Annotated in this window: 45 protein-coding genes (1 of these 45 running past the window's edge); 23 read left to right on the forward strand and 22 right to left on the reverse strand. The window is 51.9% G+C overall.

Annotation, left to right across the window (positions count from 1 at the left end):
* A protein-coding gene (locus tag ACN0YH_RS12890; protein WP_417379972.1) for a tetratricopeptide repeat protein crosses the window boundary here: on the forward strand, positions 1-1,110 show its 3' portion. 462 nt of this gene lie to the left of the window's left edge; the window shows 1,110 of its 1,572 coding nt (coding positions 463-1,572); its start codon lies off the left edge, out of view; its stop codon occupies positions 1,108-1,110.
* A 24-nt stretch (positions 1,111-1,134) separates the two neighbouring features.
* Here the strand turns inward: ACN0YH_RS12890 and ACN0YH_RS12895 are convergent, their stop codons facing one another.
* Both ACN0YH_RS12895 and ACN0YH_RS12900 read right to left on the reverse strand, forming a co-directional pair.
* Positions 1,135-2,178 (reverse strand): 3-deoxy-7-phosphoheptulonate synthase, encoded by a 1,044-nt coding sequence (locus tag ACN0YH_RS12895; protein ID WP_417379973.1) that lies wholly within the window; start codon positions 2,176-2,178, stop codon positions 1,135-1,137.
* Positions 2,179-2,235: 57 nt separating this feature from the next.
* Positions 2,236-2,757: a shikimate kinase gene (locus tag ACN0YH_RS12900; RefSeq protein WP_417379974.1), complete on the reverse strand. Its 522-nt coding sequence runs from the start codon at positions 2,755-2,757 to the stop codon at positions 2,236-2,238.
* Positions 2,758-3,155: 398 nt separating this feature from the next.
* On the opposite strand from ACN0YH_RS12900, the gene ACN0YH_RS12905 reads away from it, so the two are divergent.
* The 10 genes from ACN0YH_RS12905 (at position 3,156) to ACN0YH_RS12950 (ending at position 11,563) form a co-directional block, all read left to right on the forward strand.
* Positions 3,156-3,725: an RNA polymerase sigma factor gene (locus ACN0YH_RS12905; protein ID WP_417379975.1), complete on the forward strand. Its 570-nt coding sequence runs from the start codon at positions 3,156-3,158 to the stop codon at positions 3,723-3,725.
* Positions 3,718-4,149 carry a hypothetical protein gene (locus ACN0YH_RS12910; protein ID WP_417379976.1) on the forward strand — a complete coding sequence of 144 codons (432 nt, stop codon included), beginning with the start codon at positions 3,718-3,720 and terminating at the stop codon, positions 4,147-4,149. Before ACN0YH_RS12905 ends, ACN0YH_RS12910 begins: the two co-directional genes overlap by 8 nt.
* Positions 4,150-4,160: 11 nt before the next feature.
* Complete coding sequence (locus ACN0YH_RS12915) at positions 4,161-5,366, forward strand: GspE/PulE family protein (RefSeq protein ID WP_417379977.1); 1,206 nt, start codon at positions 4,161-4,163, stop codon at positions 5,364-5,366.
* An 80-nt stretch (positions 5,367-5,446) separates the two neighbouring features.
* Positions 5,447-6,535 (forward strand): type II secretion system F family protein, encoded by a 1,089-nt coding sequence (locus tag ACN0YH_RS12920; protein WP_417379978.1) that lies wholly within the window; start codon positions 5,447-5,449, stop codon positions 6,533-6,535.
* Positions 6,536-6,616: 81 nt separating this feature from the next.
* A complete protein-coding gene (locus tag ACN0YH_RS12925; RefSeq protein WP_417379979.1) occupies positions 6,617-7,852 on the forward strand; it encodes a type II secretion system F family protein in 1,236 nt (411 codons plus the stop codon).
* 121 nt (positions 7,853-7,973) lie between these two features.
* Entirely contained in the window at positions 7,974-9,038 is a 1,065-nt protein-coding gene (locus ACN0YH_RS12930) for a type II secretion system F family protein (protein WP_417379980.1), read from the forward strand.
* Positions 9,039-9,058: 20 nt separating this feature from the next.
* Entirely contained in the window at positions 9,059-9,514 is a 456-nt protein-coding gene (locus tag ACN0YH_RS12935) for a type II secretion system protein (RefSeq protein ID WP_417379981.1), read from the forward strand.
* Complete coding sequence (locus ACN0YH_RS12940; protein ID WP_417379982.1) at positions 9,514-10,125, forward strand: PulJ/GspJ family protein; 612 nt, start codon at positions 9,514-9,516, stop codon at positions 10,123-10,125. Before ACN0YH_RS12935 ends, ACN0YH_RS12940 begins: the two co-directional genes overlap by 1 nt.
* Positions 10,126-10,138: 13 nt before the next feature.
* A complete protein-coding gene (locus ACN0YH_RS12945) occupies positions 10,139-10,555 on the forward strand; it encodes a hypothetical protein (RefSeq protein ID WP_417379983.1) in 417 nt (138 codons plus the stop codon).
* Positions 10,556-10,633: 78 nt separating this feature from the next.
* Positions 10,634-11,563, forward strand: coding sequence for a DUF1559 domain-containing protein (locus tag ACN0YH_RS12950; RefSeq protein WP_417379984.1), 930 nt, complete (start codon positions 10,634-10,636; stop codon positions 11,561-11,563).
* Here ACN0YH_RS12950 and xerD read toward each other — a convergent pair whose 3' ends face one another.
* Together xerD and ACN0YH_RS12960 are read right to left on the reverse strand one after the other, a co-directional pair.
* Positions 11,564-12,514, reverse strand: a complete 951-nt coding sequence (xerD, locus tag ACN0YH_RS12955; RefSeq protein WP_417379985.1) for a site-specific tyrosine recombinase XerD — start codon at positions 12,512-12,514, stop codon at positions 11,564-11,566. It abuts the gene before it with no gap.
* A 140-nt stretch (positions 12,515-12,654) separates the two neighbouring features.
* The gene (locus ACN0YH_RS12960) at positions 12,655-14,922 is read right to left on the reverse strand and encodes an ATP-dependent helicase (RefSeq protein WP_417379986.1); all 2,268 of its coding nucleotides are present in this window, start codon (positions 14,920-14,922) and stop codon (positions 12,655-12,657) included.
* A gap of 573 nt (positions 14,923-15,495) precedes the next feature.
* Between ACN0YH_RS12960 and ACN0YH_RS12965 the strand changes: the two genes are divergently transcribed.
* On the forward strand, positions 15,496-17,817 hold the full coding sequence (locus ACN0YH_RS12965; RefSeq protein WP_417379987.1) for a hypothetical protein: 2,322 nt from the start codon (positions 15,496-15,498) through the stop codon (positions 17,815-17,817).
* Between the two features lie 90 nt (positions 17,818-17,907).
* Here ACN0YH_RS12965 and ACN0YH_RS12970 read toward each other — a convergent pair whose 3' ends face one another.
* The gene (locus tag ACN0YH_RS12970) at positions 17,908-19,839 is read right to left on the reverse strand and encodes a DNA gyrase/topoisomerase IV subunit B (protein ID WP_417379988.1); all 1,932 of its coding nucleotides are present in this window, start codon (positions 19,837-19,839) and stop codon (positions 17,908-17,910) included.
* Between the two features lie 92 nt (positions 19,840-19,931).
* Positions 19,932-22,340: a DNA gyrase/topoisomerase IV subunit A gene (locus ACN0YH_RS12975; RefSeq protein WP_417379989.1), complete on the reverse strand. Its 2,409-nt coding sequence runs from the start codon at positions 22,338-22,340 to the stop codon at positions 19,932-19,934.
* Between the two features lie 558 nt (positions 22,341-22,898).
* Between ACN0YH_RS12975 and ACN0YH_RS12980 the strand changes: the two genes are divergently transcribed.
* The 6 genes from ACN0YH_RS12980 to ACN0YH_RS13005 all read left to right on the forward strand — a co-directional run bounded on the left by ACN0YH_RS12980 (position 22,899) and on the right by ACN0YH_RS13005 (position 33,528).
* Positions 22,899-23,669, forward strand: a complete 771-nt coding sequence (locus ACN0YH_RS12980; RefSeq protein WP_417379990.1) for a hypothetical protein — start codon at positions 22,899-22,901, stop codon at positions 23,667-23,669.
* Positions 23,670-23,755: 86 nt separating this feature from the next.
* The gene (locus ACN0YH_RS12985; RefSeq protein WP_417379991.1) at positions 23,756-24,313 is read left to right on the forward strand and encodes a hypothetical protein; all 558 of its coding nucleotides are present in this window, start codon (positions 23,756-23,758) and stop codon (positions 24,311-24,313) included.
* 42 nt (positions 24,314-24,355) lie between these two features.
* Complete coding sequence (locus tag ACN0YH_RS12990) at positions 24,356-25,045, forward strand: hypothetical protein (protein WP_417379992.1); 690 nt, start codon at positions 24,356-24,358, stop codon at positions 25,043-25,045.
* A gap of 852 nt (positions 25,046-25,897) precedes the next feature.
* Positions 25,898-28,840: a hypothetical protein gene (locus ACN0YH_RS12995; RefSeq protein WP_417379993.1), complete on the forward strand. Its 2,943-nt coding sequence runs from the start codon at positions 25,898-25,900 to the stop codon at positions 28,838-28,840.
* 137 nt (positions 28,841-28,977) lie between these two features.
* On the forward strand, positions 28,978-32,004 hold the full coding sequence (locus ACN0YH_RS13000) for a carboxypeptidase regulatory-like domain-containing protein (RefSeq protein ID WP_417379994.1): 3,027 nt from the start codon (positions 28,978-28,980) through the stop codon (positions 32,002-32,004).
* Positions 32,005-32,178: 174 nt separating this feature from the next.
* Positions 32,179-33,528 (forward strand): NosD domain-containing protein, encoded by a 1,350-nt coding sequence (locus tag ACN0YH_RS13005; protein WP_417379995.1) that lies wholly within the window; start codon positions 32,179-32,181, stop codon positions 33,526-33,528.
* Between the two features lie 38 nt (positions 33,529-33,566).
* Here ACN0YH_RS13005 and ACN0YH_RS13010 read toward each other — a convergent pair whose 3' ends face one another.
* On the reverse strand, positions 33,567-34,868 hold the full coding sequence (locus tag ACN0YH_RS13010) for a glycosyltransferase family 87 protein (protein WP_417379996.1): 1,302 nt from the start codon (positions 34,866-34,868) through the stop codon (positions 33,567-33,569).
* A gap of 477 nt (positions 34,869-35,345) precedes the next feature.
* On the opposite strand from ACN0YH_RS13010, the gene ACN0YH_RS13015 reads away from it, so the two are divergent.
* A complete protein-coding gene (locus ACN0YH_RS13015) occupies positions 35,346-35,756 on the forward strand; it encodes a hypothetical protein (protein WP_417379997.1) in 411 nt (136 codons plus the stop codon).
* A gap of 6 nt (positions 35,757-35,762) precedes the next feature.
* On the opposite strand, the gene ACN0YH_RS13020 is transcribed toward ACN0YH_RS13015, so the two are convergent.
* The 9 genes from ACN0YH_RS13020 to ACN0YH_RS13060 all read right to left on the reverse strand — a co-directional run bounded on the left by ACN0YH_RS13020 (position 35,763) and on the right by ACN0YH_RS13060 (position 46,156).
* Complete coding sequence (locus ACN0YH_RS13020) at positions 35,763-36,155, reverse strand: hypothetical protein (RefSeq protein WP_417379998.1); 393 nt, start codon at positions 36,153-36,155, stop codon at positions 35,763-35,765.
* A gap of 132 nt (positions 36,156-36,287) precedes the next feature.
* Positions 36,288-38,687: a DUF4159 domain-containing protein gene (locus ACN0YH_RS13025; RefSeq protein ID WP_417379999.1), complete on the reverse strand. Its 2,400-nt coding sequence runs from the start codon at positions 38,685-38,687 to the stop codon at positions 36,288-36,290.
* 289 nt (positions 38,688-38,976) lie between these two features.
* Positions 38,977-39,777, reverse strand: coding sequence for a DUF4198 domain-containing protein (locus ACN0YH_RS13030; RefSeq protein WP_417380000.1), 801 nt, complete (start codon positions 39,775-39,777; stop codon positions 38,977-38,979).
* 65 nt (positions 39,778-39,842) lie between these two features.
* Positions 39,843-40,841 carry a DUF1559 domain-containing protein gene (locus ACN0YH_RS13035; protein WP_417380001.1) on the reverse strand — a complete coding sequence of 333 codons (999 nt, stop codon included), beginning with the start codon at positions 40,839-40,841 and terminating at the stop codon, positions 39,843-39,845.
* A gap of 79 nt (positions 40,842-40,920) precedes the next feature.
* Positions 40,921-41,289, reverse strand: coding sequence for a hypothetical protein (locus tag ACN0YH_RS13040; RefSeq protein WP_417380002.1), 369 nt, complete (start codon positions 41,287-41,289; stop codon positions 40,921-40,923).
* A gap of 287 nt (positions 41,290-41,576) precedes the next feature.
* A complete protein-coding gene (locus ACN0YH_RS13045) occupies positions 41,577-41,987 on the reverse strand; it encodes a carboxypeptidase regulatory-like domain-containing protein (protein ID WP_417380003.1) in 411 nt (136 codons plus the stop codon).
* Between the two features lie 253 nt (positions 41,988-42,240).
* Positions 42,241-43,176: a DUF1559 domain-containing protein gene (locus ACN0YH_RS13050; protein WP_417380004.1), complete on the reverse strand. Its 936-nt coding sequence runs from the start codon at positions 43,174-43,176 to the stop codon at positions 42,241-42,243.
* Between the two features lie 251 nt (positions 43,177-43,427).
* Positions 43,428-44,810, reverse strand: coding sequence for a hypothetical protein (locus ACN0YH_RS13055; RefSeq protein WP_417380005.1), 1,383 nt, complete (start codon positions 44,808-44,810; stop codon positions 43,428-43,430).
* The gene (locus tag ACN0YH_RS13060) at positions 44,807-46,156 is read right to left on the reverse strand and encodes an FG-GAP repeat domain-containing protein (RefSeq protein ID WP_417380006.1); all 1,350 of its coding nucleotides are present in this window, start codon (positions 46,154-46,156) and stop codon (positions 44,807-44,809) included. The genes ACN0YH_RS13055 and ACN0YH_RS13060 overlap by 4 nt, the downstream gene beginning before the upstream one ends.
* Positions 46,157-46,525: 369 nt before the next feature.
* On the opposite strand from ACN0YH_RS13060, the gene ACN0YH_RS13065 reads away from it, so the two are divergent.
* From ACN0YH_RS13065 to ACN0YH_RS13075, 3 genes are read left to right on the forward strand one after another with little or no spacing between them, the layout of a single operon-like run.
* The gene (locus ACN0YH_RS13065) at positions 46,526-47,230 is read left to right on the forward strand and encodes a hypothetical protein (RefSeq protein WP_417380007.1); all 705 of its coding nucleotides are present in this window, start codon (positions 46,526-46,528) and stop codon (positions 47,228-47,230) included.
* Complete coding sequence (locus tag ACN0YH_RS13070; RefSeq protein ID WP_417380008.1) at positions 47,220-47,810, forward strand: DUF1559 domain-containing protein; 591 nt, start codon at positions 47,220-47,222, stop codon at positions 47,808-47,810. Before ACN0YH_RS13065 ends, ACN0YH_RS13070 begins: the two co-directional genes overlap by 11 nt.
* Positions 47,794-48,882, forward strand: a complete 1,089-nt coding sequence (locus tag ACN0YH_RS13075; RefSeq protein ID WP_417380009.1) for a DUF1559 domain-containing protein — start codon at positions 47,794-47,796, stop codon at positions 48,880-48,882. Before ACN0YH_RS13070 ends, ACN0YH_RS13075 begins: the two co-directional genes overlap by 17 nt.
* Here the strand turns inward: ACN0YH_RS13075 and ACN0YH_RS13080 are convergent.
* Positions 48,879-49,397 carry an SRPBCC family protein gene (locus ACN0YH_RS13080; RefSeq protein ID WP_417380010.1) on the reverse strand — a complete coding sequence of 173 codons (519 nt, stop codon included), beginning with the start codon at positions 49,395-49,397 and terminating at the stop codon, positions 48,879-48,881. The two genes, ACN0YH_RS13075 and ACN0YH_RS13080, sit on opposite strands and share 4 nt — an antisense overlap.
* A 167-nt stretch (positions 49,398-49,564) precedes the next feature.
* Between ACN0YH_RS13080 and ACN0YH_RS13085 the strand changes: the two genes are divergently transcribed.
* Positions 49,565-50,338 (forward strand): SDR family NAD(P)-dependent oxidoreductase, encoded by a 774-nt coding sequence (locus ACN0YH_RS13085; protein WP_417380011.1) that lies wholly within the window; start codon positions 49,565-49,567, stop codon positions 50,336-50,338.
* Between the two features lie 4 nt (positions 50,339-50,342).
* On the opposite strand, the gene ACN0YH_RS13090 is transcribed toward ACN0YH_RS13085, so the two are convergent.
* The 5 genes from ACN0YH_RS13090 to ACN0YH_RS13110 form a co-directional block, all read right to left on the reverse strand.
* Positions 50,343-51,050 (reverse strand): class I SAM-dependent methyltransferase, encoded by a 708-nt coding sequence (locus ACN0YH_RS13090; protein ID WP_417380012.1) that lies wholly within the window; start codon positions 51,048-51,050, stop codon positions 50,343-50,345.
* A gap of 80 nt (positions 51,051-51,130) precedes the next feature.
* Positions 51,131-51,475 (reverse strand): hypothetical protein, encoded by a 345-nt coding sequence (locus tag ACN0YH_RS13095; protein WP_417380013.1) that lies wholly within the window; start codon positions 51,473-51,475, stop codon positions 51,131-51,133.
* Between the two features lie 3 nt (positions 51,476-51,478).
* Positions 51,479-51,889 (reverse strand): hypothetical protein, encoded by a 411-nt coding sequence (locus tag ACN0YH_RS13100; RefSeq protein WP_417380014.1) that lies wholly within the window; start codon positions 51,887-51,889, stop codon positions 51,479-51,481.
* 25 nt (positions 51,890-51,914) lie between these two features.
* Positions 51,915-54,506: a tetratricopeptide repeat protein gene (locus ACN0YH_RS13105; RefSeq protein ID WP_417380015.1), complete on the reverse strand. Its 2,592-nt coding sequence runs from the start codon at positions 54,504-54,506 to the stop codon at positions 51,915-51,917.
* A 188-nt stretch (positions 54,507-54,694) separates the two neighbouring features.
* Positions 54,695-57,652: a serine/threonine-protein kinase gene (locus ACN0YH_RS13110; protein WP_417380016.1), complete on the reverse strand. Its 2,958-nt coding sequence runs from the start codon at positions 57,650-57,652 to the stop codon at positions 54,695-54,697.
* Positions 57,653-57,671 lie beyond the last annotated feature (19 nt).

The raw sequence follows: 57,671 nt of genomic DNA on the forward strand, positions 1-57,671 counted from the left end.
TTAAACAAGGCGGAGCAGATACCCGCTGCGGGCGAGCAGGCGGAAGCGTACTGTGGTATCGCCTGGGCTTTGCTGGATGAGGAGGCTTTCAGTCACGCGAAACCTTATCTGGTTCAAGGCGAGAAATTGCTTTCACAGGCCCGAGACCCTGAGACGTATGAGAAACTGCTGAATCTGTATTCGAAAGCGTTTGCGCGGTCGGGAGACAGTGACAAGGCTGTGGAAGTGGCACAACAAATCGCGAATCGCGATTTACGCGAAGAAACCATGATTTCCATTCCAGGGCAGATCGCGAAAACCGGGAATGTCGAGCAGGCTTTGGGTTTTGTGGAAACAATCAAAAATCGAAAATCTCAATCGCAGGCACTCCAGCAGATCACTTTAATATTGGTGAAGTCAAATGCCTGTAATCAGGCGTGTACGATAACTGGGCAGATTACTGATGAGGAAACCAGGTTTAAAGCGCTGGAGGGGATTGCTCTGGAACTTGCAAAAGCAGATAGAGGAAGTCAGGCTCTGGAAGTGGTTCAACAAATCAATTTTTTACATCGTCGACCCTGGTTTCTGCGGTCGCTTGCAATATTGCTGATTGAGACAGGTTACTTTGAGCAGGCACTGGAAATTGCTCCGTTGATTGATGGTTCCCGAGATCAGTCAACTTACCTGATGGAAGTGGCGATTGCTCTTGCTGAGACAGGGGAATCAAAACACGCGCAAGAGGTCGTGCAGCAGATTCCCATGCTGGACAGCAGGCGCATTGCAGTCGCGAAGGTGGCTTCCGGTCTCTTGAAAGCAGGTCAAGTCAATGGTGCGCTGAAGATCGCACAGCAAATCGAATATGACGAGATGAAGGTCCGCCTGTTGTATCAGATCGCTTCTGCACTTCATTCTAAGAGCGAGGACGATCAAAAAATCATTGTGTTGAAAGAGGCTGTGGCTGCATCAAGGCGGCTGGGTGAGATGCCTTCCTTTGTGACAGCAATTCCAGTTTTGTCGATGGAAACCAGACAGACCGAACAGGGCACCTCGACTCAACTCAAGTCAGCCTTTACGCCTGAAGAGCAGCAACTCGCAGATGCATTACTGCAGGCCGCTCATCAAAAAAAGTGAAGGAGGATTCAGGTTCCAAACCGCTTACGACAGTTTTTCGTGAGCCGTCATAATCAGGGTTTCGGTTTCTTCCCAGTCGATGCATTCGTCGGTGATCGAGACGCCGTATTGGAGCTGTGACAGATCTTCGGGCAGGCTCTGGTTGCCGGGATGCAGATTGCTTTCCAGCATCAGGCCGATGATCGTATCGTTGCCGGCGACGCGTTGGTCGATGACCTCGTTCCAGACTTTGCCCTGGTTGCGATAATCTTTGTTGGAATTCGCATGGCTGCAATCGACCATGAACCGGGGAGACAGGCCGGCTGCCTTGAGACTTTTGGCGGCTTCTTCCAGATGTTCCTGCTGGTAATTTGGGCCGGAGCGACCGCCGCGAAGAATCAGATGTCCCCAGGGGTTGCCTTTGGTGTTGACGACGCAGGTCTGACCGTCCGCATCAATTCCCAGGAAGCTGTGGGGGCTTTGTGCGGCCAGCATAGCATTCAGCGCGACGTCCAGACTGCCGTCCGTGCCGTTTTTATAACCGACGGGCATTGAAAGTCCACTGGCCATCTGGCGGTGAGTGGGGGATTCTGTCGTGCGGGCGCCGATGGAAGCGATCGAGATCGCGTCGGCAATGTATTGTGGCGTGATCGGTTCCAGCATTTCCGTCGCGGCGGGTATGCCCAGTTCGCCGATCTGCAGTAACAGCTGGCGGGCAATTTTCAGCCCGGAAGAGACATCGAAGGTGCCATCCAGATGTGGGTCGTTGATCAGGCCTTTCCAGCCGACCGTGGTGCGTGGTTTCTCGAAGTAGACCCGCATGACCAGGAACATCCGGTCGTCCACTTTAGTGGAAAGTTCTTTTAAACGGGTGGCATATTCGATGGCGGCTTTAGGATCGTGAATCGAGCAGGGCCCGACGACCACGATGAGTCGATGGTCTTCTCCCGAGAGAATGCGTTTGATCTGTTCGCGCGATTCGCCAACTGTCTCGGTGACTTTGTCGGTCCGCTTGTAAGTGTCTTTCAATTCCTGTGGAGCCACCAGGCGGACGGAATCATGAATGTTGACATTTTGAATGGGTAACATCGGCTTGCAATCGTTTTTCATTACTATTTAGAGTTTGGTATCGGTTGATGATCGTTTTCAGAGACTCAGCTGCTGACAGATCCGGGAAACGACTTCCTCTGCCGTCAGCAGTGACGCCTCGATTTTTAATTGTGCATACAGTTCATAAAGCGGGAATCGACTTTCGTACAAATCGGCCAGCGTCGTTCCCGGTTCAATTAACACACCCCGGTCAAACGCATCGGCCACCCGTTGCTCCAGTACTTCAGGTGACACATCCAGCCAGACTATGGTACCAAGACTGCCGAGATGTTGCATGGCTTCGTGGCTGTAACAGACGCTTCCGCCCGTAGAAATTACCGATCCTGATGATTGGATCGATTGCACATATGCTGCCTCAATTTTCCGAAAGCCCTCGGAAGTATGCTGCGAGATAATTTCCGCCAGCCGTTTCGACTCGCCGGCTTCAATTAATGCATCCGTGTCCAGAAAGGGAAGACCTGTCTGTGCAGACAGTAGTTTCCCCACGGTCGACTTTCCAGATCCGGGCATGCCAATCAGAATGACCCCCTGATTTTCAGGTGTGGCTTCAGCAGCCATCCGGGAACTCCTCACTGCTACGAATTGAGGCGGGACGCTGGCTTTTTTTCAGGAAGGCACAAAGATCGGTGCACAAAAACATGAAAGCGGTATCTGTCTGATAAATAAGGGCTTACGGTAAATGAGTCCCGCCGAACCTGGAGAAATATGAAAAATCCGGGGAAAAGCAAAACAAATAATATCGCAAATCAGTTCTAATAGGAACTGTGTGAAAATTCGGGTGTACTTTCATTGTTATTTTCCAATCCGAGTCAACACAAGCAGGGAACTCATGTTTGTGTTAAATTCACACGAATTTTACTTGTCATTCTAGCCTGACAGTTCTGTCAGGACATTCTTGCTGTGACTCAGCAGTGAGAATCAGAGTTTTTTGAAGCTTTGAAGAATTGAATTCCATCGTGGAACAACTGTCACCAGTCAAATTTGCAGCGCAAATCCGATGTTGTGCCAATGATCTGCACGATCAGGGGGTCGATAGTCTGGGTTCGCTCTACGATTTAACTTCACAGCGACTGGTGCGTTATGCAGTGACCGTGACTCGAAATATGCCGGATGCGGAAGATGCGATTCAGGCCACCATGGTGCGGATCGCGATGAAACCGAAAATTCTGGCAACTGCACAGCAGCCTTGGGCCTACCTGTTACGGGTGACCCGCAACGAAGCATTACGGATTCTGCAGAAGCGGAAGCCGTTTCAGATATTTGCTCAGTGCCGTCAGCTCTGGGCTCGAGATGAACAAATAGTAGAAGAAAACGATCAGGCGCAAGTCATCCGTAAGGCATTAAAGCGTCTGCCCACCAATCAGTCGGAAGTCGTGGTCTTGAAGATCTGGGAAGACATGACTTTTGCGGAAATCGCCAGTGTGCTGGATGAATCGCCGAATACTGTGGCCAGTCGTTATCGTTATGCGCTCCAGAAGTTAGATAATTACCTGCGTCCCGTGACGCATGAGGATATTAATGTTTGAATTCGAAGATCACAATTCCCTGGAAGAACAGTTGCTGCAGGCCAGTGTCGGCACAGCCGTTCCCCTGCGCGACGGGCACCGTCAGCGGGTGTTGGAAGCGGCACAGCAGGCAGGGAATCGCAGGCAACGCCAGCGAAGATGGATTGTCTGCAGCATGTTTTTCGTCTGCTGCAGTCTATTCTGGTATCAACGCGATTCCGGTTCCACTCAGGCTCCGGTCTGGTCCAAAGCGATCTACCTGAAGGGGAACGAAGTGTTAGGCATTTCCACCGTCGCCCGTGAGTCCATGGAGATCAAGACAGACTGGAATTCGGTGCAGGCCACTTTAAAACATTCGGGTGAATGGGGGCTCGTTGATGCCGTGGTTCAGTTTCGCAATGAGCGTGCAGGCACGATTGAGCAGATTTTTCATCGAGGCGATTAATGCAGGAGAGTTTGTCCCAACATTTTCAGGAGCAGTTGCCTGAGAAACCAGATAATCATCCGGAGTATGTCACAGAACTGGTCGATCTGATTTTAAATCAGTCCCAGTCCGTCAATGCCAGCGACATTCACCTGCTGCCTTCCGAAAACAGAATGCGGATGGACTGGCGGATTGACGGCGTGCTGCATCACATCACGGACTTTTCACCTGAGTTGGCACCGCGGATCACATCGCGGCTCAAAGTCCTGTCGCATCTGCTGACTTATCGGACAGATGTTCCCCAGGAGGGACGCCTGCGACAGCAGGGCGAGCAGGCGGTCGAAACACGAATCAGTACCTTTCCCACACTTTACGGCGAGAAAGTGGTCGTGCGTCTGTTTGTCGGTTCGGGGCAGTACAAGCATCTGGAAAGCCTGAACCTGCCCGGAGAAATCCTGTTCGAACTGCAACGACTGCTGACACAGACGGGGGGCGTCGTCTTAATGACGGGGCCGGCCGGCAGTGGGAAAACAACGACCATCTATGCCTGCCTGCGGGAGATCATCCGCCAGTCTCAAGGGTCTCGCAGCCTGGCTTCACTGGAAGACCCGATTGAAGTGGTCGTGCCCACGGTTGCCCAGTCGCAGGTGAATCCGACTGCGGGCTTTGACATGGTATTGGGTTTGCGTTCCCTGCTCAGACAGGATCCGGAAGTCATTATGGTCGGTGAAATCCGCGACCGTGAAACTGCGGAAACCGTCTTCCAGGCCTCACTCTCAGGGCATCTGGTCGTCACCACATTTCATGCCGGCAGCGCGACGGAAGCGGTCAGCCGCCTGTCAGACATGGGGATTGAACCTTACCTGCTGCGTAGCGGTTTACTGGCGATCCTCAGTCAGCGACTGCTCAGGCGACTCTGTCCGTGTGCGGAATATTCCCAGGCCGAAGAAGATCGCATGGGTCTGGATGTCGAACAATGGAAAGTACCCGTCGGTTGCGTGGACTGCGGGCAAACCGGGTATCAGGGGCGCATGGTCCTCACCGAGATGTTACAGCCTGGTCAGACCGAAGTCGCGAATGCCATTTTAAATCAGGCGGACGCAACCGTATTGCATCAGCTGGCGATTCAGTCGGGCATGCGAACCCAATGGGATCGTGCCCAGGAGGCCGTGAATCAGGGGCTCACCAGCCCGGCGGAAGTACGCCGGGTGCTGGGCATGACGCGAAACAATGGTTAACGGGCGACCGGATTTCACCTCTGAACGATGAATGAAAAATCACGCAGTATTAATCGTTTCTGTCAAAAGCAGGTATGACTATGAATTCTAGAGACGATTCTGAATCGAACGAGACCAGCGGAACCCGCTTTGAGCTCGATGAACTGATCGCATTGAACGAGGAAATCATTTCACTCGTTCAGGCCGGGATTCCCCTGGAACTGGGGCTCCGCGAAATGGGAAATGAACTCCCGGATCGACTGGGCCGGATCACCGCTGATCTGGCCACCAGGATGGAGCGGGGCAGTACGCTGCCGGAAGCGATGGCCGCGGAAGGTGACAGCTTTCCCCGCGTGTATCGCGTGATCGTGGAAGCGGGTATCAAGTCGGGCAAGCTCACGGTCGCCCTGGAAGAAATGTCGAACTATGCCTGGGAGCTGTTTCACCTGCGCCGCCAGATCGGGATGGCGATGGTCTATCCATTGATTGTGTTCAGTCTGGCATACGGACTGTTTATGGTCTTCCTGTTCGAAGTGCTTTCGCGGTTCAACTCTGCATACGATATTTTTCGCCTCGGTGAATCAAAGCCTTTACAGTTGTTGAACTCCATGCAATCCACGGTTGTTTACTGGGGCATGGTTCCACCGCTGCTGTTGTTTCTGTTTGTGATCATCTGGATGAGGACAGGCAGTTCGCAGTTGCTGAATTTCAAAGGGACCAGCCGCCTGATTGGTTGGATTCCCGGTGTGCAGAAGATTGCCAATTATTACCGCTACGGGAATTTTTCCGAACTGATGTCGCTGCTGATTCAGCAGAATATTCCCTTTGCCGAATCGGTCGTCCTGGCTGCGGAAGCGACCGGCGATAACCAGTTGGTAAAATCAGCCAGCTTGATGGCAGATCGGCACCTGCATGCACAGCCGGAAACAGTCATCACCACGAAAGAGTATGGCTGGCCTCCGTTATTAACCTGGCTGCTGACCACGAAGAATCATCAGGGAGAGCTCAGTCTGGCGCTCAAAAATGCAGCAGATATGTATCGGAGAAAAGCCACCAGTTATACTCGCTGGTTTCGCGTGTTGTTTCCGATCTTTACCGGTGCGATTATCGGCGGAGGTACTGTGTTATGCTATTCTCTGGTATTATTTCTTCCGTTCTCGGATATGCTTAAACAATTAGCCCAGCCATGAGGTTCTTAGAGTGAGAGGTCATTGTCCTGATCCGGGTTTTACTGATTACAGGGATTGGAAACATTACGGAATGGCTGTCAGATGATTTGGTATCGTTACCAGGGAATCAATTCGCAGGGTAAAAATGTTTCCGGCCGGATCCATGCCGCAGACCGGGATGAAGTTGCAAGCCGCCTGCAGGATCAGAATCTCAAAATTGAACGAATCGAAGAGGAAGAATCAGCGCTGGCCTTTTCCGTACCGGTCGTGTCTGCGTCAGCTGGTAGTCAGAAGCTGTCGCCTCGCGACTACGATGTGATTTCCGATCACCTGTCTGATTTGACCCGTGCGCGGCTGCCTTTGTCGACCGGTCTGGAAGCGGTTTCACATGAAATTGAAAATCCGCGACTCCGCTCTGCTGTCCAGAACCTGGCTTCACAACTGGATGCCGGAAATGATCTGGAAACGGTACTCGCCGATTCCCGGGCACCTCGCGAATTGTGTGCGCTGGTACATGCCGGCACACGCTCAGGGAAAATGAGTGAGATTCTGGCAGACTATGTCGCCCATACCAGGCAGCTCTCAGAGATGAAAAGCCAGTTGCTGATGGCACTCAGCTATCCATTGATCCTGATGGCATTTGCCATGCTGATGCTTTTGAGCATTCTGCTGTGGATTCTGCCTTCCTTTGAATCGATTTATCTGGATTTCGGAATCGAGTTGCCAGGGGTCACTCTCCAACTGTTTGAACTTTCCATTTTCCTGCGAACACAATGGTGGTGGTATCTGCCTGCCGGACTGATGCTCGTCGGTTGCTATCTGCTGTTGATGAAAACAGAGCATGGCCAGATGTGGTCGCAAAAAATCATATACCGTCTGCCGTTGATTGGCGGGCTGCTCAGCGGTCTGTCTGTCTCGCGTTTTTCACATTTACTGGCATTGCTGGTTGATAACGAAGTCCCGTTCCTCGAGGCGCTCAAGATGACCGGTGAAAGTTCCAGTAATTATGAAATCCGTAACGCCTGCCGAAAGTTTTCTGACTCCGTGTCATCCGGGCAGACGGAGATTGCCTCCCTGGAGTCGTTGAAAATATTTCCGGCTACCTTCTTACAGACATTAGCCAGTCAGTCTGGCGCCACCTCCCATCAGGGGCCCCGCTATTCTGTGGAGATCCTGAATGCGTTGTCGGACATGTTAAACAGTCAGACGCGGGTCCGCATTACTTTTTTCTCGTCGGTCATTGAGCCACTGGTGATCATTTTCTGTGGCACGCTGATGGGTTTTCTATTCATCGCCATGCTGGCGCCTTTACTTCAATTGATAAACTGGCTGTCCTGAGTCAATCCGTGTGCGTACGGTGATCATTTTATAAATCTTCAACTTAAAGAACTGCTGTCGAGTTAAGAGACTCATGGATAAGAGACCCCATTTCGAAAATCTGAATCGAATATTTGGCAACGTGAGACGTTCGCCATCACTCGGTTCCATTCTGTCATTCGGGCGCGTCTCTTATTCTCAACAGGTAGCGTTACTACGAATTCTGGCGATCGCCGCCGACAAGCAGCTTCCCTTAATCGACGTCCTGGAAACATTCGGAAAGGACATTCGAGGTCACTGGAGGTACCAGATCATGCGGCTGGTGGACTTGCTGCGAAGCGGAGTTCCACTGGCAGAGGCGCTGGAGAAAATTCCTTATGTGATTCCTGCCAACGCCTACTTTCTGGTCAAAGCAGGAGCCGAATCAGGAACGCTGCCTTCGGCGCTGGCGCTGGCGGCTGAAGTCTGTGCCGAGCAGCGGAATGAACGGGATTACCTGCGTCCGGGAATCGGAATTTATCTATGTACGGTTTTTGTCATCATGGCATTGGTCTTCATGTTTATCTGTTACTGGATCATTCCCAAGATGAAGAAAATATACTACGACTTCAACATGGAGTTGCCGGACCTGACGGTGGCAATTAACGATATTTCTGACGTGATTGTCACTTACTCGTTATTGATTATTCCAGGCTGCCTGTTTCTCATCATTCTGTATCTCAGGCTCCGTCATACCGGCTATCTGGAAAATGGCTGGCGCCCCCGGTTTATTTCGGGCCGCTATTATCCCCGTTTGATCGCACCGGATGTTTTACGCTTTCTGCACGTTACTACCGAATCAGGGCGTCCCCTGCTGGGGGCATTTGAGACCTTGTCACATACTACAAAAAATAAATATCTGTCTGCCCGCTTTAGCGCCATTCTGGATGATGTCCATAAAGGGAACGATTGCTGGACGTCACTGCATGACTACAGCCTGCTGACACCCAGTGAAGTGCGTCTGTTACAGTCAGCACAGCGGGCGGGCAACTTAAGCTGGGCGCTCAAGGCGATTGCTAAAGGAATTGAGCGGCGCATCAATTATCGCATGGCGTTGTTACGGGAATATCTGGAACCGGCTTTTATTCTAAGCCTGGGCTGTTTAGTGGGAATATTCGTCATCGGGCTGTTTTTGCCCCTGGTGACGATCATGAATGCCCTGTCTTAACCTCAGATAACGGTTGAAACGTGAGAAATCAAATACAGAATAATAGAGCTTGTTCAAGTCGTGTCGCATTATCGCAATGTCGTCGGCGCGGATTCACTCTGGTGGAGATGATGGTGGCCGGCGTACTGCTGATGACCGTCTCCATGATCGTTGTGCCAGCGATCTACTGGGTGCATCGTGAACGTCGGCAGACCGAACGCCGCCAGTTAGCGATTGTGGAAGTGGAAAATCTGATGGAACGCGTGGTCTCTTTACCATTCGATGAAATACAGCAGTCGACTGTCAACAAGTTTGCTTTATCTGAAAGTGCAATCAGACAGCTGCCTGATGCCAGCCTGGAAATGAAAGTCAGTGAGGCGGATGATGTGCAGAAAATGAAAAAAATTCGGATCCAGTTGGACTGGAAAAATGACCAGGGAGTCAGGGGAATGCCTGTGAGGCTCACTTCCTGGGTCTGTCTGAAGGGACAGCAGTAATGCAGCAACGCGGGTTTAATATTTCAATCAGACAATATGGCTGCCCTCCGGGAGTTTCACTGGTGGAAGTTGTGGTGGCAATGGGTATCGCTTCTATCCTGATGGGCATCAGTATGACAACCATGCATACTGTGCTCCGTGCCGAACGCGAAACCAGCAAAGCCGCCTGGCTGGGTTCTTCGTTCCAGCGATTTTCCCGTCTCTTTCGGGCGGACATTCATGCTGCAGCTGATGTCCCGCACCCAGCAGAAGATGGCAAGGAGCTCACACTTCTTAAACCAGGCAATCAGAATGTAACGTATCGCATCGAGCAACATCGTATTTTCAGAGTGGTCACCAGCCAGGGTGAGGAAACGCACCGTGATGTCTTTTATCTGCCCGATGGCAGTCACGCCCGTTTTTTCAAACAACAACGACTGAATCGAGCCGGAATTTCTATTGAAGAACCCGATCCTTTACGACGGATATTTAGTAAAAATAAAGGTAAGTCTAATCCATCCGGGAGGCGGGCTGTCCAGGCATTATCTATCATTTCCACCATCGGACATGATTATCGGTTAGCGGATCTGAAACTAAAACAACCAGAAAAAGAAACAAAAAAAACCGAGTAACAGGGTCAATCATATGCGTCTCCACCACAAATCAGTGATCGGATCACACCAGCAGAGAACTCGCCAGGGAGCGGTGTTAGTGATTGTCATGGTCTGTCTGCTGTTGATTTCACTGGTGATGGCTTCACTGCTGAAATCAACAATGATGCAGAGGCGACAAATGCTGAAAGAGCAGTTGCAGGTCCAGGCAGACTGGCTGGTTGAGTCGGCGCTGGAACGCGCTGCACAGCAGCGATTGACGAATCCCGAATACGAGGGGGAAGTCTGGCAGATTGATCCGGAAGAACTGGGAACACGTTATGCTGCTTCCGCGGAAATTGTATTAAAACCGGAAGGGGAAGCAGACCGTCGACTGTCGATCCAGGCTCGAGTAAAATATCCTGACAGCCAGACTGAGATGATTACCCGAACGAAAAAAATAATTTTATGATCACACTGAGTCAGTCAGTATTCCAAATTTATATTTTCCCTGCTTTTAAGTGGTTTGGTATTATTTCAGGAAACACAGATGATGAAAAAGGTTGCTCCCCCCTGTCGCCAGAGTCAGCAGCGCAATGGCTTCACGCTGATTGAACTGCTGGTCGTGATTGCGATCATCGCGATCCTGATTGCGCTCCTGTTGCCCGCTGTCCAGCAGGCACGTGAAGCAGCCCGACGTACACAGTGTAAAAACAATCTGCTGCAGATCAGCCTTGCCCTGCAAAACTATGAAATGGCATTCGAGGTCCTGCCTGCGGGGGTTTACAACCAGACGGGGCCCATCAAAAACGAACCCAAAGGTTATGATATGGGCTGGTTCGGCGGGCTGATGCCGTTCCTGGATCAGCCGATTGTTTACCGGAATATCGACTTCAGACAAAGCGTGTATGCCGAAGTTAATCGGGAAGTACGCAATACACCGCTCTCTGTTTTAAGCTGTCCTTCTGATCCCAAGGGAACCGCGTTACGTGTGCCAATCGAGGAGAACATTGAACTCTATCAGACGAACTATGCAGCCTGCTATAACGCAAATGAAGCGCCGATCGACGTCAACAATTCCGGGGTCATGTTTTTGAATAGCAGCATCAGTTACGATCAAATCACCGACGGCAGCAGCAATACCATTTTTATCGGCGAGCATTTGTTCGACGACACCAATCTGGGCTGGCTCTCCGGGACGCGCGCCAGTCTGCGCAATACCGGTTCCATTAACCGGGATCTGCCTGGAAATGCCGGTCGCTGGGGAAGTAGTTATATTCCCACCCCCGCAGAGCAGGAAGAAGAAAAGAATCCCGTCGATCCCCTGCTGAAAGTCGGCGGGCTCGGCAGTTACCATATCGGAGGCGCACACATTGGGCTCGGCGATGGTTCCGTTCGCTTCCTTTCCGAAAACATCGATCCCGGCTTGCTCGAGCAGCTCGGAAATCGTGGCGATGGTAAACTGATGGGGCAGTTTTAATCAGCCACGTGGATGATACATCTGATGCACGGCTTTCAGGCGGCTGTGATCCACGTGCGTATAGATCTGAGTCGTACGGATGTTCGCGTGCCCCAGTAGTTCCTGCAACGCTCTGATCTCGGCTCCGCCGGCCATCATGTGGGTGGCAAAGCTATGACGCAGTGTATGGGGACTGACCTCTTTACTGCAGCCCACGCGTGCCGCATTTTTCTTGACGATGTTCCAGACCATGACCCGCGACAACTGCTTGCCTCCCCGGTTCAGAAACAGTGCCTGTTCTGCGGAATTGCGTCGCGTCAGCACAGGCCGTTCATGACGCAGGTAGGCCTCTACAGCGGCGACCGCCACCGGATTCAATGACACCATGCGTTCCTTATTTCCTTTACCCACACAACGGGCATATCCTTCCGCCAGCTTCACCGAATTCAAAGGCAGGGTCACAATTTCTGTCACGCGACAGCCGGTCGCATACATCATTGCCAGAATCGCCCGGTCACGGAGCGGGTAACGATCCTGGCGACAGGGAGCGGAGAGTAGTTGGTTGACTTTTTCCGGGCTGAGAACTTTGGGCAGGTATTTCCAGAGTTTGGGTGAGTTCAACAGGTCGGCAACACTTTCGGCGAGTACGCCTTCCAGCACCAGGTAGCGAAAGAAGAGCTTGAGCGTGACCAGGTGCCGCGAAACAGTAGTCGCCGCCAGTTTACGTCGATTGAGATGCTGAAGATAGCCAGAGAGAAACGAGAGATCCACTTCACTCAATGGAACCGGTTGTTGGGCGCGGTACCAGTCCAGAAACTGCACGATATCCGAGCGATAGGCTGAGACGGTATTCACTGCCATCCCGCATTCTGCTTCCAGATAATGCAGGAACGGCTCCAGATGCACCCCGGGGTCGGCCGGTTTGCGGACCTGGAATCTGGAATTCGCCGGTGGTCGTTTACGTGGCGGCATGAGAGAACCCGTAGTCAGTTTATAGAACCAGACTTGCTGAAAGACGGCGTCATTACCAGTTTATGCTTCGGTAGAATTAATGGCAGGCACCAATCGGGTTTATCGGCAAGCAGCCGTGATCCCCTTGAATCAGCGATCGGTTATCGCAGTCCTAACGGTTGCAGGGGGCAATGCGCGGCGACAAAGGTCTGCGGTTCGTCTGCATCGTCAAACAGGACATTCACCATCCGCTTGCGGGCATAGCCACTGATCCCCATCACAGTTCCCACGCCATACCGCGGATGTCTGACCCGCATACCTACCGAAAAACCCTGAGGAATCTCAGCAGCCTGGGGCGAATTTTTGAGCAGGTCTGCCCCGGTCATCAGCAGAGGCCGCTCTGGATTGGCTGCTTTCAATGCCGCCGTATCAATCTCACCACGCTTGACGGATTCCACAAACTCATCGAAGTGCGAGCGGGATTCGAACAGTTCATCGCTGGTCTGGTCGTTGAGTTCCACATCGATTTCTTTGAGGAAGTCACTGGTGATGGTTCTCCACGGCCGACCGCGCATTGATCGCTCGCGTGTCTGTGTCAGGTACAGGATTTGTTCGGCCCGGGTGATTCCCACGAAAAACAGGCGGCGTTCTTCTTCCAGGCCGTCACGCAGTTCTTCACGCAGTACGCGTTCATGCGGTATCAGATTCTGCTCGACACCGATAATAAAGACCACCGGATATTCCAGACCTTTGGCCGCATGCAGCGTCATCAAGGTCACGCGCCCCGCGTCTGCATCCAGCTGGTCGGTCGCGCTGGCCAGCGTACTGACTTCCAGAAAGCCTTCGAGTGTCGTTTCTTCACCGTAGATGTCATCATACTTTTTTGCGGTTGAGAGCAACTCATTCACATTGGCAATCCGCTGCTGATCATCTTCATCCGGACTCTCTTTCCAACTGTCGACCAGTCGGGTACTGTCGATGATATTCTCCATCAGGTGCGCGACGGCCCCCGAGTCGGCCATCGAAAACCCGTTGATCATCTTGGCAAACCGCGCCAGCATGGTCGCCGCCCGTTTGGAAAGTTTCGGGCAGTCTGCTGCCTGATGCGCGGCTTCCAACAGGCTGATCCCCCGCTCATCGGCCCAGCGAATCAGCTTATTCTGCGTCGTTTTACCGATGCCGCGAAGTGGCTTGTTGACGATGCGGGAGAACGCGATGCGATCGTCGGGGTTGTTGACCAGTTTCAGATAGGAGAGCAGGTCTTTGACTTCCGTGCGTTCATAAAAGGCGACACTCCCCGCCAGCTGGTACGGAATTTTATGCCGGGCCAGTGCCAGCTCCAGTTCCCGCGAAAGCGAGTTGACCCGGTAAAAGATGGCAAAATCGGTGTATTCGTGCTCTCCCTGATCGACGGCTTTACGAATGCGTCTCGCGATATCGTCTGCTTCGTGACGCTCATCCTGATAGCAGAGCAGTTCCACCGGAGCACCTTCCTGGTTTTCCGTAAACAGTGCTTTGGCTTTGCGGCGTTGATTGTGGGAAATCAGATCGTCGGCGACGCGGAGGATTTCTTTCGTACTGCGAAAATTCTGCTCGAGTCGAATGGTTTTGCAGTCGGGGAAATCCCGTTCGAACTGCAGGATGTTCTCAATCTTCGCACCCCGCCAGCCATAAATCGACTGATCCGGGTCACCGGTGACACACAGGTTACGCGTGTTGAGCGAGAGTCCCATCACGATCTGATACTGGGCCAGGTTCGTATCCTGATATTCATCTACGAGAATATATTGATAACGTTCATCGAGTGTCGCCCGTAACTCGGGGGAGCCTTTGAGCAGGCTGGCGACATGCAGTAATAAGTCGTCAAAGTCAACGGCGTTCGATTCGAGCAGCAGTTTCTGATACATCGGATATACGCGAGCCGCGACGGCCTGCAGGTGATCGCCCACCGATTCCTGATAGATTTCGACGAATCGCTCAACGGTGATCAGGTCATTTTTGGCACGGCTGATCATTGATGCGATGGTCGATGGATTATAGGCCACGGTATCGATGTCTAATTCATTCAGTACGAAACGAATTAACTGATGTTGATCGGTCGTGTCAAAAATCGAGAAGTTACTGTCCAACCCCACGCCTCGCCCGTAACGTCTCAGGATTTTGACGCAGAACTTATGGAAGGTCGATATCTCCACGCGCGAGTTCGGAATCAGCTGTCTGACCCGTTCCCCCATTTCGTCCGCCGCCTTGTTCGTGAAAGTAATTCCCAGAATCTGGTGGGCGGGAACGTGCGCATGAATCAGCGAGGCAATCCGGTGGGTAATGACACGGGTTTTTCCTGAACCCGGTCCCGCCAGTACCAGTAAGGGCCCCTGATGATGCGAGACGGCGGCGAATTGAGGTGGAGTCAGGACCTGCTGAAAATCCAAGTGAAAATCCTTTTGAACGTTGATATGGATTTATTATCTGAAACCACCAATGTACGTTCCCGCTTCCCAAATTCCAAATCGAACTCCTCGATTATTCAGCCCGATTCTCTATCTGAATCATTCAACAGAAGTCAGCAGGGGCTTTCATACACCGTGAAAGGGGGAAAATCAGACTCAGTCCCACAGAAGTGAACATTTGCACGTTTTGTTAATGTTGCGAATACAAGCTGCTTTGGATGATTGCACAATATTTGTGGGTCCACTAGACTGCGCAGAGATGATGTGATGAAGTGCTAGAGAAAATGGCCGGCCGACTTTGAGGATTTCACGAAATAGGATGCCTGGTCAGAATCTCCGGCCCTGATTTTCGCCATCAAAATCAACAGGAATTCTGCTATCTCAAAATATTGTTTCTGAAATATCCCATTGGACAGGGTTTTGCAGATATTGATGCTTGAATAGTTGATTGGCAGCAGGGATGTGTGAATTCAACACACATTCAATGCGGCTAAATGACGATAAATTATTTTACAACGGTAGTTTCCACCCCTACTACCATTAATGAGGGCCCTGGTGTCCCGCGTTCTTGTGAATGGTGGCGACCGTTATTCGAATCCCTTTGTCGACGGAGTGAGATCAGATATGCTTCTCAAGGAATCAAACCGAACCAGAAAGAACCAGAAATATTTTGGTGTGCTCGGCGTGGCTGTTTTAGGATTAGCCAGTCTGGCGCTGGTTGTCACAACAACTATGGCTGTGGAAGACAAGCAGCCCGTAAAAGCAGACGTGGGTCTGCAGGGCATTTTACCACCCGAAGTTCCTGATGATCTTTCCGAAGCACCGGAAGGACTTGAAGGCAAGTGGGCAGCATGGGATCAGCAGGTCGGTGATCTGCTGGCCAAACTCTACGAATCAGACCTGACCGTTGAACAGCAGAAGCAGACTCTGGCTGCACTGCAGACAAAGATTCAGGAAGCCCAGGGGCAGGCTGTTCTCGCTGAGTATACCGGTCGTCTGCAGCGTCGTGTGGAAATCGCAGATGCCGTCTTGAAAACACTGCAGGTTGACGTTGCCGCCGTCAAAGCAGCCCAGTTAAAAGCCCAGCAGAACAAACTGGCGAAAGCTGCTGCCGCTCTTAATAAATACCTGGCTACCATGGATAATGGAAATGGTTGGGTTGACTACCTGCAGTTAAATGAATTGCAGAAAGAATTGAAAAACAGCTATTCCGAAGTCGAACTGATGGATCTGCTGAAATCGCTCAAGAAAAAATTTGAAGAGCGTGGTGCCTTAACCGATGCAGAACAGCGAAAATTCTTCAATCGCCCTCAGTTCAAGAATCTGGAAAAATCAGTACGAGCATTCCTGGCCGATTCCAAACCAGGTGCGACCAAGATTGATGCTGGTAAAATTCGCAAACAGCTGACGGCTCTGGTCAGCAACCTTGAAGAATACGAAGCTTCCGAAAGCAATAAAAACTCATTTGAAGCACGGAAAGCATATGCTCTGTTGCGTGAGGAACTTGCAGGTGGCCTGGAGCCACTGACCACAGTTCTGCGGAACAATTATTTCAACTACAACCTGCGTGTCATGGTTGCGGAAGACTTCATCAACCGTTTAATCAATGACAGTACCTGCGAAACCGGACCTGTTGTCGACTGCATCCTGGGAGCTTATGTCACCGGGAATCAGGCCACAACCACGGAAATCGGCGTGGATTTCAAACCCAGCGATTCGACACTGCGATTTGATTTAACCCTGAATGGTTTCACCAATAGCGAAACTTCCGGTACAACCAACCAGGCTACGATTTACACCTCAGGCCATCATCAGATCTGGGGTACCAAAGAAATTAACTTTGATGGTGATCTGTTCGTAACTCAGCCTGCCTGGGTTGAAGTTGCCGCCAATAATACCACCGTGGGTGCCAGCACTAAACTGGATGGAATTCCCCTGCTGGCGGGCATTGGTCGCAATATGGCTTACCGCCGCACTGCAGAACTGAAAGGCGAAGCAGAAGCGATCGCCGCGCAACGTGTGCGGGATCGGGTTCGTCCCCGCTTCGATGAAGAAGTCGATGAACGCATCGGTCGCGCCAATGAAGAAGTCGATGGCAAGTTGAATAAGCGTCTGCGTAATAATGGTCTGTTTCCATCTGCTCGCAGCTTCGCTTCCACTGACACTCATCTTTACATTCGAACCCGGCTGATGGATACCGGCGAACTGGCTGCCAATTCGCCACCACTGACTATCTCTGCCGACGAGAGTGTAGTCCTGCAGTTGCATGAATCGGTCATGAATAACAGCCTCTCCCGCATGAATCTGGAAGGCCGTAATATTACCGATCAGGACCTGATCACCGAATTTGAAAAATCAATCGAAGATGTTCTGGGACGTAAAATCAAACTGGAACGACCTCCCGTTGATCCAGATAAAGGACCCAATATTCTGGCCTTCGATGATCACGATCCCATTCGTGTGCAGATTACAGACAATACGCTGAATCTGATCCTGCGTTGTGGATTTGAACAGCAGGGCGAAACCGCTGTGCCGACTCAGGTCATCACAGTTCCTCTGCACTTCAAAGTCGAAGGTGATAAAATTCATATCACCCGCGGCGATGTCAAATCATCACCCGTCGTGCGACCAGAACGGATTGCGTCTCAGATTGCTCGAGCCGGCGTGGTTCGCAACAAAATGGAAAAAGCATTCCCAGATCGTGTGGAAGATTCCCAGGTCAAAGCCAAACTGGAAAACCGCACCGTCTACCTGGACATCACTGGTATCAAAACCAACGATGGCTGGTTGACGATCACCGTTGGTAATGACACAACAATCGAAAAGAATGAAACCGAGCTGCCACCCGAAGTGGAAAAAACAGCTTCCGTTAAATAGTCGGGCTTATCAAGTCTGATCAAAAAAATGAAAGAGGCGAATCATATCGATTCGCCTCTTTTTTTTATGGGCTCTGTTTCGCGGCGTCAATCAATAATCAATGTCATCTGCTTCAATCGCTTCCTGCATAATCAGGTCGTAACGCAGGCTGGCATCTTTTCCGAACAGTTGGGCGAACGTCGCGTCCGCGTCCAGCTGGCTGTCGATATCCACTTTCAGTAATACGCGATGTTTGGGGTCCAGCGTCGTCTCTTTAAGCTCGCTGGCCGTCATTTCTCCCAGACCTTTGAAGCGACCAATCTCATACTTGCGGCTGGCGCCCAGTGATTCGACGATCTCTTCTTTCTCGGCATCATCCTGTGCATAATGCTTCTCGTTGCCCACCTTGATACAGTACAGCGGAGGCTGGGCCAGAAACAGTTTGCCCTGGCGGATCAATTCCCGCATATGCCGGAAGAAGAATGTCAGCAGTAGCGTACTGATATGATAACCATCGCTGTCGGCATCCATCAGCAGGATGATCCGGTTGTATCGCAGATTCATGATCTCAAAGTTCGGACCAATCCCGGTTCCCAGTGTTTCTACCAGGTCCTTGATTTCCTGGTTCCCCATGATTTTGGAAATGGCCAGCGATTCGGTATTCAGGACCTTACCACGCAGCGGTAATACTGCCTGAATGCGGCTGTCGCGCCCCATCGCTGCCGTTCCCCCCGCCGACAGACCTTCGACCAGAAACAGTTCTGATTCTTCCGGCTTATTGGAGCGGCAATCGAGCAGTTTGCCAGGCAGTGTCGATTTGCGGTTCGTGACCGATTTCCGTCGCACTTCTTTCTGGGCATCGCGACTGGCCATCCGCGCACGTGCCGCCAGAACGATTCGCCCCACAACAGCGTCCGCGATACTCGGGTTTTGATTCAACCATGTTTCCAGCAGAGGCCTGACGATCCCTTCGACAAAGCCGCTGACTTCGGGGTTATTCAGCTTCTCTTTAGTCTGACCCTGAAACATCGGATCATTATGGAATACGGAAATCAGGCAGAGCACACCTTCGCGAATATCGTCCGTCGTAATCGCCAGGCCTTTATGCTTGATATTATGCACATCCATATAATTTTTGACCGCTTTCGCAATCCCTGACCGCAGCCCGCTTTCGTGCGTTCCGCCGGCATGGGTGCGGATGCCGTTCACATAACTGCGAACCTGCTCATCCGTGGCATCAGTCCATCTTAATACGACTTCCACGCGGATATTCTTGTCTTCCTTTTCCGCGAAGAACAGCTGTTCGTGGACCGGTTTTTTCTGTTGTTCCTGTGTCAGCTTTTCGAGGTAGCCTCGAATTCCTTCCGGATGGGAGAGTTCATGCGTCTCTTTTTTGACTTCATCACGGAATGTGATTTTCAGGCCGCCATGAATGAAGGCGACATCTTCCAGGTGTTGGCGAATCGTGTCGGCATTGAAATGTACGCGACGGAAAATATCATCATCCGGTCGGAAATAGATTTCCGTGCCATGTCCGCGGAATGGCTTCACTTTTTTAACGGGTGTCGTCGGTTTGCCTTTTTTATACCGTTGCATGTACTGGTGGCCGTCTCTAACGACCGTGGCAATCATCTCGGAAGAGAGCGCATTCACCACAGACGAACCGACGCCATGCAACCCGCCGCTGCGGGCATAATTTTTGTCGGAGAACTTCCCGCCGGCATGCAGCGTGGTCAGAATCAGTTCCAACGCCGACTTTTTAGTTTTGGAATGCTTATCGACGGGAATACCGCGGCCGTTGTCTTTGACACTGCAGGAAGCGCCATCCTTATGCAGGGTGACAGTAATGGTATCGGCTTCTTTGGCCAGATATTCGTCGACCGAGTTATCGACGATTTCCCAGAGCAGGTGATGCAGACCCCGAATATCAACGCCACCGATATACATCGAGGGACGTCGGCGGACCGCCTCCAGCCCTTCCAGGACTTCGATGTCGTCAGCCGAATATTTTTTTGCGCCAGTTGTTTTTGCTGCAGTTGCCATAATGATTTTGCTGATTTTCTCTGTTGTAAACGCGAACGAAAACGAGATTATAGGTGTTGATCAAGGGATCCGTAAGTCGAGATACGATCAGTTTATGCTTCGTTGTCTCCCAGTTCGTCCCAGTCGACCACTTCAATGGGCGGATAGAGGATCTCTGCAAACCCGCTCCGTTGACTGGTTTTCACACCTTTGCCACCGCGTGAAGTCACACCATATTTCATTTGTCCAAAGGTCATTTTTTTGCCTGCGGTATTGACCACTCGCAGACAATCGCTTGGCCGGGTCAGTTGTAGAGCACCCATGACCTGATCCCCTTTTTCCAGTTTGATTCCCTTAACTCCTTTGCCCGCATTGGAGAGCAGGGCGGCTTCTTCGATCTCACAATGCAGGACGCGAGCATCCTGGGTGGCGATAAACATGGTCTCAGCCTCTTCAACCAGACCCGCATACACTACACGGTCATCCTTACCCAGGCGACAGTATTTGCGGCCTGCCTTGGTTGAAGCGGTCCGGAACAGACTGAACGAAATCCGCATGATCTGACCCTTTTCGGTGACGATCAATACGTGAGGCGTGGGAATGGGTTGCTTTTTCGTTGCTTTGTCTTCCGGTGTGAAGCGACCGTCTGTCGTCACCGCCGCCACCAGAACAGCACCATCGCTCATCCTGGCATGCTTCGACAGTGGCTCACCATAGCCTGAAGAAACAGGTACCTGTTCAATCGGCAGCGTATACGCCACACCATCACTGGAGAAGAACACGACATGGTCCAGCGTACTTCCCGGGGCGACTGCCAGCACGCTGTCCCCTTCGCGGGTTCGCGTTTTGTCCAATTCACGCGTTTCCCCTTTGGTCTTCAGCCGACCCACACGTTTGATCCAACCTTCCCGCGAAACGACCACGTTTGTATTTTCGCGAACAATATACGCCTGCGGATCAAATTCCGTAATCTCTTCCGAGGAGCCCAGTTTGGTCTGCCGTTTTTCGGGAAATTCGTCAGCCAGTTCTTTCAGTTCATTTTCCACAACTTTCCAGAGTCGTTTTTCCGACGCCAGAATTTTACGAATCTTTTCCGCTTCCGCTTCCTTTTCTGCCAGCTCTTCACGAATTGTATTGATTTCCAGCTTCGAAATTCGATAAAGCTGCAACTCAAGGATGGCCATTGTCTGGATTTCATCCAGCGGAAAATTGTCCATCAACTTTTTGGCAGCATCCTGTTTTCCACTACTGGCGCGGATCAGCTTGAGCGCTTTATCCAGATCATTAAAGATGATCTCAAAACCCTTCAGGATATGAATCCGCCGTTCGAGTAGCAGCAGCTGATATTCGAACCGCTTTCGGACCGAAACAAACCGGAAATCCAGAAAGTACTGCAGCATCTCTCTTAAATCACAACGGCGAGGCACCAGCACTTCCGATTCATCGGGTACCAGGCAGGTCATGTTGACCGAGAAGTTCTGCTCCAGATTGGTGTGTTTATACAAAAAGGCCATCACCGTTTCCGGATCCGCGTCTGGTTTGATTTCCAGTACGACTTTCAAACCATTTTTATCATCGGTTTCATCAGCCACATCCACCAGTTGGGGGAGCTTTCTGGATTCAACAATTCCGCCGATCTCCGACAGCAGTGAACCGGTTTCCACACCATAGGGGACCGAATATACGACGAGTCGTTGTGCTCCTTTATTGCGTGTGCCCGGTTCAGGCTTCCATTCGCCACGCACTTTGACAGGGCCGCGGCCTTCTTTATAGACCGTCGTGAGAGACCGTTTGTCTGTCACAATACGGCCTCCCATCGGAAAGTCGGGGCCTTTAATATACTTCATTAACTGGGGGACGGTTGCATCTTTATTTTGAATCAAATGCACGCAGGCTTTGATGACTTCGCCCAGATTGTGAGGCGGGATATTGGTCGCCATGCCGACTGCGATCCCGTGAACCCCGTTCACAAGCAGATTGGGAAACCGTGCTGGCAGTACGACCGGTTCCTCGCGTGTTCCATCATAGTTCGGACGCATTTCTACTGTCTGATAACGCAGTTCGTTCATCAGATGTTCGGCAATTCCCGTCAGCCGCGCTTCGGTATACCGGGCCGCTGCCGCAGGCAGGCCCATGATCGAGCCAAAATTTCCCTGCCCGTTGATCAAAGGACTTCTCAGATTGAAATCCTGTGCCAGTCTGACCAATGCATCATAGACGGAAGCATCACCATGTGGGTGATAATTCCCCGTCGTATCGCCGCAAATCTTCGCGCACTTACGTGGCTTCGCATTGGCCATCAGTCGTAAATCGTGATACATCACGTACATTATGCGGCGTTGCACCGGCTTCAGGCCGTCCCGCACGTCAGGCAGGGCACGTGAAGTAATCACGGACATCGCATAGTTCAGATAGCGACGGCGTGTCACATCGCTGATAGGGACATACTCAATGCGGTCTGATTCGGTGTTTGGTGTTCGCTTGCCTGCCGTGCCGTTATTGGCCGATTTTCGCTTAGCCAAAGGTCTCTCCAATTAGTCTACAAAATGCCCCGGAAAAAACAGTCGGCCTCTGACTGTTTCCTTGCTTCTGAAGGCGGGGGCCTAATTCAGAATTCGGGTCATTTCGCCTGGTAGCTTAAGAAAAATATGTCAAATTTGTTGTTTGTGAAAACATTGAGGATTGTATCTGTTGAAACGATTATTGAACAGATGAGGCCACTCGTAACCCGTTAAATAGACAATAATTCGGGAAAATAGGACGAATCGTCATTGTGGTTACAAAATGACTCATTCCGACGATTCCTGCCAGCCGAAATTTGGACTAGTGGCTTTCTTTTTGAGAGGGTCGCTGTCGGGCGATTGAAACATACAAAAAGTACCGGAACTCTGAAAAGTGAAATTCCCAGAATTTCTATTTTAACTTCGGACTTTGCGAAGTGGCTTTGCCTCGTTTGTGAACCACGACTGGTTCTAACAGAAGACAATTGATCATTATAATTGACTGACGGGGGTTGGACGAGCCTCTGACCTAGTCTCATTGGTGGAAACCCCACAATAAAAATCCAGGGAGGGATTGTTATGGCTCAGGCGAGTCTGAAGGTAACCCTGCTAACCGGACTGTTACCGGCATTTTTACTGATGGCGCCGGCATTACAGGCTGCTGAACCAGGTGCGGTCAATAATGCGGTTGTCCAGCAGGAATCTGTTTCGAAATCATCGAAGTATAATCCGATCAGTTGGTTCAAACGTAAGTTTACCAGCTCTGCTGACAAACGGAATCAGATCCAGCAGATCGACCACACCCAGAAGACGGCCCAGGTAAGAGGCAGGCAGGCACCTGTTTCTAAACGGCCTACACTGGGACGTCGCAGTGGGAACCCTTACTACATCCAGCAGGTCAGCAATCAGCCGAATATCATAACCTCGACTCCGGCTCCCTTTGAAAACGCTCAGCAGGCGCGCCCCATCAGCTATTCACACGGGCACTTCAAAGATCACAAACAATACAAGGCAGCTCAACCAATGCCAGTGATGGACGGCATGAATGTTCTGCCCGGATATCCACAGTTGCAGGCACCGCTGTACCCCAGTCCGAAACCGGGAATTCCTGATTATGTCGGACGGACCATTATTACTAACCAGGCACTGGCTCCTCAGGAAATGTTGTATGCCCATGAATACAACGCCATGTATGGTCCTTACTACTACAACGTCAAAGGGGGCTGGATCTGGACACCCTTCGGTATGCGATCTCACGAACGCTGGAAGCTGGAAGGGACCCGGGTCAACGTGAAATATAAATCAGACTTCGGATTCATCCCTCGATTCATTCCGCCCCTGGTCAGATAACTGAAATCCAGGGAAACACTGTCTCAACCCGAACACGTTTATCACACTGGGTCAGGTACTCAGAGAAACGATCAGGAAATATCAAAATGCAGAACTTCACTTATAAATTAGCAGGCCTCGTGGCAGTTGCCGGGATGATCACAGTCCTGTCTGCTTCACACCTGCAGGCTGGCGAACCGGGCAGTTTGAAATTGACTCAGAAGCAAGCCTCTCCCATCCAGCAGACGGGATACATTCACGAAAAATGTAACTGTAAACAAAATCATGTTTACTCTTACTCCGATGGCTCTTCCTATGCCGGCGGAGATTGCCCCCACTGCCGTGCCGGTGGTGCTGGTAAAGGGTATAGAACCTCAGCCGGGATCGGCAAACGGGGCTCACTGCGGGACTTTTTCCGCTGCAAGTTTGGTTACTTCATCCCAACAGGATGTGGTGGAAAAGGTTGTGCTCCCATCGGACATTACAACATGACTTACGCCGTCGATCCCTACTACTTCGATGGACGTGACGGGCGTCTCTACGGTGCACAGGGTTATGGTGTTCCCATCGCGGTTCCCCTGGCTCCCAATGTACGTTCCACTTACAACTACGGTTGGGGCGTACCTTCAAGCCGTTTGACTCCGGTCTCTCGCATCGTTCAATAATCTAAAACACTAATATCCTCAATCGGGTCCAGGAAGATTGATATGAGAATCTTAAACGTGCATATGCTGGCCATTCTCGCAGTGACCGGCGTCATGGCTCACACTGCTCTGACAGCCAGCGCAGATGAGAATACGGCTGCCAGTGACGGTCAGATCCAGCAGGTAGATCATCACGTGCGGGGCGGCGGTTACGAATACAACTGCCCTCCCGGATATTCTAACCGCTTCGATGGTGATGGCGTCTATCGCAATTATACATCACGTGAAGGAAGAGCTTTCCTGCGAAAGTGTCACACTTCACCCGGGCATGGCTGGTGCCCCCCTTCCGCACAGAGGATTCAAAGAACTCCCGTGCAATACCAGCGGTATTACTCCAGTCAGTACATGGGACAGGCCGGACCTGCGGGGCCTGCTAACTACCCACAGGTTTATATGCCAACAGATACCACCCAGCTTGGCTTTTACTACCAGGCTGTACCCAGCTGGCAACCCCGGGCAGGCATGCTGCCTCCTCCACCTAATCCAGGCATGTACCACACACGTGACTGCCGTGGCTGTCGTGGACATGGCTGCAAACACTGTCGTGGCGGCCAGCAGTTCAGTGGACCTGTTTACTACAATACCGGAAGTCCCGTGACGCCAGAACCGGCAGTCGCACCACAGCCGGAAGAAGCAACTCCTGCGGTACCACCTGCTCCTTCCAAACTGAACCAGGCTTCCTACGAAAAATAATTCGACTACTCCTCGATAAGATCGTTTCGTAATAACGATTGGTAATCTGGCAGAGCCACCTCTGATCAAAGGGTGGCTCTGTTTTTTTATACCCTTTGCACAGGGCTCCTTTCTCATCGATCTCGTTTCACTGATGACCGACTGCCACCGGTTCTGGCTGTTTATCTTGACACGGACCCGCCACTCACGAAACTCCGTGCCATGCGTCGCGCGCGTGTTGAAAAATAAAAGGGTGATGATTTCTCCTCCCCTGTGAAGAAACGCACTATAAAAGTCTCGGGTTTCAGAGTGATTTTTCAAAACAGGCAACTTCACGGCGTGATATACAGCACCAAATGGGACCTGTTTCGCCCTGTTTTGCGTCATACCCGCGCCCGTACGTGCCTTGTTTGAGTCGACTGCAGGACAGTCTTGCGCTACACCGGGAAGCACCAGTTGCCGGTCTCGTCCGTGCAACACGAACAGATTATCAACAGACCGAATTCTCGAAACCCTGTTTCTGATAATCACTCCTCTGCCAGACTACCGGCCGATTTCTGCTCACCGTGGCACGAATTTTCATTTCAAAACAGAAAAAGTTTGAACCCCTGTATTCTATCCGATATGATCAACAGTGCCGGAGATGAACAGCGGGAAGTGCTTTAAATAACACATCCAATACAGCTCATTCCTCTCCGGAAACAGTTCTCCCGGGACAAGGCACGCCTGGAGTCCGTCATCTGAGAAACACTCTTCATTTTTCTCGAAAGCGCAGATGCTATGAGCCAGTCCATTCCCGTTTTCCTTGCCTCGTGTGTCTATCAGGGGATATGTACCCGCAGGCTTTTTGTTTTCTTCTGTTTGAGCCTGTTCTTGGTAAGCGCGTTCCCTGTTGCACGAAATGTTCATGCCGAGGAGTCAGATAAAAAAGAACAGCTGACGATTCAAGGCATCGTTGTTGATGAGCATGACAAACCGGCAGCGAATGTGCGGGTCCTCATTAACTGGAGTGACCTGTTTGATGGAGATACAAAAAATATTCAGGCTACAACCGACACAGAGGGCAAATTCACATTAACCGGAGACATCTCTCGATTTCGCGGACAGGTACTGCAGGCATCTGCGCCGGGCCCCCTCATGGCTCAGCTTCGTCTCCCCTGGCGAGACATCGAGAAAGATCCTTCACTTGATACCCTGAAGCTGAAATTGAAACCCTCTCAACGGCTCATACTGGAAGTCGTTGATGCAGCCGGTAAACCGATTACCAATGCCAGAACTGGGGTCGTGGCAGATCATCGACTCCGGGGAACTGGGCTGACCGATCAGGAAGGAAAGATAACATATGATCTGCCTCAGGACGCACAAATTCAAAATGTATGCGCGATCAGCGAGGGCCACGGCCTGGATTATCAATCTTATGAACTGCCTCGCGGGCAGTCAGGCGATCAGCTCACCAAACTCCCTGCGATTCCCGATCACCCGATCCGCCTGATTCTCGATGGAAACCAGCCATTGCAGGTCAAGGTTCAGGAAACCGATGGTACTCCCATAGCCGGTGTCGATGTCAGCCCCTGGCTGCTTCAAAAAAAAGGCCAGAACCGTGGGCTGAATCTCTCCTATTACCGCAAACTGGTTTCGGCTCAGACGGATAAGCAGGGTAAGATCGAGATTTCCTGGATTCCTCGCTGGCAGAAAGATCAGATTATTATCTGGCCTCGAGACAAAGAATATGTTCACCAGCGAGCCCTCTATGATCCTCAGAAAGGTGACGGCAAACTAACCGTTGAACTGGTAAAACTGGTCCCTCTTTCCGGACAGGTGACACTTCCTGATGGATCCCCGGCCATTGGTATGGCGATCTCAGCAACGGGAGAAAATTACGAGTTGGACACGTTCCGGCAAACAGTGCACACTGATGAACAGGGACGTTATTTGATCAAAGCTGCACCCAATAATGTCTATCTCCTGACAGCCGGAAATCAGAAGTGGGCCTCCGCCCCGCATACCGGTTTTGCGCTCTGGCCAGGCAAACCGATATCAAATCTGGATTTCCAACTTCGACCTGCAACCCGGATTTTTGGGCGCGTGACGGTAGGCTCTCGACAGGAACCCGTCAAAGGACAATATATGGCCGTCTATCACTACGGACAGGATGTCCATAATATGAAAGACGTGGAACTGCCGAATCCCGACAAGAGCAGGAGATGGGTACAACCCACCATTGTGCACAGCACCACCACCGACACAAATGGCGAATATGAATTGTTCGTCGGCTCCGGGAAATTTGATATCCGCGGCCCCTCGCAAAATCCGATTCAGAAATTTGAAATCACTGACGAACCGGAGAAAAAATTCGATTTCCATGCTGCCCGACCCGAAAAAGGTATGCTGACGGGAAACATTGTGACCGGCAATCCTCCTCGCCCCGTTCCAGAAGCCACGGTGCATGGAATCTATCGATATCAGCTGGCAGGGCATGACTTGCAGGCAAACACAGAACAGTCTGGAAAATTTAAAGTCGAACGTGAACTGCATCCTGTTGTGATTTATGCCCGCAGCAAAGACAAACAGCTGGCAGGCATAGTCGAGATTGGTCCCGATACAGATGCGGTCACCATCCCGCTTCAGCCTCTGGGAACGGTTCGGGGACAGTTGGTTGATGAAACGACCGAAGCACCATTCAGCGAACGCGAAGTCAGTTATGGAATTCGAGTTCACCTGGGAGGCAGAAGTAATCCCTTTCGAACCGGTTTCGGGGGAAAAACATTCACCGATAAACAGGGCCACTTTGAAATCAATGATCTGGTTCTGGGACAGGAGTACAACATCAGCCTGGTCAATCGACCCAAAGATCAGCCGAACCAAATCAGCTGGCGGCCCATTGAAAAGGTAAAACCGGAAAGCACACAGCCAATAGAGTTGGGCAAACTCGAAGTTTCGCCACCCCGGCCTCCTTATGTTCCTCCGACACTTGCAGAGAGAATCGCAGCCGCGTTTAACGTGAAAGGAACTCCACTGGAACGGTTTGCCCGCGGCAAGCAGATCGTCCGACTTGTCATGCAGCGTCCGATCGTTCTGTTCGGTGATCCCGAATCGGACTCCGTTCAGCAGTTGATGAAGCTGCGGTATGAAGACGGTGATGTCCGCACGGCATTGTTCCCATTTCTGGTCATCGCCATCGATTCCTCTGGTGAAAAAAGCGCAGCCGCCAACGCGCTGGCGAAAGAACTGGGAGTCAAGCTGAATCACGACAGTCCCGACTTTGATCTGTTCGTCACAGATGAAGCTGGCAAACAGCTGGCCCAGTCTGGCTGGGTTGCGCTTTCTGCTGACGGAAAAGTCAGCAAAGAAAAACTGCTTGCGTTTCTTAAAACACACACGCTGCCTCCCTATGATGCGCGGGAGCTGCTGGATACGGCGCTCAAGCAGGCGAAGCAGGAGAACAAGCGGATTCTCGTACAGGAAACTGCAACCTGGTGTGGCCCCTGTCGTTTGCTTTCTCAGTTTCTTGATCGGGAACGCGAACAATGGCAGCGCGATTATATCTGGATCAAAATGGATCACCGCTGGACTGGTGCCGACAAGATCATGAAAACGATGCGCGGCGGAGCGCAGGGCGGCATCCCCTGGTGGGCCATCCTCGATCAGGACGGCAATGTCATGGCCACTTCTAACAATCAAGCAGGTGAAAACATCGGATTTCCCAGCACCCGCAGTGACCTCGCCCATGTTCGCGACATGCTGGAGAAAACCGCCATCCGCCTGACCCCCATGGATGTCAACACCCTCGTCGAAGCGCTGAAACAGAAAGATTAATGCATGCGATGATTGTTTTCATATTCGCGCTACACAATGAGCATTACTTGGTTCCGGAATCGCATGAGCGGGGTCAGGCACACCCTGCGTCGGTATGAAAAACCTGTCTGTTGTCCTCTCTCGAAAGTTCGGATTTCATGAGCCTGTCACCACTTTCTATTCAGCGTGATGCAACCCGCTTCGGAAAATGTGCCCGCATGCAACATCTCTACCTCTGCTCTCTGTTTCTCATGGGAGCACAATTACTTCCGTTCACGGCACAGGCTGCAGAACCGGAAAAAGAACAGATCACGCTTAAAGGTACCGTCGTCGATGAACAGGACAAACCGGTCGCCGATGTGAAAGTCATCGTCGAATGGCTGTATCCGAAAAAAGGACAGATCGAAACCAGGACCAACAGACAAGGGCAGTTTACGTTGCGCGCGCCGGTCCAAAATGAACGTGTGTATTTCGTCCAGGCGGTGGGCAATTCAGCACATCTGATGGCACAGCAACTACTGTCCTGGGAAAAACTGACTGACGATCCTGCGCTGAAACAACTGCGACTGAAGTTGCAGCCAGCGCGGCGTGTGGAATTGCTGGTAGTCGATGCCACAGGCAAACCGATTGCGAATGCCACTGCGGGCGTCCTGGCCGATTACAGGGACTGGGGAACGGGTCTGACCGATGACCAGGGACGTATTGTGTTTCATCTGCCCCGGGATGTGGAGTTTCAAAAGGCGTTCGCCATCAGTGATGGACATGGTGCCGACTATAAAATATTCTCCGTTCCCCGCAGTATGACTGGAGACAGACTCCACAGGCCGCCTGCCTGGCCCGATCATCCCGTTCAATTGAAACTAGAGGGAGCGCGGTCTCTGAAAGTTCTGCTGACAGAAACCGACGGCACGCCGATCCCTGGCGTCAAAGTCTACCCCTGGTACATTCAAAAGCCGAATTACCCTGATCTGGATCTCTCCGGCTTCAACAGTCTGGTAGCAGAGACAACGGACGCGAACGGCGCGGTCGTCTTTCAATGGATCCCACACTGGCATCAGAAGCAACTCACAATCTGGCCCAGCGATCAACAGCACGTCCACCAAAGAAGCGTGTATGATCCGAAAACCGGTAATGATACACTGACCATCCAACTGGAAAAGCTGGTCCCCATTTCTGGGAGGATCACGCTTCCCGATGGTTCACCCGCCCGGGGAATTGAAGTCACTGTCTCAGGCGAAAACTATCGAAGCGACGATTTTCGGAAATCGGTTTTCACTGACGAAGAGGGCCGTTACACCATCCAGGCCGCCCCCAACATGATTTACCTGGTTACGGCAGGCAACCGTGAATGGGCTTCAGCGCCCCAGACGGGCTTTGCGCTTTGGCCGGGAAAACCGATCAACAATCTGGATTTCCAACTCCGTCCTGCCACACGCATTCATGGCCGGGTCACCGTGGGGTCTCAGCAAGAACCGCTGGCCGGTCTCAGCTTTTATTTCTATCAGCTCGGCCAGAATCTCAAGGACACGCAAGGCATAACGTTACCTAACCCCAAGAACAGCCGAAAAAGAGTACAACCGCGGATTGCACATCGTATTTTGACCGATGTAGATGGAAGCTTCGAAATATCAGTCGGCGACGGAAACTATCTGGTGAACGGGCTCTCATGGATCGTCTCTCAAAATGCAGAGACCGTGACAGAATTTGATATCGAAGGTGAGCCGGAAAAAGAACTCAATTTTCACGCCCTCCGACATTGGGAAGGAGCACTGACTGGAACTGTTGTGACAGGTGACCCACCTCAACCCGTCCCGGATGCGAAGGTGATCGGTCTCTATGGCCGTAAAACGACCGTGGGACAGCTGATCTCAACAACAGACAAATCAGGCAGGTTTAAAGTCAATCGCGAACTATACCGCACCATGCTTTTTGCCCACAGCAAAGACAAAAAATGGTCAGGCGTGGTCGAGATCGGTCCCGATACGAAAACCGTGACCATTCCACTTCGTCCATCAGGCAAGGTGGTGGGGCAACTTGTCGACACGAAAACAAAACAACCGCTCAAGGAAGTCGAAATCAGATACGGCGTCATGCTCTATCTGGGCCAGGATGACGATTCCCAGCTATCCATCAATTTCAGGCAATCCACGGTTACAGATCAGACAGGACACTTTCAAATTGACAATCTGATACAGGAGCAGAAATACCGCTTAACTGTGGTCTTTCACCCTGAACCGGGGACTTCCAGTTCCCAAATCCTGGAAACGGTGAGGGTCGAAGACGATGAGTCAGTCGACCTGGGCGTCTTGGAAATGGAACCCCCGCGAACCCAGGGGCGGCTTACACTGGAAGATCAAATCACTGCCGCATTTAAAGAACCGGGAACGCCAGGGGAACGCTTCACGCGCCAGAAACAGGAAGCCCGGATCGCCATGCAGCACAACCTGGTTCTGTTTGGCGATCCCCGGGGTGAAACTGTCAGACAGTTGATGCGACTGCGGTATCGTGATGGAAAAATTCGGCGGGAACTCTACTCGTTCCTGATGATGAGCGTCGACACCTCTGCTGAAAATCGGCCAGCAGCTCAGCAACTGGCAAAAACGTTGGATGCAAATCTGGCAGGAGATCACGCCGATTTCCTGCTGATAATCACAGATGAACAAGGTAAACCTCTCGCGCACGCCGATCGCAGTGCACTTTCCAGAAACGGAAAGATCACCAGGGAGCAGGTACTTACATTTCTGCAAACGCACACCGTACCAATCCGCAATGCAGAAGAGTTGCTCGCGGCTGCTCTCAGACAGGCAAACCAGGAAAACAAACGGGTCCTCGTCCAGGAAACCGCAACCTGGTGTGCCCCCTGCCGACTGCTGTCCCGGTTTCTGGTCAGGGAGCAGGAAATCTGGGAACGCGATTATATCTGGATCAAAATGGATCACCGCTGGACTGGTGCCGACGAGATCATGAAAACGATGCGCGGCGGAGCGCAGGGTGGCATCCCCTGGTGCGCTATTTTAGACAAAGAGGGCAAAGTGCTCATCACCTCCAACGAGGAGGACGGAACGAACATCGGTTTCCCCGGCAGCCAAAGTAGCCGCGTCCACTTTCGCAACATGCTGGAAAAAACCGCCATCCGCCTGAATTCAATGGAAATCAACACACTCGTCGAAGCGCTGCAGAAGTAAGGGAATTGATTTCCTCGACGCTGATCAATATAACCATAGGGCAGCCCTGTGCGGCAGCGCACACTACGTTTTAGAGATAGAATATAGATTGTCGTTTCAAAAATTGGGATATGCCCGAATGCAGCGAGCAGGAATCTGACTGCACCAGCGCTCGCTATAGATACAGGATTCTCCATGCGCTCACTCACCATGCAAACGGTTCTCCTCATCAGTATTCTTACCACCGCCACCGGCTTCGCACAAAATAATCAATCCTTCCCCATCGTCACCACCAATCAGTCGATCCAGACAACCCTCGACGCACAGCCGGGTAAGATGCTGTTTCTTCCCGCCGGGGATTATGAGATCTCAGAGAAAATCGTCATTCGTCATGATGGCAGCGGCCTGTATGGGCCGGGGCGGATCATTCAGACCAATCCTGCGGTACCGTTTATCGAACTCGAACATCGTAATGGAGTGCAGTTACGCGACATTGTTCTGACACGTCCGGAGGGAAAGCAGACCACAGCTACTGAAGCGGTCAATGCGCGCGACTGTCAGGATCTGGTACTTGACAACGTTACCGTTTCTAATCACCGCACCCGGTCCGGCGTGTTGTATCTACTTAATTGTCGTAACGCCACCATTCGCAACTGCACGATTTCGAACTACATGCGGATCAGTATCGACGATCGCACGGCATCACCTGACTGGGGTTATGCCTTTCATTGCATTGATGGAACGGGGATCGTGGTCAACGCGAGTACCGGAACGCGGATTCAGGGAAATCGGATTGTAGAGCACGAACTGCTGCCGACTCCTGAAGTCCAGCAGAAATATCAGCTCGGACAGTTTTCAAAAAAGAATGAGACCAAAGGTGAGTTGACGCGCCAGGAGACCTGGGACCGCGAGACCGTTAATAACTGGCACCAGGGATCTGCCATCATTGTCACCTCTCCTACCGAGAGTGACCGCACACAGATTCTGGGGAATACGATTGAAAACGGTGCCCAGGGTATCGACCTGCATTCCGACCACGTGATTGTCTCGCAGAACATCGTCTCCAACTGTTTTGTCGGCATGAAAGCCATGCATGGTTCCCGTAACGTGGCGATTATCGGCAATCAGTTTATCAAAAATGATCTCTGGAGTATCGGCTTAATGCCCGGTGCCGCTTCACATGCTGCGCAGCAAACCGGTGACAAACGACCGGCCCGCAGCGATAACAGTGATGGCGGTTCACTGATTGCCAACAATATCATCTCGGACTTCGGATACGGAAACGCACACTGGATCTGGGGCAATCAAGGCAACCCGATCCTGCTCGACTCGGGGCAGAAACCCGATAACCCGCCTCTCGCAAATGTAATCATTCAAGGGAACATCGTACAGAATTCGGGGAGACAGCAGGCCGCGTCAGCAGACCGGCAGCCCCGCTATGTGTACGCCGTTCGCGTCGATCCCCGGGCGACCGGCATTCATATTTTCCAAAATATTTTTGATCCGGGGCGGGAAGGGATCACCAATATTAAGTTAACTGACTGACCTTATTATGTTGCTGCTTCCTTGTGCCAGACTGTCAATCATTCAGGATCGAGGATGACCTGCTCTGATTTCGACTCTTTCTCCCGCGTCACACATCCGTGACGGTTCAACAGAAAAAAGAGGATCCCAATAAAGGCAAACGTGGCGATGTGATACGTGCTCATCACCTCACTGTAAAACTTGCCGATAAAGGTGCGGTTCAAAATCAGAATCAGAAACACAAACAGGCCAATGCCGATTTTCAATGGTCTGGTAAAATTCTGACGACTGGTGGCGCAACGGATCAGCAGGTACATGCCCGGAAAAATTCCAACGCAATGCTGCCCCCAGGTGACGGGAGAGTACAGCAGAATCATAATCGAGATGATCGCACACTCCCACAAAATACGTTCGTCGTCTCGATCTTCATAATGCCTGCGAAATTTCCAGCCAATAAAAACCAGAAAGCAGAGCATGACTGCTTTAATGATACGCAGCGACGTTTGCGGAGACAGATCCAGAAAATCGAGATACAGGGGAGAGTCCAGTCGGGCTTCGTGTTCTGGGGGAAAATGCATCAGGTAGCGGGCCAGCGCCGGTTTGAAAGACATATTCGCCAGCGGAATCTCGCCCCCCATCCAGCGGATCGGGTTGGGTTCCAGCATGCCTTTCGCGACAATGTTTGCCCAGTGCTCAAAAGTCCTGCGGTATTCTGTGTAACCCAGTTTGAACATGGGTGAGAGCGTGAAGAATGCCGCCGCCAGAAACGTATAGATCGCCATTTTCCATTCCCGTTTGAGAATGAAATAGACCCAGAACAGGCTGGGCGTGCACTTGAGGGCCATCGCAAACCCCAGGGGAATACTGCCCCACAGTTCCTTTTTCCGGGTCCAGAGATAGACGCCCAGCCAAGAGAGCGCTACTAAAGCCAGGTTCACACCGCACTCCAGCATGTCCCTGATCAGGTAGCGACTGGAGAGAAAAATTGCCGCAGTCACAACCCAGAACAACTGGTTCCGCAACAGGGGAAAATGAGTCTCGCTCATGCGGTTTAAGACCCAGATCAACAGAAGCAAAGATATGAAGAACAGCGGGTAAATCAGCAGGTAAGCGGTCTGCATCGAAAAGCTGGCCAGCGGCGCATGCACGAATCCCCAGAACGGGGGATAGGGATAGTTATGATTATTGACGTACAGAAATTCGCCGGTTGCGATCAATTCCCCCGAACGCCAGTGCAGATGAAAATCACCTGGATTCTTTTTTGCAATCTGGACAAACTGGATGATCGCGATCACGACTCCCAGCGTGATGACCACACTCTGCCAGAAACGATTTTTGTCTGCCAACAGTGATTTCAGCACGAGACTCCCTTCCGTCACGATCAAACGGCCCCAGTATTCAGAACGGTTTCCAGACTCCCAGGGCCGCCGATTGTAGCAGATCAGCTTCAGATTACAGCTATTCTTTTACGTTAAGTCATTGTGGAATCGTTAATATCTGACCGATTTATGTATTGAGAGCGCATCACATTTAATGATAGCGTCTCTCAATCTAATAGACTCGGGCCAAACAGCCCTGAAGACGCTACAGTAAAACTGGACACAGTCTAGTGCTTTGACAAGCTTGAAATTGAGGGACAGGGGTGTTGTTTACGTGCTCCGTTGTCGCACTCTTGTGATATCTATCAACGCAAAATTTAAAAATGACACTCCACTAGTCCAAATAGCATGTTCAGTTTTATAAAAAATGATTTAAAAACAGAGTGATGTTTCCAGCATCAATACGCCTCTAAGATTAGATAAGTCATTTTCTTACTTTTAAGGTAGAAGGGCAGCGCCATGAATGAGACATCATCGACGGTTACAGAAGTCACTCAATCCAGATCGGACCGGAAAACATTGATTCTGCCTCTGCTCATCATCGGTATTGGGACAGGCTGGCTGTTGACGACTCTCGGCATCGTGCCCGGTATCAACTGGATCTGGACACTGGGGCTGGCAGTCATTGGAGTTCTGTCATTTGCCGTCAGTGGTATTGATAAATCAACGGTTCTGCTTGGTCCCTTTTTCATCATCGCCAGTTGCCTGTCAGTCCTGCGTCAGACCGGTCGGATTACGCTGGATGTGGAAGTGCCTATTCTGGTGATCGTCATTGGCTGCCTGTTACTGGTTGCCCGCAGCAAAGCGATCCCTCTGCCCGACTGGATGGTCCTGGAAGAAAAGCAGCAATCCGCACAGCAGAGAAGCTGATCGCATTTAAATCAGATTGGCGAAACGCAAGGCATGCAGAAACACCATGGCGGCGGCGAAGTTGGCTACGTAAACGAGAAAACAGAGCCACGACTCCCCTACCGGGTATTGATGTGTACCAAACAGCAGCAGAAACGCCACACCAAAACAGACAGAGATCACAGGCACCAGGAACAGGAACTGCACCCAGTAATTCATGGCATTTCTCTCATGCAGATAGGTCGTGAGAGGCTGAAAGCCAATATGCACCAGGCAGAACAGGATGACGGTAAACAGACACTGCGCGTAAATCACCAGTCGTAACTGCGTCTCGGGCCGCGAGAAAAATGCCTTTGCCGTTCTGAGAACCACGGGCAGGTCGATTTCAAAAAAACGCCTGCGTGTCAGGTTAGTTTGCATAGAATCATCCAGAAAAAGTGAAGCCCGATCTTTAATATATTAACACGGTTATCCGGGTATTCCAATCTGAGTTCTGAAAGAAATGGAATCGCCTGTCACCACAGTCACTCACCACAGTCATCTGCATTCGAGTTAATGCAGCAGGGAGTACCAGACGATATTTAAACCCAGGCGGATCGCATCTGCTTCGGTGTAGCCGGCGCAGGTGATTTTATCGCCATGCTCGATGGCGCAGCTCAGATCGTAGGGACTATAGAGGATCACATAGCGGTCATCGACCTTGATGCCTTCTACCACGGGCGCTTTCAGTTCGATGCGTTCCCCGGTCGAGCGGGTCTGCAGGTCTAGCGCTTTCCGGAAATGGATCTGCCGCAGATCGTAGCCGGTTTTCGTGGAAAATAATTCATGATCAGCGGGAATCCGTTCCAGCTTATGAGTTGGAAACAGCTGTTCTGCCAGTCGGCGAAAGCTGGCATCAAATTCATCAGCACCGCAGCAGGCATCTGCGAATAACACGCCTCCCTGCAGTAGATGTGTTTTTAATGCACGTTGATCTTCCGGGCTGAGGACGAATCCAGCGCGACCATGCAGATATAGCAACGGATGTTTGAACAGCCGGGGATCGGAAAGCGGGACGTTGCTGGGGTTCGTCGCGAATTGACCGCCGGAAACCTGGTTCATAGCACGCAGCAGTTTTCGCAACGCATGCGGAGCGGCGTCCCATTCCGCAGAAGCACGAATTCTGGCGATGTTCAACAGCCGGTGCTCAACCCGTTGCGCTATCGATGCAGGCTCTGCAGGGTTCCCTGGTCCCAATTCCTTGATCAGCACGCGTCCTGCTGCCAGCGCCGCGACATTCACGCCCACGTGCAGCGCATCTGTGATTTTGGTATCCAGTTCAGGGGAACGGTGAGGCAGAGTCAGCGGCGACCATTGATCCCACAGGCAACCCAGATCGTCGGGAGAATACAGAATGGAGGTGCGGCAACCGGTCTCGGCTCCCCATAGTTCCACCAGCGGCTCGCCGGTTTTCAGATTCAGCAACCGAAATTCGCTGCGGTAGACCGGATGAGTCCGCTCCAGCATACGAAGTTTGACTTCATCTGCGGGATACAGTTTCGAAATTAATTGTTGTATCGCCGCATCAGGAGAGGCGCTTTGACAGCCTCCCAGCGCAAACAGGCAGCCACCATCCTGCAGATAAGTTTTCAGGAGAGCAATTTGAGCGGGTGTGAAACGGTTCACATTGGCGACATCCAGGATCAGCAGCGGGCATTGATTGAGATCATCGGCATCCGCTCGATTCATATTGACTGACTGCCAGGTGAGTTGTCGCGGCCAGTCTTTCAGCCGGCTGGTATAACGTGCCAGGTTCCAGACGTCCTGAGGCGTATAGTCGATCGAATCTTTTGCAGTATCAGGCGCGCCGTTCCACTTGAGCTTGCCGGCTAAGATCGGCGTCAGTCCCCGGGAGAGGAAGTGCAACGCATAGTCAGTGGCGAGTATCGGACAATCTTCCAGCAGGGCCGGTGCGCCGACCCAGGCCCCGGTAATGGGATTCTGATGCGCGATCAGGTACTTGGCCCCTTCGCGATACCAGTCGAACTGTTTTCCGGACTGACTGGTGAAGTAACGTCGTCCCGTCAAACGTCCCACACGTTCCAGGCAATACAGATAATAAAGGTAACCGATCGATCCATCAGAATTGGCATCAGTGCTCGGGTTGTGTGTCACCGTGAAGTGATTTCCCAGCCAGCGACATCCTGCAGCGACCGCTTCATCTTGGAATGCTTCGCCGCAACAACGGGGTGAACCATCTGCGTTTCGCTCGATACGCTGACTGCGGAGCAGGTTTTCGGTTGTGACCAGGTAAGCGATTCCTGCCGCCGTGATGCCTCCACGACTGAAACCACTTCCCTGTGATCCCCAACCTCCATCCCGGTTCTGTCGACCCAGCCAGTGAGTGCGTGCCCGCTGCCAGGTCGCTGTTTGAACCGGCACTCCCTGTTGTGCGGCTTCGTAAAGACCGAATGCTGCAAAGTGAGCATAGTTTGGGACATCGTCTGCGCCAAAACTCCAGGCACCATCATTCGTTCCCTGGGACTTTCCCGCCTCCAGCTTCTGCGTCAATCGTTTCATCAGCGGGAGGTCACGGTCCGCATCGCGGGCCGCTGCCAGTGCTTCGAGCATCAGCGAAATTTCGTGTGTCTTGACCGGGTCCTGTTTGCGGAGCCACTGGAGTCCCTTTTGAATTTCTGCATTGTCCGCCTTTATGCCGGCATGAAGCAGGGTATGCAGCGTGAAGCTGGTCAGCACAACAGTCTGTTCAGGATGGCCGGCCAGTTGCCAGGTTCCGTCGGGCTGTTGCTGTTTCAAGAGAAAGTGTGTTGCTTTTTCGATTGAAGACAATACATCCGCACGTGTGATGTGCTCCGCCTGTAATGCAGGGGGGAATGCAATGATTCCCGCCGCCACCGTCCAGCAGAACAATACGCTGCGAAAAAATCGGACTGTCGGACTTCGATTATGCATGCTCACACCGTTTCAAAATGCTGCCGCGGCGAATGCGATCCATTCCGTCATTCATTCCCTTATCAGCCTGTTCAGTTTATCGAGAAGGGCAGCATCGTAATTTGGCCATCAAACTACGTCAATGTGCGTTTAAATCATGTGAATCCAGTGAAACGCCCTCGTAGTAAGTGATGAGTCTGGTTGACTTTATTGTTTAGTAAAATAGTCAGATCGAATAAAAAAACGCGGCGGGAGTGATTCTGTTTCCCGCCGCGTCTACTGAATGCACCTCAATACGAAAGCATCACCATCAGTCACCACAACAGGGGCAGACTTCCGGTACAAAAACTGTTAATGTCGCCGCGTACGCAGTCTCCTGGTAATCTGCCGACGATTCGTCTTCCGCCAGATGATGGGCAACCACCAGATACTGATTGCCCGTCTTCGGCGTAAATGACACGAGACCGGCGGCGTCGGTCTTGCGTTCGTACCGTTCATCAAAGCCCTCCTTCAGAGTTTCACCTTGGGGAACGAATGAGACGACCGTGTTTGCCAGGGGTTTTCCTTTGAAATCCACGCGGACTTTCAGAGGTTTGCCCGGACCCATGGGCGTCACAGGATTCAGCACGGGGACCAGTTCCAGCGGATGCCCCAGCGCCCGGTCAAAGCCCGGATTTTCTAAAGGCGTCTGATCCAATCGGGCGCTGACGACGAAGCAGGTCTTTGCGCTTTTAATCGCCCGGACCGGTTTACCATGATTGACGACGCGGTCCAGTGTATGCGCCACCGTATACAGGCCTGGCTTTACAGGCACGAACTTGCCTCGCCAGTAACCTTCTTTGGGGGCATAGCCGGTATCCGTCAGTTCGCTGATCAGGTCATAAGTTTTTGCAGCAGGGTCGATCACTTCCAGGCGGCAGCCCTCAAGGTCGATCTTGCTGGCAATCTTAAAATCACGATGGTGATTCCCATGATTTCCCAGCTTCAGGTTAATGTAAACCGCGTCCCGGGCCCGGATCAGGTTCGTGTTTGTTTCCACCCACGTATCATGGGCAGCAACTGATGTAACAGACAGACCCACGGTCAGCAGAGAGAATAGCAGTATTTTCATGTTGAACTCCTCTAAGAAAAGTCATCCGGGCAGACATATGAACTGCCCGGATGAACTGAGACTGTTTAATACTCGCCAATCACTTCGCCGCCGGCACGGGTCGCCAGCGCACGCCAGAGATCGGTATTGATGTTCTCGCCGACAAAACGACAACTGCCATCCACCAGCGTGACCTGCACACCACCCACATGGGCACTGCGGGCACTGACCAGCGCATAGTTGTGATAGCCGTTCTGACAGTCGGGATTTGAAGAGTTGGGCCCGTACCAGTGGTTATACATCGTATCTGCCAGATGGCCATTCACCCACTTGGCACCCCGTTGACCGGACCAGGCTGGTGCAGCAGTGGCAGTACAGGCTGCAGGAGTCGTCTGTGTTCCTGCAGAGAGTTCTACGACGCGGAAGCGGTAGTTACCGGTGGGGGGCGCGGTGTTCTGCCCGTCTCCCAGCAGCTGTTCGCCAAATGCGACGGTATTGCTGGTTCCGTCCGTCACATCGCGGAACCGGACCTGGGACTGCGAAAAGATGACGCCGTCTGCATTACTGATCGAGCCATCATCGGTCGCCGCTGAACCATTCAAGCCTGAGCCGGCACAGGCGGGATAGCTGATGCCCGCATAGTCTGAGCCGGGGACGGCATCTTTATCACTGGGGCAGACCATCAGTGGCAGCCGGACGCGCGCTGCCGAATCATTATTGCCAACCTGTGTCGCGTCAAAACTCCCCGAGTTGAAGGCATTGAGTGGCGGAACATCGTAATTAAACTGGTTCTGCAGGTTCGCCTGATCCACAAAGGGGAGCAGATGGGCATGAGCTGACCAGACATATGGATATCCCAAACCGCCGGGAGGAAAGACCCGGTGAGTTGACTCATAGTTATGCAGCGCCAGTCCCAGCTGCTTGAGATTATTTTTACACTGGCTCCGTCGTGCTGCTTCGCGCGCCTGTTGAACAGCAGGCAGCAGTAGAGCAATCAGAATGGCGATGATGGCAATCACCACGAGTAGTTCGATCAAGGTGAAGCCGCGCGCACGTTTGGCGCAGCACTCATAAGTTGGTTTCATTTTGAAACTCCTGAATATAAATGGAAATGTGCGCAGGCTGATCTCAGGTCAGTCTGCAAAATGCATCTGGTTTAAAAAATCAGAGGCGGCACAATTCCGGAGGGGGAGTTTCCGGGGCGAGACTTTGCTCGGGAAGCATACTGGAAATCTGCGGACAGCAGAATTCGAGGTGGGTCGGGCTCAATATCAGACTCGGCAGAGCAGGGAGACGCGGATCGTCATTCACCAGCAAACCCGCAGCAGGCCCGTGACCACAACCACAGGCCGAAACCAGGACTGTTTTGGAGGTTTCCTGTTTTGATTTTCCCGTACAGCAGGAACTGGTCTGTTTTTTGTCACAACAGGATTTCGGTTGGCTTTCGCACTTGCGGGAAGCTTTCGAGCGGGAACAGCAACAGCCTCCCGAGCTTTGCAGTTCCTGGCCACACTGACAACCCGCCTGAGGCATTCCTGCAGGTTCCAGCGGAAACCCTACCGAAGTTGTGAAAAAACAGAATAGCGTTACCAGGCAGGTCAGAGACTGCCGGCTGCATAACTGTTTCAGTGGTGGGAACACAGGCGGGAACATCAATGATGTCACTATAAAAAAGCACTCAGCGGCCATTCCGGCGGAACCGAAACGTTTAAAGCTACCTGATTATAAGGATCATCACGATGATAACGCCACTCAAATCGACAGAAAATCCACACCAGACGGCCAACCTTCCGCCTGGCAATGAGTTCGATTGATCGAAATTACTTGGTCAGTTCGAAATCAACGGTGTTATCACCTTCTACGACGGTCGCTTCCAGTGTTGTTTTCTTGTTAAATTTGTCGGGTACCGTTTCACTTCCCTGGTTGCCGAAGGGGTCATTATCTTCATCGAGCGTACTGATTTTGACGGTATGCTTTCCGAGAATCGCTCCTTTTTCATCCCGGATGAAGACCAGCTCGTATTTACCTTCCTCGTCAGTTTTACCTGCAGAGGCCCGGCCTGAAGTGGGATAGAACCGCACAAAAGCACCTGACAACGGGGCGCCATCCATTGTGATCGTACCACTGACGGGTGCCAGTTTGGGCTGATCATCGGGAGCACCACCACAGGCGGTCAATATGAAAGAAAGGGTGAGACAGAACAATAATTTGCAGCAGCGTTTAGTCATCATACTGGTAATTCTCTGAATGGTTGATTTAAATGAAATGATTGCCTGGCTCGAGTAGGTTAGATGGCAGCAGAAAGACAATCTCCGGGCTGAAACACACAACAACCTGTTTCATCGCTGTTGTGAGTTTCCAGACTGTGTCCCGTTTTACTGTAGCGTCTCCAGGGCTGTTTGGCCCGAGTCTATTTGATTGAGAGACGCTATCGTTAAATGTGATGCGCTCTAGAACGCATCACATGAAATCGCAAATTGCTTTTTAGAACTCGCCGAGTACTTTTCCGTCGTTTTCATCATTCAACCATTTGTATGTGTTGACGTCGATGTTTTCAGAAAGAAAGCGGACCGAACCATCTGCGAGCAGCACATGAACTCCGCCCACATGCATACTGGAAAGTGCGAAACGGTCAGCAACGGTGCGGGCACCTCCATTGATGAAGTCATCAGGAACATTGTAGCCAATGAAGTAGACGTCTTCTGCCTGCAGACCACGTTCCCAGCCCCAGGAAGCGGTGCGGGCACCGATCCACAGTTTGCCAGTGAATTCATCACAGGGTGAACCGCCACAACTTCCAGTCGTTCCGCTTTCATCCCCTGTGCGCACTTCGCCCACCAGAATTGTGTTGGTGGTTCCATCGGTAATATCACGCATTCTCAGCGCTTTGTTAACACCCAGCACGAGGCGTTCGGTGGCGTAGTTCGATTTCCCAAAGCTCCCCTTATCCGTATTAATGCCACCCATGGGATCGGAAGGGCAGTTGAAAATTGGAATGATGGTCTTGGCTGAGGGAATGGAAGTTGTTCCCGTATAACCAATGTGCCAGTTCATGGTGAAGCTGTTGGTTTCCGTACCAATCTGATTATAGAGTGGTGCCTGATCAATATAAGGCAGGATCATAGTCGCCCAGCCCAGTCCGTTTTTGTTGGCGGCTTCAGAGGCATCAGCCAGGGTCTGATCGCCGTCAATCCAGCCGGGAGGGAAGGCCCGGGCCGTATCGTGGTAGTTATGAAAAGCCACCCCAATTTGTTTCAAGCTGTTTTTGCAGGTACTGCGTCGGGCTGCTTCCCGGGCCTGCTGGACTGCGGGTAGCAGTAATGCGATCAGAATCGCGATGATGGCAATCACCACCAGAAGTTCAATTAAGGTAAAACCTCGAAACAGATTTATTCCATTATTGCGCCTGGTCATCTTCATCTTTACGTCATCCTATAATGATTTAAAAGGAAATATTCTTAATAAAAGGATCCACGAACGCTTCTTAGAAACTAATAGTATCGAATAAAAAAACAAACTTTCAATAATAAAGTTAAGATATGATTTCATTTCGTTGGGAATATGAAAATTCAGAGTAATCAGATAGTGCAAAGACAGTGTTATTATGGACATACGTCGTCAAAATGACGAAGTGAAGAACAAGAATGGCTTATATGACAACAGGTGAGGCGTCAGGAAGCAGGCTGAGCAAAAGTCAATTTCTGGCGGGCTCGGCCATGCAGGGGATCTCGTTTGATACATTCCTGAAAGTCAGAAACGGAGGCTTCTGCCTCCTCACGAGCTTCGTGAATCAGACCGCGATTGTACCAGTTCTGGGGGTCGGCAGGGTTGATTTTAATCGCAAGTTCTATCTTGCTGAGGGCTGCTGCCAATTGGTCAGCGCGATAATATTCCATCGCTTCCAGACGGTAGGTGAGTGCCTGTTCCTTTTGGCTTTCCTCTGTACTCCCGGCCTGCTGTATTATGTCTGCCAGTCGCTGATGCAGGTCCGCTGCTTTCGACATCGAACCGGCACGCTGTCCCAGAACTGCTGCCTGATTCCAGTCGCCCTCGATCCCGGTCGCTTCTGCCTGATACATCAATGTGTCCGCGTTATTGATCCCCAGATTGTTTAGCTTCCGGACTGTTTCCCGCATTTTGCGAGGCTGTTTCTGCTGATGTTGCACTTCCAGTAGTCGCATCAGAAAGATCTGGCGATGCGTTGACGGGTATCCTTCCAGCAAGTCGATCAGTTCAACCAGTTTCGTCTCTAATTCCGGCAGCGAAGCTTTCCCTATTTGAGTGTTGAATTCTTCCACGCGTCGGTCGATACCATAGTTCAGCCGGAATGGTTCAATGAAATTCGAACCCGGATGCAGGGGAACCGAATGCTGTGCGCGTTCCAGCAACTGAGCGGTCTGCTCAGTCTGTTTCAGATCACCGATCTGCTGAAAGGCACGCATTTGAAGTTCCAGAAATTTCAATGACCGTGGCACCTGCTGCAGCGATTCAGTAATCAGAGGCAACGCTTCGTCCGCTCGATTGGTTCTAATCAACAGTTTGGCCAGTTGATAGCGGGCCGGGAGAAAGCCCAGGTTCCGGCGAAACAGTTGCTCTGCTTCTGCAATATTCTCTTCGCGGAGCGCATTCCTGCCAATTTCATACAGTGCCTGCATCTGTTCTCGTTTTGCTTCACGCGAATTGATGGAACTGGCATTAAGATCCTCGTAGATGGCACTGCTTTGTTCTGTCCGTCCAGTCCGCTCCAGGCAATAGGCGATGCGGCTCTCTGCCAGCCTGCTGTCAGGTATCAGGTCTGCAACCTGTCGAAAACAGAGTTCTGCATGACTGTAATATCCCTGTCCCAACAGCGCTTCACCCAGGCGCATCCAGTCGAAGGCATTGTTGGTCTGCGTCACCTGCTGCACGAGTGGTTGGAGGTCCTCTGCAAACAGCGGGTTCATCAATGTTTTTTCAGGCAGAACCGGCACAGGGCGAGTCGCCCGTTGTACGAACAGGTAGCCACACGCGAATAGCTCTATCACCAGAATCACGGTAATTGCACGCACGATCATTGTGGTGCTCCTTTCTTCGCTTGTTGAATCCAGAACGGGACTGCCTGAATGCGATCAAAGGGTTTCCGCATGTTGAGCGAACCGGCGGCGATGTCCGGCAAACCATCCTGGTTCAAATCTCCCACCGCGACGGTTACCAGATGAATCGGCTGGTTGTCGATCTGCCAGGTTTTGAAGTTCTGCTGACCATCATTCTCCAGCCAGACCAGGCTGGCATGCTCGGGCGAGTACCAGTCATTGGTCATGCTCGCCAGTACAACGTCCAGATCACGGTCACCGTCCATATCGGCAACCGCAGCGGCATAGGTGCCCCCCAGATCTGAAATCCGCTGTTCTGCGAATTTCCAGTCACCGATGTTCTCAAACCACAGGCAACCATGATAAGGCTGCGGGTAGGCGTCGAAGTCTTCCAGGTTATCGCCCGCGGGCAGGATGAGATCTTCGTCGCCATCCTGATCCAGGTCAGCGTGAATCAGGCCGGCACTTCCCAGATCCATATTGGGTGTCAGCCACAGCGACCGCGTCTTGAACTTGCCCCCTCCCAGATTTTCAAAAGCAATCAGTTCTTCTTCTTCCTGGGAAATGATCGTGGCGATATCCAGATCCCCGTCCCCGTCATAGTCAGCCACCGGAACATGAATCGCACCGGGTGCATTATACAGGTGATGATCCAGGAACCGAAACTCGCCCCGATTTTCCAGCCAGAGGACTTCACCCCGATTATATCCAAACACGGCGACCGCCAGATCCAGATCGCCGTCCCCATCGAAGTCGCCCGGTTGCACGTCCGCCACGCGTCGCACATCATCCAGGATCACATGCCTCACGAAACCTGTGGGCGTCTGCTCATACAGTTCGACCCGACCGACGACCCCATCGTCTGGTTGTATATTTCCCAGCACGGAAACCACGATATCCAGATCGCCGTCGTTGTCTATATCGACAGGCGTTGCATGCGCCGGTGCCGCCACATCCGCGATCAGCGTCTGATCACTGGTGCTGCCATCACTGGCAAGTTGACGCAGCACGACCCGGTTATTCCCGGCGTCACAGTAGAGGATGTCGTTCTTGCCATCGCCATCGAAATCCAGAATCTGTACGTTGGTAATCAGCGGCAGTTCCACTCCGGTCTGCAGTACACCCTGGCGCTCGAACCGCAGCTGCGAAGCCGGGTAAGAGGTGCCTCCTGAATAGAGTTTGGGTAAACGCCCGAGGGTCGGAATGAATGGCAGCAAGAACCAGGTGGCCAGCGGCAGCAGAATTACCGCCACCAGTAACACAATCGTAAGCCACGATGTTCCGGAGGAGGCGGGATCAGTAGATTGAAGACTTTCGGCTGAAGACATCGCAGGCAGGCACTCCCTGTGGTGGGCAAAAATCAAAATAGACGTTCAATCAGGCAGGACAACGGTTTCAATGAAACACACAGTGTTCCGGTTTCGCGCAGTTCAGCGCGACTTCCGCAGCCTACACTCGACCCACACAGCGCTTTGACTAAAGACACACTCTGGAGAGCAGGAGAGAGGTCTTGATTTCAATCGTATAACTCGCTGGAAATCGTGTCAACTACCGGCAGAACGCTCCCGCTGCATCTGCGTCTTAAACTTGTGTGGAAATCGTGCTGGCGCAGTACAGAATAAACTCGCGTATCGAGTGGACTTGTGTATTATTAAAGAGAGGTCCTGTCAGTTTTCACTTCTGCGGAGTCGTTCGCCATGCCGGTTCGAATTATTCTGATGTGCCCGTTGATGCTCTGCCTGTTGAGCAGTGTTGCCGAGTCGGGTATGCCGAGTGCGTCACTTGACCTGACGGAAATCGCGCAGTTGCGACTGCAGTCGATCTCATTTTTTCTGTTGCTGTTTCTGCTGAGTGCCTGGGGGTTGAAAAAACTCTGGAACATGCTGGCCCGTGATTTCCCGAAACTGCCAGTGATTTCTTATAAGGCAGCACTCGCGGGGACGTTTCTGTGGGGACTGATGTTCCTGTTTGTGCTGACGATGATCTCCGGTGCACGGGAGCTGCTGACGCCCGGTGCCTGGGAAAAGGATGGCCGCACCTACCGGCTGACAGACAGTGAGTCGGAACAGGAAACCCAGGCGGCCGCAGAAGCGCTGCTCAAAGAGCGTCGCTCGAAACTGGCCGAACTGCGATCGGCCCTGTTCATGCATGTGGCGACTCACGACGGCAACTACCCTGCGAAAGTGGAAGATGCTTCATTCGCTGACGAATTCTGGATTCAGCCCCGTGACTTGAATACCCGGTATGGTTATGTGCCCGGCGAAAAGCAGAGCGATAAGATCCGGCCTCTCGCGTTTGAACAGGCGGTCTATGGAGATGATCAGCAGCTGATCCTGTTTACCGACGGCGCGATCAAACAGGTGTCCCTCAAAGCAGCACGGGAGACGCTTGATGGAAAATGAAGCAGCAGAACCGAAAAAACGCAGGATTAGCTATCTCGTTTTGTTTGTCAGTGGTATCAGCATTATAATTTATCTGATCGATTCCAGAATCCTGTATCCCGTGCAAAGTCTGTTTTATCTCGTCGCGGGCTGGATTCTTTTTTTACGACGGGTCATCCCACAAATCACGATGTCCGTTTCCGGTCTGGTGACAGCCCTGGTCGTCGTTGCCATCATGGTGTTGCTGACTCAACTGCTGGGCCGCGTTCTCTGGCGGCGTCTGCAACAACAAAATTCCATGGCAACTTCGAACCAGTGGAAGTGGCGCTGGACGTTCGCTTTGGTTGTCTTCCTGGTGATCTCCTTTACTGGCGGCTTTGCCGTGGTGGGATTGGCACATCAGGGGCTCTGGCTGGCAGCCAGTGAAAAATTAGTGGATCACAATATTCCAGCTATATCGAAACGCAGTAAATCGAAGAACAATCTCAAGCAGTTTGGTCTGGCACTCTACAATTATCAAGAGGCAACGCAGGTCCTGCCGGGTGGAGGTTACTTCAACAGCGCCGGGAAACACACAGGAATCAATGATGGAAACCGATGAAAAGAATGAAGAGGTACATGGCTTTCACTTCTGGATTGCGATCAGTGTGCCTGTTCTACAGCTGTCGCTCGTTTTGATAGTCATGGAATTGATCTTTCCGATTCGCATTGTGTTTCTGTTGTGCGTGGGCTGGGCGTCTTATCTTGTACGGACAATCTCGCGCCTGACAATTTCACCTTCCCTGACACTCATGTTTCTGTCCACGCTGTTGCTGTTTACCTTCGGATTTCATCTCTATTGTCGCCGTATCCAAAGCAGGTCCTCTACTGAACCTGCGGAAGTCATACCCTGGCAGAAACGCTGGAGTCTTTCCCTGGTGACCATGTTTCTGCTGCTGGCGGTTAGTGGCATCTGTGTGATCAGCGTGACACATCAACTGTACTGGATGGCAACGACTGAAGACAAAATCTTTGAAGATATACACATGCGAGGCGAACCCCAGGCCGCCCGGCGGTCAACCTCCAAACACAATCTCAAACAGATTGGGCTGGCGCTGCACAACTATCATGATATGTATCGCCAGTTTCCCGTTGGAGGAACCTTCGACAAAACAGGGCAGCCGCAGCACAGTTGGGTCACGCAACTGTTACCTTATCTGGATCAGAATACTCTGTATGAGCAGATTGACTTCGATCAGCCCTGGACGGCCGCCGATAACAGAGAGACGTTCGAAACCAATTTCATACTGCTGCAAAGCCCGGGGATGCCTTATGATTTTACCGAAGAAGAGGGGGATGCGGCAGGATACAAACCCGCGCACTATGCTGCCAACAGTCGTGTCTTATCCGCGAACTCGGGCATGGATTTACGTAACATAAAAGATGGCAGTTCCAATACGATTCTGGCTGGCGAAGTCAGATCGGGTATCAAAGCCTGGGGCGATCCCACCAACTTTCGCGATCCGACGGAGGGCATCAATCGCAGTCCGCGCGGCTTCGGCAGTAAGTTTAAAGGCGGAACCCACGTATTACTGGGGGATGGCTCGGTGCGCTTTCTTTCCGAAGACATCGACCCGGGTGTATTGAAAGCCCTCAGCACACCCAACGGCGGCGAACCGGTGGGTGAGTTTTAGTTGGCTGTTCTTTCACTGGATGCCGGTTTGAACTTACGCAGTTGTTCCCGGCGATAGCGAAAGATGCGTGCGACATCTTTTTGTACGAACAGCCGATTGACCAGTGCGCCTCCTAAAACGGCATAGCGGACATCGTCTGTGACCTGAGTGCCTGCTTCATGCTCTGTGAAGGTGTGTTCGTGCCGCCAGAGTCGATACGGGCCTTTCAACTGCCGATCAACAAACCGGCAAGGGGGTTCCCATTCGCTGATTTCCGTTTGCCATTTAACGGGAATACCATGTAGCTTGAGTCGGTAATCAATGAGTGTGCCTTCACGCATTTTGATGGGAGCCGGTGTCGTGATCTCAAAGTTCAGCCAGGGTGGGGTCAGTGCTTCCAGATTTTCCGGTTCCGCAAAAAATGCGAAGACTTCATTGAGGGAATACGGGATTACGGTTTCAGTCTGCAGGTGATAAATGCCATCAGGCATGCGTTCAATCCGGATAGCTTCTTCCTGCCGGGAAGTCATTGACATGTGTTTCTCTTCCATCGAATTTCAAAAGTCGTAGTTGAAATGGGAGTGCTGTTGACTATGAACTTTCAAAGACTGATCTAAATGATTCCGGATGATTATGGTCACAACATGCGAAATGGGAATGACGTTTTCAGAGAGTTTCAGAAATACGGATGGGTAGAAGTAAGATGAATACCACTGCTGCAGAATCGAAATCACAAACACTGGTTATCCTGGGCGCGACCGGTGCAGTCGGTTCGTCACTGAGTCGTCGCCTCAATGCGGCAGGTCATGAGGTGTTTCTGGCAGGTCGTAATCCACAGGTGCTGCGGGATTTGTCTGATGAACTGGCTGCACCCTCACTGAGTCTGGATGTTCTTGAGCCGGGCTCCATTGAACGTACCATTCAGTCTGCCCGTGAGACTTTCGACCACATTGATGGGGTCGTGAACTGCATCGGGTCGGTATTGTTAAAGCCGGCTCACCTGACTTCAGATGAAGAATGGGCCGAGGTGCTTGCCGTCAATCTAACCTCTGCTTTTGAGACGGTTCGCAGTGCCGCCAAGGTGATGGGCAGACAAGGAGGCTCGGTGGTTTTGATCTCATCTGCTGCGGCGCGTGTCGGGCTGGCCAATCACGAAGCGATCGCGGCTGCCAAAGCAGGGGTGATCGGCCTGACGCTCTCGTCGGCTGCTTCTTACGCAGGACGGGGGATTCGCGTGAACGCAGTGGCCCCCGGCCTGGTGAAATCGAACATGACCCGGCATCTCTGGGAGTCCGAAGCTGCCGAGTCTGTATCCAGCAGCATGCACGCTTTGAATCGACTGGGTGAGCCCGAACAGGTGGCCTCAATGATCGAATGGTTGCTGCAGCCTGCCAATGACTGGGTCACCGGTCAGGTGTTCGGCGTCGATGGCGGCCTGGCAACGGTGATTCCCCGCACTCGACAGAAAAGCGGTTGAGTGTTTATTTCATGCCTGAATCATCCAGTAATTCATATACCGAATTGACAGCTGGCTGTCCGGTGAAATTAGGCCCCGCCTGGTCAGAGGCCCCGAGATAACGACAGGGGAAATGAAGCTTTTGATGACCTCGGCAGGTCAGTATGTGCCGAAGCGTATTGTATTCCAGGTGAGATCGCTGCAGAAATTCGCGTTTTTCACGGGCACTCCAATTACATGAACTACTCTGTAGATTGTGCAGATCAAGATGAGCGATCAACGTTCCATCGGCTTTCAACCAGCTGGCCGCTTCAGCAATCAACTGCAGTTTATCACCGACATAGTGCAGTCCATGCACGCAGGTAATCAGATCGTATTTTAGTATGGTGGTCCAGTCATGCAGAGATGCTGTTTCCAGTTGCAGGGTAGCTGTCGTGTCGATGACAGGTTGAAACAGATCAACAAGATCAATACCCCGGATCTGAATAGACTGCTGTTGTGCGCGAAAATATTGATCTGCCTGAATCAGAGCTCGCCCTGATCCACAGCACAAGTCAAGCCAGCGGACGTTGGAGTGTGTCTCGACCCGCGCCATTAAGAAATCGAGCGGGTTGAGTTTCAGGTCAGCGGTATAACTGTTCGTTCCTGTGATTTCCCGCTCGCGATTCATGCGACAGTTCGCTGCCACGTCCGACCATTCCAGTTCTGAGTTCGTCAGGAGAGGGTGTTTCATTTCGTCTCTCATCTGTCAGCCAGTTTCTCTATTGGTAGTAAAACTGATCTGATTAAAATGGATCGTGTATGGATTGCCTGTTAATCGGCTACTCGGACGTCAACCGATTTCGCGACCACCGTGAGTACTTTGCTGTCGTTATGGTCTAAAAAGGCATATTCCTGATAAGGATGTGTTGCCGGGATGCTTTCATACGTGGTTTCGAGCGCAGAGATCAGGAAATCTGTCTGGTTGGTTTCCCTGCAAACATTAGCAATATCCCCGATCCCCTGATCGAGCAGCTGGATCACATCCTGAAAGACCAGCTCAATTTTCTTTTGATTCCAGGCTCTAATGATCACCTTCAGTTGGGACTGCTCTTTGAGGTAATGGTCCAGTTCCGCATCTGCAAAGCCCACATCACATGGCAGAGGTTTCAGGTTCATGCTCTATTTCCTGCCTCTGAACATTCGATGCAGATCGTAGCGAGAGCGAAAAAACAGTCTGCGATAAAATATCCAGAATAAACCAAATTCCAGAAGCCCCAGCAGACCGCCGATTCCGCAAACGAGCAGGCTGTGAGACAGGGTGAGCGTCATCAGATGTGTTTCTATCAAGCTGCCGGTTGCAAAGCCAACAGCCAGACAAAGCAGTAACGTGGCAATAAATAAAAGGTACTGCTTTGCAGCCAACAGTTTTCCGCCTACTGGCACAAACAGGACAAGAGCGATGGCATTACTGATGCCTGGTCCTTTGCCGTCAGTAACTCCCAGACTACCGATATACCACATTAATAAAAGAGCAAAAACGCCAGTACACAAAAACAGGTGTTTTTTAAATAGAGGGTCTACCTGATACATGATTCACCGATTTAGCAGGAAACGGTCACTTTTGAATGCGTTGTTGCAGTTCCTGGAAACGTTGTTTTAGTTCTGCGTTGCCCAGGTCGGGGTAGAGCAGCGTCGTCACGCCGAGCAGTTTCTTTGCTTCGGCTTCATTGCCGGAATCGAAAGTGGATTGGATGATATGCAGGCGGGCGTCGAGCCAGGGGATACTGCCTGCTTTTTCTGTCGATTCCAGCTGTCGCCATTTCTGCGCTGCTTCCCGCAGGCAGGCTTTGGTGCCACAGCGTTCCAGCAGCAGCGCGACCTGTTTGATAAGTGTGCTGTCCCGCGGTGATTGCTTCAACAGTTCCTGGTAATACTCGAGCGCTCGGATATGCTGATTTGTTGCCAGGTATGCTTCGGCCAGGCAGAGATCCAGTTGCTGTCGTTGGGGGGGAGTTAATTCTTCGCGACGACTGATCAGTTTCTCTGCCGACTTTAACTGCAGCAGACCCAGTTCGTAGCGTGTCTCGGCGGACAGGTCGAGATTAATCTGTGAGACGCCATTCAGGACTGACAGCAGCTCATTGGTTCCTGCGTTCTCCAGGTTCTCCACCAGCGACCGGGCCGCGGTTGGATTTCCCTGTCCTGCCAGCGTAATGATCTTCAGCCGTCGTGCCTGGTTGGCGATATCATTCCAGCGTTGAATCACTTTCGCCGTCTGTGCGACACTGGCTTCCGCATGTTCATTGTTGCGTTTGAGTTCTGCGATATTGCGCGACGCGCTGCTGATAATTAATTCCAGCAGTCGATTGGCTTTGTCATACAGCGGGGGTGAGTCATTCAGATAAATTCGTGTGAGCCGAATGGCGATATCTGCCTGGGACTGCAGGATCAGCGGGTTAGACTCAGCAGGGAAGTCGGCAAGGTATTTTTCCAGGACATCGATGGCTTCCTGTCGCCAGGCTTTGGTGGGTTTTCCGAGGGAAGACAGTCGTTGCAGGATCTGTTCGTAACAGCGGGCGATTCCGAGCTGCGCGTCAGCCGCCCGGGGATGGTCGGCGGGAACTTCGTCATACAGCACGAGTGCCTTGGAATATTGTAGACGCGCTTCTTCCAGTCGGGCCAGCATCCAGCCCGCTTCATAATCATTTTTGCTGTCGGGAAACTGTTTCTGTACCTCTTCCAGCGCGGCGGTGTAGGCTAGTCTGCGCGATTTGGTGCGGCTTTGTGTATAGAGCTGACCCAGGCACCAGGCCGCCAGCAGGCCGGCATCAGCAGCGCGGGGCGCGGTACTGTATTTTCGAGACAGCGACTGAAACAGCGCTGCCGCCTCTTTATACTGTTTCGTCTGCAACTGCAGGGAGGCACTGGTAAATGCCAGTTCAAAGGCCAGATCGCCTTTACCCTCGGCGGTCGCCTGCTGTGCCGTTTTTGTATAGGCTTCGATGGCCTGTTTGATCTTGCCTTGCGAGTACAGGAGCTGGGCCTGTTTCAGACTTTGAGTAAGCTGACTGCCGTACTGATCGACCTGGTGCTGCTGATCGACGAGTATCCAGGCCCGCTGCGACCAGTAACCCGGCTGCGTCTGTTTAAGAAACTGGGAGCGTGTTTCAACCTGCTGCCAGATTTCTTCCGCCAGTGCGTCCTGTTTTTTCTCAAGTGCGATTTTTCTAAGCTGGATCAATGCTGTGATTTCCAGGAAGCCCAGTTCGCTGGTGATACTGCCGTGATCCTGTCGATACTGGATGATCTGTGACGCTGCCTGTTGCGCTTTTCCGTCGTGCAGCAGTATGCGCATCGATTCCACAAAGAGTGGTTCATGCAGATAAGCGGGTGGTTTCTCTTTGAGTAAGGCCTGGATGCCTCGTGCTGCGCCGGCGGTGTCGCCATCGATTCGTTCGCATTGAATCAGCGCCAGTTTACTGCGCCAGGTCAATTGAAGAGTGGTTGCCCGGCGGGACAGTGGTTCCAGCCATTTTTCTGCCGCATCCACGGCTGCTTTCCGCTGTGGGCTGTTCGCCTGAAACAGATCCCCCAGTTTCATTCCCGTCAAACCAATCAGCAGTTGAAAGTCGAGCAGGGTATCGCGGATGGTGGCCGTCTTGAGAACGGTAAATTTCTTGAATGCGCCCGATTTTTTCAGTAGTTGGCTTAAGCGGGTTTCCGCCTGAATCAGTTGAGTGACCGCTTGTGTCAACTCCCTGATGGCTGTCTCCCTGAGTGGTTGATTTTGCGGGTCCGCTTTGACCTGCCAATACGCGATTTCAGCTTTGAACGCATTAATACGTGCCCGCTCGGCTTCGAAGACAGTCGTGTCGGACCAGTCAGAATGCTCCCGGCAGAATTCCGTGATGGTCTCTTCCGCCCGTTTCCAGAGTTCCTCCTGTTCCTGTCCCTGCGTAGCCAGCGCATGTGCCGCCAGTGTGCGGGCCAGTTCCAGAGTATAGCGGGCCTGGTCTGTGTCGGTGAGCCGCGGCAGTGCCAGGCGATTTAAACAATAGCCTTCTGCTATGCCAAACAGATGCCGTTGACGCAGGCCCTCAAAATAAGAGCGCGTCGGGTCATCGGCTGAACTGATCGCCGGTGAGAACAGGACTGCAGCCAGAATGCAAACGCGAATCCACCAGGCAGATCGTCCCTGAACGATCACGTTTGTTGAATATTCAGAATAGGAAGAGCGACATACCATGAATACGAGATGAGCAGCCGAGTGAAGCAGGATTGAGAGTGGGTTCGTTGGGAATCAGGCTACGGGCCTCTGTCATCATACACATTTCTACAGAGATCAGACAGACCTGATTTCCCCACTCAGCCCCTGATTCGAGGAGAAAACCGCGTTTATTCGGTTCGGGGCGCTTTGATGACCCGAGGCAGCTCGGGTAGCGTCACCAGGTCAGCGCCGGCATTCGTGCGATCGATGGCAGTAATCGTCGGGCTGCCATCTGTAGGCTGGGTGAACTGTAATTGTGACGGTTGCAGTTCCGAGGATAACGCGTTGATCAGTTTCTGGCGGTCGGCGATCCAGGGGATTTCCATCTGGTAACTGTTGACATCACCAGAAAGCCCCCAGATATCTTTCCAGTCGAGGGCATCCATGGAGAGCGCACCGGTGGTTCCCTGTTGAGACTGAATGGTCCAGAAGGTTCCGAAACGATCAAAATAATTGTTGGTTCCGCGCCAGGTCAGCAGTTTCTGGCGGAAATCATTTTCGTTGGTGTTACCTTTCATCATCACAAATGGGGCATTGGTGCGTGAGAAGAATACATTATTGCGTGCGGAGACGTGGAGGGGAATCAGTTCACGCGGAATCGCGCCACTATCCATCACAGACAGTCCTTTACCCAGTACAAACGTGGAATGATTCAATACGAGTTCCAGGTGATCGCCTTCCATGGGTTTATTGTTACAGCCCACCAGGTCAATCAGTGACTGGGCAATCATTAAAGCAGAGTTGGTAACCTCCAGGCGTGTCGGAGCGGTTTCCCGAATGGAGAACGCATGGCCGTCACAGCGAAGTACGGAGTTTACAATTTCCACAAACGTCGATTCTTTCACCTGACGTTTTCCCATCATGGAGTCGTCATTGAGTCCCTGGTTGATGGGCTCGTTCATTTCGAAGATGGAAACCTGCTGGCTGGTGGTATTGGCACAGGTGACGGTTACCTGATGCAGGCGGATGTCATGTGCATTTTTCAGTGAGAAAATCGCCCAGGAATCCGTGTTGAGATCTTTGACGTCCACGATGATTCCCAGCTCGAACAGTTCCAGAGAACCATTGGCAATTTGTATCATGTGGGTCTGGAAACCTTCGGCTGGTTCTTCGACCGATTCGAACAGGAGGATCGGTTTTCGATCTTTGGCAGCACGAATCCGGACACGTTTATTATTGATGTGGATAGGGGCTTCTTTACGAATGCCTGTGAAGCCGAGTTCGATGATACTGCCATCGTCGGCGGCAGCACAGGCGGCATCCAGCGTTTTGAAGTCCTGGCCGGCAGTGCCATCAGGATTGATAATGGTGATGGCAGGAATTTCGATCTTGCGAAACTCGTTCTCGCTTTTCTTGGGGAACGGATCGGGTTCTGTTTCTGCCGGTACTTCGGGATCGGGAGCCAGCGGGACCATGGATTTCTTCTGGCTGCTTTCAGACATGGTGACCGTGGTATCACGCAGTACTTTATTACCCGAGTCAGAACTGGTGCCGGGCAGATTTCCGGCGTCCAGGATTTCGCTGATCGTTCTTTTCGTTGACAGGAGGGGCACATTGTCAAAAATCTCGTTCAGAGGCTTATTATCCTCTTCCAGATTCATTTTTGCTAAACGGTTATCTTCGATGCTTTCACTGTCAGTCGTACTTTTCTCTGGAGTCGTTGTTTTTGGGACTGTTTTAGTACTTTCCTTTTCAGGAGACGCCAGGGAACCGACTATTTCTTTACTTGGGATGGTCGGCGAAACAGGGGTGTTCGATTTTGCGATGGCGAGATCAGGGTCCTGTGTCTTCTGTTCGGTTTTTTTCGCTGTTGGTTTGGAAGAGTCAGTTTTCTGACTACTATTTTGCGCCACATTCACCGAGGCAGGGTTGAACGCTGGATAACGGTCCAGCAGAATAACAATGATGAGCAGGACGGCCGCGGTGGCAATCCAGCCGATATGTTTTTCCAGAAAACCCAGGCGGGAGTTCGTGGGGGATGTCCAGACCAGTCCTTCGGGATTTACGCCGCGCAGATCCAGTTGCCCGGCGACTTGCATCAATTGATACATCAGCTCTTCGGGAGTCTGATAGCGATCAATCGGATCACTGGCCATCATTTTCTGAACGATCAGTGAAAGTTCACGTGGCAGATGTTTGTTGATGGTTGCCGGATCGGGAACATTTTTTCCGGAATGATCCAGCAGTTTCTGCAGCACGGTGCCTTCGCCGTAAGGAGGTTCTCCGGTCAGCATGTGATACAGGGTACAGCCCAGCGAATAAATGTCACTGCGGACATCTACGTTGCGCGGATCTTTTGCCTGCTCGGGAGAAATATAATCGAACGTACCCAGCGTGGTGCCTGCAGTAGTCAGGTCGGCGGAAGCGTTATCGCTTTCCTTGCGAGCCAGTCCCAGGTCGACCAGTTTGGCGCGGCCACCCGGGGTAATAATGATATTGGATGGTTTGATATCCCGATGCACGACACCCGCTTTGTTGATATGCTTCAGAGCCGAGGCAATCTGCAAAGCGTAATTGACGGCTTCTGCTGCCGGGAGGATGCCGCGCGATTGAATGATCTCGCGAACGTTGGTCCCTTTGACATATTCAAAGGCGATGAAGTTCAGCCCCTGGTCTTCCCCGATATAAAACACGCGGGAGATATTTTCATGGTCCAGTCTTGCTGCCGCCTTGGCTTCGTTCTGGAATCGTTTCACCGATCCCAAATCGCGTGACTGACCGGGACTTAATACTTTCAGCGCCACGACACGATCCAGGCGGGTATCGATGGCACGGAATACAGCACCCATGCCTCCGCGTCCGATGCGTTCCCGGATGACAAAGTGTTCCAGCTTCATACCGGCAGGGCTGGTTGCTTCTTCAGGTGCTTCCACATCGTCTGTGGTAGGAGGGAACAGTCGGTTACAGATGGAAGAGCGGGCAAAATATGCTTGGGCGCTGTCTTTCTCACGATCTGGAGCGGGGATGGGCTCCAGCGGACTGATGATGGTCTCCGGACCCTCCGCATCAGGAACGGGCCGCGCAAAAAATTCGGGCAGAGATTCCTGTTCCGTCATTGATCGTTCAGATTTTGACTCGGAGCCCATGGTCTAAAGTTCACTTAAA

This window comes from Gimesia sp., from assembly GCF_048262075.1.
GTDB lineage: Bacteria > Planctomycetota > Planctomycetia > Planctomycetales > Planctomycetaceae > Gimesia.

What these genes read in the sequence shown, in the direction of transcription:
- ACN0YH_RS12895 (WP_417379973.1), bottom strand. Translation starts at nt 2,178, where the DNA reads ATGTTACCCATTCAAAATGTCAACATTCATGATTCCGTCCGCCTGGTG.
- ACN0YH_RS12900 (WP_417379974.1), bottom strand. Translation starts at nt 2,757, where the DNA reads ATGGCTGCTGAAGCCACACCTGAAAATCAGGGGGTCATTCTGATTGGC.
- ACN0YH_RS12910 (WP_417379976.1), top strand. Translation starts at nt 3,718, where the DNA reads ATGTTTGAATTCGAAGATCACAATTCCCTGGAAGAACAGTTGCTGCAG.
- ACN0YH_RS12920 (WP_417379978.1), top strand. Translation starts at nt 5,447, where the DNA reads ATGAATTCTAGAGACGATTCTGAATCGAACGAGACCAGCGGAACCCGC.
- ACN0YH_RS12925 (WP_417379979.1), top strand. Translation starts at nt 6,617, where the DNA reads ATGATTTGGTATCGTTACCAGGGAATCAATTCGCAGGGTAAAAATGTT.
- ACN0YH_RS12940 (WP_417379982.1), top strand. Translation starts at nt 9,514, where the DNA reads ATGCAGCAACGCGGGTTTAATATTTCAATCAGACAATATGGCTGCCCT.
- ACN0YH_RS12945 (WP_417379983.1), top strand. Translation starts at nt 10,139, where the DNA reads ATGCGTCTCCACCACAAATCAGTGATCGGATCACACCAGCAGAGAACT.
- ACN0YH_RS12950 (WP_417379984.1), top strand. Translation starts at nt 10,634, where the DNA reads ATGATGAAAAAGGTTGCTCCCCCCTGTCGCCAGAGTCAGCAGCGCAAT.
- xerD (WP_417379985.1), bottom strand. Translation starts at nt 12,514, where the DNA reads ATGCCGCCACGTAAACGACCACCGGCGAATTCCAGATTCCAGGTCCGC.
- ACN0YH_RS12970 (WP_417379988.1), bottom strand. Translation starts at nt 19,839, where the DNA reads ATGGCAACTGCAGCAAAAACAACTGGCGCAAAAAAATATTCGGCTGAC.
- ACN0YH_RS12980 (WP_417379990.1), top strand. Translation starts at nt 22,899, where the DNA reads ATGGCTCAGGCGAGTCTGAAGGTAACCCTGCTAACCGGACTGTTACCG.
- ACN0YH_RS12985 (WP_417379991.1), top strand. Translation starts at nt 23,756, where the DNA reads ATGCAGAACTTCACTTATAAATTAGCAGGCCTCGTGGCAGTTGCCGGG.
- ACN0YH_RS12990 (WP_417379992.1), top strand. Translation starts at nt 24,356, where the DNA reads ATGAGAATCTTAAACGTGCATATGCTGGCCATTCTCGCAGTGACCGGC.
- ACN0YH_RS13000 (WP_417379994.1), top strand. Translation starts at nt 28,978, where the DNA reads ATGAGCCTGTCACCACTTTCTATTCAGCGTGATGCAACCCGCTTCGGA.
- ACN0YH_RS13005 (WP_417379995.1), top strand. Translation starts at nt 32,179, where the DNA reads ATGCGCTCACTCACCATGCAAACGGTTCTCCTCATCAGTATTCTTACC.
- ACN0YH_RS13015 (WP_417379997.1), top strand. Translation starts at nt 35,346, where the DNA reads ATGAATGAGACATCATCGACGGTTACAGAAGTCACTCAATCCAGATCG.
- ACN0YH_RS13020 (WP_417379998.1), bottom strand. Translation starts at nt 36,155, where the DNA reads ATGCAAACTAACCTGACACGCAGGCGTTTTTTTGAAATCGACCTGCCC.
- ACN0YH_RS13025 (WP_417379999.1), bottom strand. Translation starts at nt 38,687, where the DNA reads ATGCATAATCGAAGTCCGACAGTCCGATTTTTTCGCAGCGTATTGTTC.
- ACN0YH_RS13030 (WP_417380000.1), bottom strand. Translation starts at nt 39,777, where the DNA reads ATGAAAATACTGCTATTCTCTCTGCTGACCGTGGGTCTGTCTGTTACA.
- ACN0YH_RS13035 (WP_417380001.1), bottom strand. Translation starts at nt 40,841, where the DNA reads ATGAAACCAACTTATGAGTGCTGCGCCAAACGTGCGCGCGGCTTCACC.
- ACN0YH_RS13040 (WP_417380002.1), bottom strand. Translation starts at nt 41,289, where the DNA reads ATGCCTCAGGCGGGTTGTCAGTGTGGCCAGGAACTGCAAAGCTCGGGA.
- ACN0YH_RS13045 (WP_417380003.1), bottom strand. Translation starts at nt 41,987, where the DNA reads ATGATGACTAAACGCTGCTGCAAATTATTGTTCTGTCTCACCCTTTCT.
- ACN0YH_RS13050 (WP_417380004.1), bottom strand. Translation starts at nt 43,176, where the DNA reads ATGAAGATGACCAGGCGCAATAATGGAATAAATCTGTTTCGAGGTTTT.
- ACN0YH_RS13055 (WP_417380005.1), bottom strand. Translation starts at nt 44,810, where the DNA reads ATGATCGTGCGTGCAATTACCGTGATTCTGGTGATAGAGCTATTCGCG.
- ACN0YH_RS13060 (WP_417380006.1), bottom strand. Translation starts at nt 46,156, where the DNA reads ATGTCTTCAGCCGAAAGTCTTCAATCTACTGATCCCGCCTCCTCCGGA.
- ACN0YH_RS13065 (WP_417380007.1), top strand. Translation starts at nt 46,526, where the DNA reads ATGCCGGTTCGAATTATTCTGATGTGCCCGTTGATGCTCTGCCTGTTG.
- ACN0YH_RS13070 (WP_417380008.1), top strand. Translation starts at nt 47,220, where the DNA reads ATGGAAAATGAAGCAGCAGAACCGAAAAAACGCAGGATTAGCTATCTC.
- ACN0YH_RS13075 (WP_417380009.1), top strand. Translation starts at nt 47,794, where the DNA reads ATGATGGAAACCGATGAAAAGAATGAAGAGGTACATGGCTTTCACTTC.
- ACN0YH_RS13080 (WP_417380010.1), bottom strand. Translation starts at nt 49,397, where the DNA reads ATGTCAATGACTTCCCGGCAGGAAGAAGCTATCCGGATTGAACGCATG.
- ACN0YH_RS13085 (WP_417380011.1), top strand. Translation starts at nt 49,565, where the DNA reads ATGAATACCACTGCTGCAGAATCGAAATCACAAACACTGGTTATCCTG.
- ACN0YH_RS13090 (WP_417380012.1), bottom strand. Translation starts at nt 51,050, where the DNA reads ATGAAACACCCTCTCCTGACGAACTCAGAACTGGAATGGTCGGACGTG.
- ACN0YH_RS13095 (WP_417380013.1), bottom strand. Translation starts at nt 51,475, where the DNA reads ATGAACCTGAAACCTCTGCCATGTGATGTGGGCTTTGCAGATGCGGAA.
- ACN0YH_RS13100 (WP_417380014.1), bottom strand. Translation starts at nt 51,889, where the DNA reads ATGTATCAGGTAGACCCTCTATTTAAAAAACACCTGTTTTTGTGTACT.
- ACN0YH_RS13110 (WP_417380016.1), bottom strand. Translation starts at nt 57,652, where the DNA reads ATGGGCTCCGAGTCAAAATCTGAACGATCAATGACGGAACAGGAATCT.